A 57,115-nucleotide genomic window follows, 5' to 3' on the forward strand; every position below is an offset into this window, starting at 1 on the left:
TCATCCTCTTCTAATTTTACGAATATTATGTGACAAACGCGCTCCAAAAGTCTGCTCTCTCGGCAATTTCTCAAAACCCGAGCAATCGAAATTGCCGATTGTTCGGTTTTTTCGAGATTGCTCGGAGCAAAACGACTTTATGTCCCAGCTTCTTTTGATTACACCTCTTCTGTTGGGAGGAAATCTGGATAAGTTTTCAACAACCACTCATTCGCCTCCGCCATTTGTTGACAATATATAGCATAGCTCGGGCTCAGTTTTTTCATACTAGGAATAAACTGCTCATAATAACCGCTTTGTTCTGCAAATGTTTGAAAGGCTTTCTGAAGCTCTGGCAAATAACTAGTCTGATACGCAGGTTGTTGCTTCATTGTTTGATAATTTTGAATAAATTCTTGATTTTCTTCAAAAAAATCAAGGGGCTCTAGCACCGCTTCTCTAATTCCCTGTGTCATTTTTTTTATGACGGGAGTCGTTAAATCGTGAGTCATCTCCTCTACAAACTCACTTAGCTCCTCTGTCAGCTCGAAATCCAGACTATTATCTAAAAAATGGCACACGTCTTCATAAGCCTGTTGCTGCTCAGATGTTTCAATTGGATGGGTGAGAAACGCCGAAAAGTGAAGCGCTAAGTACCTGCCAAAATAGCCTGGGAAAGAATCACTTAGCCGAACTATAATCGCTTTTTTCTTATCCAGAACAGCTAATCGTTGCCCCATCTCTTCTAGGCTATATGACTTAAAATCTTCCAGTAAGTCACGTTTTACCTGTTCCATTTCAAGACCTTGCTCCTTTTCAAAAAGCTTTTCTTTCAGATAACGATCAAGCTGCCTACCATCTAAAAAACGACTAATTTCCTCGACTGTAAAATCTAATTGACGATACACACGAATTTTATTTAATTGAGCGACATCAGCTTCACTAAATTTCCGATACCCATTCTCCCTTATAACAGGCCCAATTAAACCCTTTTCCTCATAATAGTTAATGGCCTTTTTCGTCAAATCCGTTTGTTTCATGACATCATTCAGTTGCATCATCACACCACCTTTCACCTCTATCCTACACCGTTCCCCAAGGAGCTCGTCAACTATTAGCTAGCGAATACATAAGTAACTTCATACTTTGATGTGCCACTAGCTCTAAGCCTAATTCGGTGGTTTCTTTTTCTAGTGCGTCTGCTAAGCTGATGTCCAATCGAGCGACCGCTACTAGAGGATTACCTCTCACTGGTAGTGTGTGATTATCACGATCATACAGCTTAGCGCCAAGATACCAATCCCTCCATCTGCCGTTCCACTACCACCCAGTGTCACAATCAACGACTTGCCCAATTGCCTCTTGAATGACACTAGCCCTGACTTCCCCAGCAATTTGACTAATTAAATAACGAATACGAATTGGCTCAAACAGTAAATTTACCGTCTCAACCGTCTGCCATGTGCCACCGCATTTGGCATAGATCGCCTCCACGCTTCCTTCGCCACCATCAGAAACCTGACACAACTCAAACTCGGCCTCTGGTAAGTCCTTACTAATACCTCGTACCACTGCTTCTCCCGCCTCCTGGCTCGTCCTCCAACAGTTGCTTTACCTGAATCTGACGGCTAACTAAGGCTTGATTTAACTTAACATCTTGGTGCCGCCAGTAAACTAAAATGACTAAAAATAACGGCAAAGCGACTAAGTTGATTCTAAGAGCTAAGCCGACATTAGTCCATGTCCAACCACGACTTATCAGCGTCATAAGAATTCCCACGCTTATCCCCGCCAGATATAAAATAATCAGTTGCAGCCTTGGGTACCGTCGTAATTGTTGAAACCTACCTAACACAAATTGGCTACCATAATAAAAGAGCAAGCCAATAAAGAACATTGGCAAAAATAGCTGACCAATTAATTGAGGGGTTTCTATTAGCGTCACATAGGTTTGAAAGACACTTAACAAAATACAAATCACTGCTGTAACCTTCAATAATTGTTTCATTCTCCGATCCCTTCTTTCAAATAGTGTTTAAAACCTTTGACATATTTACGACTTACTTCAAGTTCTTGACCATCATTCAACGTCAGTAGGAGCTTACCATTGAGCAACGACAGTAGCGAGTCAACCTGTAAAATATTGACAATCGTTGACTTATTAATGCGACAAACATGAGATAAACTCTCTAATTCATATAATTTTTGCTTCAATTGAATTCCTTCATCTTTCGTATAGGCAAATACCTCACGACCAATTGCCTCAATAAAATAAAGCTCTGTCAATTTAATCATTGCTACCCGACCATTCTTTTTCTTCCCCATCAATTGAGTGGGACTTGACATCGGCCGAACATGAGCTTGAAAAAAGGCTTGTATTTGTGGTAGAGCCTGCTCCTTAAAATGAAAGGCGAATTCCTGTGTCACGTGTGAATCTGATTCTACCATGTCGATATCTAAGTCAGACCATTCTTCTAATTCTTTTTTTAATTGTTCTTCTAACACCTGATTTGTTGTGACAATCCGCATTGAGTGCCTCACTTCCTTTCTTTTAAATTATATCATTATCCCGCAGATGTAATAGGCATCTTATAACCTAAATTCGACCACTTATGACAAAACAACTGATTTTCATTTAATAACACGTTAAAGTAAGAGTATCAGAACGAACGGAGGAAATTAATATGAAAGAAACTAACTTATACCACCAACTAACCGAGGAAAATTTGCGCTTAAAACGCGATCTAGCTACCGAAAAAGAAAGCTGTCACTTTAATCCAATCGGGCTATTAATTCCAGCTATTGGCATTGTTATCGGTATTATTATTCAATTTATTTAAAGATATTTAAACTCTAAAGCAGTTAACTATGAGGAGGAACCCCTAATGACAGAACAAGATTTGAAACAATTTCATGATTTAATTCGCGAGAATGAACGCTTAACCCGAGAGCTCGCTGAAAAACGACGACCTGATTGGACCGCACTATGGTTTTATGTGCCGATTATGTGGGCTATCTATGGCTTAATTCAACAATTTATCCACACACTGTAGGCACATGGCCTACTTAAAAATGATTAACACAAAGAAGGAAAAAGTTCGATGACTTTTTCCTTCTTTTCATTCCATTATTTTTTAAGATGGAGCATGTCACCAATGATTACACACTTCGATTGCACGCCATGACCTATTTCTGATGTCACAGCAATCGGCAGTTCTGGTTTGTTACTCACCTCTGCTACTAACTGACTCATTTTTAATCCCCCATAAGTCTGCTCCAACTCGGTAAAGGTCCCCAGTAAAATCCCCGAAACTTGCTCAAAAACACCCATTTGTGCCAATTGATTAAGATAAGTCGTTTGTTGGGGGACACCACCACTGTTGCTTTCTAGCAATAGAAGTTTCCCTTGAAAATCTGGCAAATACGGGGTTCCAGCTAGTTTTAATAAACAACGAATATTCCCTCCAATAACGACTCCACTCAGCTCCTTCCCCTGAGTAAACTGCCACTTACAGTCAAACAAGGTCGATTGATTTCCTAACAAGCTCTCTTCAACTCTTCGCCGTTGCTCGCCTGTTTTATCCCACAGCAATGTCCTTATTTGATAAAGGTAACTTTTATTGCCAGTTTTTTGATACAATGCATTAATAATCGTGGTTAAATCGCTATAACCGAAGAAAGGTTTCGGATGTTCCTTAAGCCACTCATAATCTAAGTGAGGAAGTACTTGATTAGCTAGATCACCACCCGAAATATCAAAAATAGCTACAATCAAGTCATCCTGAAAAAACCGCATCAATTCCTTGCCCCGTTCCGCGGCTGTGCCACTAAAAATAGTGTCTTTTTGATACATATATCGACTACAAACGGGTAGGATGCCCATTTCTATTAGCTCTGCTTGCAACGCCTCAATTTCCTTTTTCTTCTCTAATGCTAGTCCATTTGAATTAACTACTAGCGCAATTTTATCGCCTTTTTCAAGCATTGATTTCCTCCTCTTAACGTCACTCATGTTCCTTACTTTGAAGTCGTGTTAATAACCGATTATTCTGTCTAACTTGATAGAAAAGACAGCCGTAATAAATCAGCGCCCCCACGACAAAAGGAATGAGTGTGGTCACAAATAAATCACGATACCCATTTGGATGAATCTCCGTAAAAAAAGAAGACAAATAAACCACTAGCATCACTATTCCTTCTGCCACAATTAATTGAATCAGCCCGACTACTAAAGGCGAAAGCGACTCAAAAAACTGTTGTAAATAAAGAATCCCCACGAACAGTACCGTAAAGCCAAATTGCATCACTAAATTTTGTTGAGTAGGTACAAGCCCACCGTTTGTCACCCATTCAATCACTAGGAAAACAAGGGATAAAATGGTGTAAGAAACGGCTATCACAACGCCAATTTCCTTCATAACCGCCTTCATTTACTTTCTTTCCTTTCTGTATAGGCTGTTAGTACTTGGTTAAATTGTTTCTTATAGCTACGATTAATTTGAATAATTTCACCATTTTTCAAATGAGCTAACATCCGCATATTTAAATCCATCATCACTTTATCAACCTTATTAATATTTAGTAGTATCGACTTACTCACACGCACAAATCCCATCTCCAGATATCGGTCCGCTAATTCCTTGAGCGTCACATCTGTTTGCAATTGTAGACTCTCATCCTTTAAATTTGCCACATATTTTCGATCAACACTCTCAACATAATACACCTTAGAAATAGCAATATAGCCATAGCTCTCTGTCATTTTAACACGAATTTTTTCATCGACAATCCGCTTAACAGAGTCAATGATTGACTCAATTTTATCCGTATAATCGCGGTAATAAATATCCAGATACTCATCTGCAAGTGTCTCGTCTTGAAACTGATTAATTTTCACTTGATCCCTCCACCATTAAATAATAAACATCAGCGTGATCACTATTAAACTAAGTTTAGCATCTTTCTTAACGAGTAGAAATACCAAGCCACAAAATAGACTGAAAACAACACAATACAAAGCCGTCCTAATATCTTTAGACAACAAATGACCTAAGCCCCACGTCAAGGCCAAAGCAATACTTCCCCAAGGAAAAACAGTCCCTTTGACGAGCTGTTCTCCTAATGCTTGTCCAAAAGCAATAATCGTCACGATAACTAGTCCCTCAGCGATGTAATACATTTGTTGAAAAACGAATGCTAAGATACCACCACTACCATGTCTTATCATCATTTTTTGAAATTCGACAACTGACTTTAATTGCCAGTCCCATAAATAACTACTTAGTAGACCTGAAATAATAACAATCGCACCAATAAGTAACCATGTTTTAACCGATAAGTTAGGCTGTGTGACTCGTAAGGGCGCAATCTCCTCTTTTTTAGCAGCTACAAAACAATAGCCGCTCCCAACTAACCAAAGGACAATGGTAAGGCTCCAATGAGCCAGTCTCTGACCTAATGTAAATGCTGATAAATCTATCCCATAAATGGCTTGTTCAATTGCGACTAATACTAATTCGCCTCCCAATAACCCAAAAGCAATCAGAACATACGTCAGACAATTAAGGCTTCTTTGGCGGTTGTTTTCTACTGTTAATCCTGTCATAATTTAATCTCCTCTTTCCCTGTCTGTTAGTCATTATCGACTTGATTGACCTCAGTATAGCAAGCCAAAACAGGTCAAACAACTGCTTTTGTTTAAGCTACATCACAGTCTGGTTAAGTTGCACATTTAAAGAAGGGCGGCAAACTAAAAATTAGTTTTGCCACCCTTCTTTAGATGTTAATAAATCCCGAACAACTCTTTTTCAATTCAGATGTTATCTACAAGTCTGATGATTAGGAAATTCCTTTTAATTCTATGTATGCTTCTAAATCAACTATCGCCTGTCGCAATGATTCCCTTGTAATCGTTATAGGAATCAACTGCACCTTTTCCTTCGACTCAATGAACGCTATCATCTTGTTGAGTAGCTCACCATCCTCTGGATAAATCCCCATTTGTTTGAGTGACATCGGTAATGCTAATTCCTTGTAAAATGGTAGTAAATTATCTATCTCATACCAGCGCTTCTCTAATGCCAGTTGATACAAAATCCCATAAGCAACTTTTTCTCCATGTAAGAATTGATGGCTCTCTGGAATATACTTACTCATAGCATCATGCATGGCGTGAGCCGCTGCATTTCGCGCATATTTGTCGCCTAATCCACCAACCATTCCAGCTACTGCAAACACTATTTCAGACAACCGAATAAATTCAGCGGATAGGTTTTGATTTTTCATATCTTGAATCGCTTTGGCAGATTCTTCAATAATTGCTTTTTTACACAGAATAGATGTAAATTCAGCCAGTTGTAAAAAAGGTTCACGTTTCAAATGATCTTGTTTAAGGATTGCATCTGATTCATACCATTTTGCTAATGTGTCAGCTAAGCCAGCCACGAAATACGACACTGGCGAATCAATGATTAAAGTAGGGTCCGTAATAAAGAAAGCGGCTTGCCTTAAATAATGTTCTGTCTTACCTTCTGCCTCCCCCGCTTCCGTATACATGACAGATAATGGTGTCCACGGTGCACAATTACTGGCCAAAGTCGGAATCACACCGAAATTACAATTTAATATATGAGCCGTATAGCCAACTAAATCAACTAACTTCCCTCCTCCTACCCCAATGATAAAATCTGCCTGAGCACTCTGCACCTCTTGAACTAACAACTCAGCCCCATAATAACTGCACTCCCCAGTGTATTGATGTAACGTCACATCATAACGGCTATCTTTTAAAAAGTCTAGTTTATCTTTCGCCTTTACCCATGAAGCTTCACCATGAACGACTACTATTTTTTTAGCCTGATATTCCTCTAATAACATTGGTACAACCTCTATTGCCCCAACATGATACTGGTAAAACTGGGGCCCTACTTTAACTTTCAAATCATTCAACATAGGATGACCTCCATATCTATTTAGTTTGATCAATCGAATAGTCAAAAAACTCCCATAAACCATTCACGCAAATCAAGTGAGTCGTTTATGAGAGCTTCAACATATTTTTAACTGATTAGCACTCACATCAGTCATTCTCTTATAGATTACAACACCAGACTTCATTGTTTCGATAGATGGCAATTTCATTGAAACCAAATTCTTCCGCTTTAGTTTTCTTACCATTACAAACAGCTATTATTTCATCTAAGATAAGCTGACCACCAGCTTCAATCGTCATTTCACCATCAACTATTTTAGACATATCCAAATCAATATTGTCAATCATATTAGCATATGTCACCTTGTTGCCAGTTATTTTTATCATCGGCATCAAAGGATTTCCAATCGGTGTTCCGCGACCTGTTGTAAACACACAAATTTGCGCCCCCGCCGCCGCCATACCCGTTACAGATTCGATATCATAGCCTGGCGTATCCATAATAACCAAGCCATTTTCAGTTGGAATCTCACCATACTTAACCACCTGATTAATGACACTCGTTCCGCCTTTAGTAATCGCACCTAAAGATTTCTCTTCTAAAGTGGATAATCCTCCTTTTTGGTTGCCTGGTGATGGATTTGCACCGCGAATATCCACGCCCAGATCCGCAAATTCTTTTTCCAACCCTTCTATGATCTGTAAAACATCTTGGCGAACTGTTTCATCTTTCGTTCGACGGGTCAATATATGTTCCGTCCCAATCAACTCAGTCGTTTCACCTAATAGTGACGTTCCACCTGCTTCAACAAGAAGGTCTGATGTATACCCTAAAGCAGGATTGGCTGCAAGACCACTCGTGGCATCACTGCCTCCACAATTAGTAGCTAACATCAAATGAGAAAGATCAAAATAAACCTTTTCCTCCTTCAACGACTCATCATAAAGATCACTAACAACTTTCGAGACATGTTCAATTGTTTTTAGCGTCCCCCCTTCTTCTTGAATACTGAAAGCAAAAACAGGTTTGTCAGAAACCTTGGCAATTCGTTCTTTCAGTTCAAAAGGCTGAGTTGTTTCGCACCCTAAACCGACAATAACCGTACCAAAAACATTTGGATTTAAAGCAAATCCTGTCAAGGTTCGTTTCGTAATTTCAACAGAATCGCCAATTTGACCACATCCTTTTCCCGCAGGAATAAAAACCGTTCCTGGAACATTTTCCGAAATTCGTCTGGCTGTTTCATTTGCACATCCAACCGTAGACATAATAATTATTTTATTGCGAATACCGTACAATCCGTCTGATCGTTTATAACCTTTTATCTTTGTCATTTAAACTTTGAGACTCCTTACATTATGAGTGTGAACGTGCTCACCCACTTTTATTTTTTGAGTTGTTAATCCAATAACTTCACCGTACTTGCTAATCGTCTCTTGCTCATCAATTGCTTTAAGGGAGACCTTATGATACATATCAACCTCTTCCAACGTTTCGACTGACCCTAAAAGCTCACCTTGATACAACAAGGACACAGACGTATTCGCTGGCGTATTTTGTAATAACGTTACCACATTATCTTCTTTATTCATCACTAATGCTTTTGCCTCACTCAAATTAATTACTCCTTTTTACTTAATTACCTGTAAACGACGCCACTGCAGCCACAATCTTCTGAGCTTCTTCAGTTACTGCTTCGTAATTACCAGTTGCAGCACCAGCGGTTAAACTACTACCTGTGCCAACAGCGAATGCACCATTTTCTAACCATGTCAAAACATTTCCTAAATTAACGCCACCTGTCGGCATATACACCCCTTGAGGTAACGGGCCTTTAAAACTTTTAATAATATTGGGTGTAAAAGCATCTCCTGGAAACAATTTAATAACATCCACCCCATATTCTAAAGCATTTACCGCTTCTGCTGGCGTAAGTGCACCTGTCATCACAGGAATTCGGTAACGATTAACTAATTTAACTAGCTCTTCATTAAATATCGGACTAACCACGAATTGTGCTCCTGCCAAAATAGCGATGCGGGCTGTTTCCGAATCTAAAATTGTCCCTGCGCCAATAATAACATCTGACTTTCGATAAGTTATTATAAGATCTTCGATTAAGCGATCTGCACCAGGCACTGTAAACGTCACCTCGATAAACTTAATGCCCCCATCAATCACACTTTTAACCATTTTAAGACCTTGCTCTTTCGTCTCTGCTCTGATGACTGCAACCAATTTTTCCTGTCGTAATTTTTGAATAATCTCAATTTTATCCATATTAGAGCCCCTTTCTTACCAACTTATCAATGTGCCTTTTGAAAATTTTTTAATTGCTAAAAGTTAATGTGTACATCGCAATTTCATTAATTGAATTATTTGCACTAATTATGTTTAATTGATTGCCTATTTGCTCAACAATAATATTCGCTGAGCCATTGCCTGAGTCAATTATGAATTCTTCAAACACTCCTGCATCATTCATATATGAAACAAATATATCCGAATCACCGCGACGACCACCGCAAATAAAAATAGGTTTATCTAATACTTTTCCACCCCACAATGAATGTAAAAATTGGGTATTTCTCTTAATGTGATGCAGTAATTCACCTTGATGATTATAAATTCCAATTGTATCTCCATGAAATGGTTCGATCGTAATCACTTCATCTAATCCATCATTATTAATATCAAGTAAAATCGTTTCACTGGCGGCAATGGCATATTTTTTTTCATAATAATAGTCGCCATCTGCCACTCTTATCACATAAATGCCATCTCTGGCTGATATTAGTATACTTTCTTGATCGTTTTCAATAATTTTAGACATACCGTGATTTTGAGTAATATTAGACAACACTAATCTGAAATCAGTGACTTCATTGGTATCCCGATGATAAACACCCATAAAAACATGACCTGGACTAGACCAGTCTTCTCTTGATGTTTTCCAAGTACATAAAGTCGAGCAGACAATATAAGTCTTATCTTTCACTTCAAGTAACTCAAAGCGATGCAAATACGGCATCGCTAGGACTTCTTCTTGTATCCACTGTTCATTCTTTTTAGAAAGTTTAACAATGACAGATGACTTTGCTTCAAACCCCGGAAAATAATTTTGAGACATTAAAAATTCCACAACCTCACTTGTTGCCTTTGAGAGAGGAACGATGCTCATCGTTCCCCCTTCGCCTTCCAAAATAACTTCTTTTTGCTCACATATAGTATCGCCACTATATAAATTGGTTGCACCACCTACCGCTTCACTGGCAACAATACACTTAGTCCCCATCGACGTTTCTATATTAGCTAAAGCATAACATCGTTCCATGGTATCAATAATTTTTTTACTTTTTGTTATCTTCATAGAAATCATCCTCAACTTTTTAAGTATTTACGTTCCAACTCAGTAATTAGACCATATGGTACGTCTCGTCTGCCTCCCTCATATTCAGCAGTTAACCAGATTCTAACTAATTTTTCTGCTAAACCAGGTCCCACAACTCGAGAGCCTAACGCTAAAACATTTGTATTATTATGTGTTCGTGACGACTCACAAGAAAAAACATCTGAACAATTAACACATCTAACCCCAGGTACTTTATTGGCTGCAATTGCCATACCAACACCACTTCCGCAAATTAAAATACCTTTAACTTGTTTCTCTACAACATAGGTTGCCACTTTTTCAGCAACAGGTGTAGTAAAGGTATGCTCTTCATTTGTTGTACCAAAATCAACTACTTCATAACCTAACTCTTCCGCTACTTTTATTACAACTTCACGTAGCTGGTAGCCTGCATGGTCATTTCCAATAGCAAGTTTCACACGTCCTCATTCCCTTCGATACTGCTTCATCTAACTGGATTAATCCCCAGACCACCATTCAAGACATCCATCACATTATCAGTTGCCATTTCCCCCATATTCATATTAGCTTGAATCGTTCCGCCGCCTCCATGAGGGGTCATAATGACGTTCTCATACTGCCATAATTTTCTCGGCTTAGGTGGCTCTACTTCATAAACATCTGTAATAAATCCACCTAAACGATTTAGTTCAATCGCCTTTTCAACAGCATCTAAATCAACCAGCGGTGCTCGAGCCGCATTAATCAGCAACGCCTCTTCTTTTAATAGTTTTAAGCTATTCTCATTTATAATAGGGGGGGTTCCTGCAATAACAGGAGAATGTAGCGCAACGATATCTGATGCCGCTAATAACTCAACTAAACTCACATAGGTCAGACCATAATCTAAGGCACGCTCATTAGGGTAGGGATCGTAGCCTAAGATGGTCATTCCTAATATTGAGGCTCGTTTAGCCAATTCCATACCGATACTGCCAACACCGACAATCCCAAGCGTTTGACCACTGACTCTCTTGCCTACCTTTTTCGCCCAAATCCCCTCCTTCATTTCACGCATGCCCATGTCTAATTTTCGATTAAAAATAATCATCAACGCAACCACATATTCAGCAACATCGATGCTGTTAGCCCCAGGTGTATTTGTGACAACAATGTCTCTTGATTTAGCATAAGAACGGTCAATTTTATCGACACCAACACCATGCATAGCAATAACTTTTAAGTTAGGAAAAGCAGCGATCACGTTCTTATTGATATGATCACCTCCTACGATTAAAGCTTCTGTTTCAGGATTTTCTGTTCCTAATTTAATTAATTCTTGTTCCGTATAATATCTGCCTGTGGAATTAAGTAGCACGTCATGACCAGCTTGTTTTAACTTATCAATAGCAACAGTTGTATACTTTCCAAAGGTTACAGTTGTAGAAACGACTTTACTCATAAAATTTCCTCCTGGGGAATTTTTTATTTAACAGTTTCTGGAAACACAATTGACTCATTGGCACTTGCTTTTAAATTTTTAATTAAGTCATCTAAACTCGTTGTGTCACGATTGAGAGTAGCATCAATTAAAATAGGTAAATTAACCCCAGCAATAACTTTATAATGCGTGTCTGCAAATTCGCGCGAATTAAATAACGCCGTGTTATAAGGCGTTGCGCCATACATATCAGCAAAAACCAGAACACCGTCTCCGCTATCTAACGCTTTACTTTGAGCTAACATCGTTTCTTTGTACTCTTCAACATCAGAATCAACATTGAGCTTGGAACAACTTATTTGTGTCACATCCCCAATAATCATTTCGAGTGAATCCAACAAACCACTGCATAAATCTCCATGAGATACTATCTGAATACCGATCATTGTTTTAAGACTCCCTTATTCACAATTTGAGTTGGAACTTGATTTGTTAATACCGCTTCAACATCTGCTACTCCTTTGTCGCCCATTCCTTTTAAGCTTGGATACGTGTAAGCCCCAATATGTGGCGTCACAAGGACATTTGAAAAAGATAATAACGGACTATCTGCAACAAGTGGTTCAATCGCAAAGACATCTGCTGCATACCCTCGGATTAACTGATTCTTTAATGCTTCAACTAAAGCCTCCTCATCAATTAAGATTCCCCTAGCAGTATTAACAATCAATACCTCATTCTTCATCTTCTTAAATTCATCATAAGAAAGCATTCCTATATTTTCACTATTTGCTGAAGAATTAAGTGAAATCACGTCTGCTTCTGTAATAAGTTGATCTAATGACACCTTTTTCCCTTGATGACTGGCAATATAGTCTGCTGATTTATATGGATCATAAACTAATACCTCCGCTTTGAACCCATTATGTAAAATTTCTCCCACACGAGAACCGATATTACCGTAGCCAATGATCCCGATTTTCATGTTTTTTAACTCAAAGCCACAAAACTGGGAACGATTGGACCAAGGCATTTGTCGCACTGAGGCATCCGCTTGCGGAATATGTCTGGCCAAAGATAACATTAAAGACAAGGCATGTTCCGCAACGGCTTCCTGTTCCACAATCCCTTCAACTTTGGTCACATATACACCATGTTGAGTCGCCGCTTCAATATCCACACTATTATAGCCCAGACCGTGACGCGCAATAATTTTCAAATTAGGGGCGTGCTCAAAAAATGTCCGGTCAAACTCTGGTGTTACACTTGCGATAATACATTCATACTGTTCCAATTGTTTGGCAATTTCAATTGAGTCTAAATTGACATCAATATCTAAAACATCAACACCACCTAGTGATTCTAATTGTGTAATATGTTCAGGAAAATACCTTCCAAAACTTTTAGAATTAACAACCGCTATTTTCTTCAAAATAGTTTACCTCCTTGTTTATATTTTTTTACGAGCTGCATCTGGAACGGTTTGTGCATAGATTGAAATATCCTTTTCTTCAGCTAATTGACGTAACTCACTTAGTTCCTCTTCACTCAAAGCCACATTCTTAATAAAAAACTCCTTGCCGGCTTTTTTAGGGATACCACCTAGATTTAAAGTTGGTAAAGGTAACCCTTGGTTCATACACTCAATCGCAGTTATAACCTCTTTAAAAATAATAAAAACCTTATCTCCCCCAAATTGATTCGCTTCCCATTCACGCAAAGCTCCTTCAACACTATAAACCTTGACTTTAAAACCATAACGTTTCCCCGACGACACATAGATGTCTTTCGAGAAATCATCACGATCAATCACATTATCAATAATATAAATATTATTAGCTCCCGATGATTTCGCCCATTTTGTTACTATCTGACCATGAATTAAACGGCTATCCACTCTTGCAAATGTAATTTCTCCCATGTCATTACCTCCATATTATAGTTAGCAAACTGCCAATAAAAATGTATTGTTAAATATTATTATAAAAGACCAATTGCGGCCAATATCCCTAAAGCGACACTCACAATTAACATTCCTTTAAGAACGTTCAGTCCTTTTTTCTCAAAATAGACATATAAAAACATCACTAATGCTAATGGTAAAATCCCAGGTAAAATTGAATCAAGAATCCCTTGAATAGAAAACTCTTTACCAGATAAGGTAAATTCGAGAGATGATTGGACTTTAACGTATTTTGCTGCTGTTACCCCCATCATAAACATTCCCAATATCGTAAACGCCTTAATAATTCGATTAGCGCGAGCTCCTGCTATTAACTCTCTTGCTGCCTGCCGTCCCCATTTATAACTAAAGTGAACGAAGAATCGGCCATATCCATATGTAATAGCCGAGAAGAAAAACCAAGGCAAGACAGCACCAATCCAATTTCCTTCTGACGCCCACGGCAAAGCGATCGCAATCAACAAGTATTGCAACGTGCCGTTATTGATCGAATCACCAATACCTGCCATCGGTCCCATTAACCCGACCTTAGTCGCTTCAATTAAATCTGAGGTCACATTTTGTTCATCACCAGTTTCAGCTACCTCCTGAGCGCGCTGCTCTTCCAAAGAAGCAGTAATACCAGAAATCGTACTCCCTCCCCAAATAGCATCTGTATTAAAAAAGGTTAAATGACGGTTATAAGCTTCCCGTAATTCATCCGGCTCAGGATAAAGCCTTTTCAATAAAGGTGTCAGCGCATACATCATAGCGGGAGCAATTTGTCTTTCATAGGTACGTGGAATCTCGTTCATCCACCACCATCTATTCCAAATTTGATTGAGATCACGCTTTGTTAAACTAGTATTTTCTTTTGTTTCCACATTGTTTTTATTCGACATTTCCACTCAACTCCTCTGCTTGATAAGTAATAAGTGTATAAAGACCGGCAACGATAATGCCAATAATCGCCCAGGTAACCATCGTGACATTTAAATCTTTTAAAATCATCGTTAAGAAAAAGGCTAAGAAGAAAAAGAGTAAATCTGTTTTTTCACCAATGATTCTAATTAGAACCACAATCCCCACAGCAGCTAATGAACCTGCTACAACATCTAAAATATGGAATACAACCGTCCCTTGTAGTTGCGTGACAACTTTAGCAATTGAATCCGCTCCAAAATACAGAGCAATAAACATAACAGGTACATGTGTTAACATAGTTAAGAGTGTTGGCACAATCCCGATTGCAAATGTAAACTTCTTATCATCTAAATCATTGACTACTTTATCAATATATTTAGTAACAAAAGAGTTAACAATAATCTTAAATGTATATAAATAACTCCCTAAAATCCCAACTGGAACTGCAATAGCTACGGCCGCTGCTGGATCTAAATCCCCTAGAATAGCGACAGCAGTTGCTACAGCACCAGAAACGGCTGGCTCAGTTGCCATTTGACCACCTGGTGCAATTTGTCCCATTGAAATAAGTTGAATAGCAGCCCCAACCGTTACCCCTTGAACAATATCACCTAACACAATCCCTACAAACAAACTCGTCATCAATGGACTAAACCTTAAATTCAATCCGGCATACCCAAAGAATCTTGCCTGAATAAGAGCAACCCAAACAGATATGATAATAGCTTGAACTATCGACATAATATTACCTCCAATTTTCATTAGTAATTTTACTTACGACCACTTTTTAAAAAAATTTTTTTATAAATACTCACCCAAGGATTTAAAAAAAACATTCAACTTTCCCTCCCTCTTTATAATTATTCACGGAAACACTTATTTAAAGCCATAAACATTCTACCTACCACTAATAACCGTTCCATGTTAATTCCATTATAACGGAAAAAATTTTTTTTGCAATCGAATTCAATAAAAACCTTTTTTTCGCAAAAAAGGTTTAAAAAAAAGCATATAGTCAATTAATCTCTTTTAGAAATATCTAAAATACTTCTAATTTCTTTAATCGACATCTTATTTGTTTCTTCATCATGATACAACAAACTAAGAAATATAATGTCCACAATCGTTGAATAGAGAACTCTCGAGGTAATAAACTCTAAGCCAAAGGTCGTTTCCTCAGTCGATAGAATATAATCAATATCCCCTAAATCTGCTAATTCAGATGTTGGACTTCCCGTGAAGACAATCATTTTCGTTCCATTCGCATGTAAGGCTTTTGCAATTTCAATCGTTTCTTTAGTCTTTCCCGAATGAGAAAAAATAAAGGCCACATCCTGATCTCCTAATTTTGTTGCATTAATTAATTGTACATGATAATCCATATTATAATTACAACTATAATCTAATCGTAAAAATTTAATATAGGCATCATATGCTAAAACAGATGACGCAGCTTGTCCAAAAAAACTAAATGAATTCGCATGATACAATAATTTCAACGTTTCGTTTAACTTGCGCTCATCAACAAACGAATGAAAATCCTGTAATAAATCAATATTGTAATCCACTATTTTATTCGTGATGTTCATAGGCGTACTATCAGAGTCTATATCCGATAAAATAGTTAATTTATCATACTTTTTGTTATTTAATGAATTAGTCGCTACTTTAATCTTAAAATCTTGAAATCCTTTAAACCCTAACTTCTTGACGTACGAATAAATACTGGTGATGGAAACCCCTATTTCTTCGGATAATTCTGTGATGGTTTTTTCAACAATTAGCGTATCAGAAATTGAAAAAAAGTAAGCGGAAATCTTTTTTTCAATTTCACTTTGATGTTTTATTTTTTGCCTAATTAACGAAGTTAAATAATTTGAACTCATATTCCTTCTTCCTTCCTTGTATTAATCAACCTAAATGAGTCATTTAGATAAGCAATCAGTCCACACCTCATAAATAGCTACTAAAAAAGGAACTGGACTTATAAATTTAAAATTTCGATTACAGTTTTTTAAAACAGTAACAATACCTTATTCTACCATAAATTATTTATGCCAATATAAAAACATCATTAATTTTGAAATTTCATCATTTACATTTTAAGCACATCCCAATTAAATAAAAGAGCTTGTAAAGACATTATTTGTAAAAATAACGTCTTTACAGGCTCGATAAAATGGAATTTATTGTAAAATAATTTTTTTACTCTTATACAGAGTCTCATGCTTCAATAAAATAAACCTATAAACGAATCAATGTCACAATAATTAAAGAGGGTAAAATTCTTAAACTTTAAAATAGTGGTCATTATACATGATTAAATATCATCAGTGCCTCTTTAACATTAGTTTTCATCGCCTCATACGCAATCAACGAGAGCTCGTCAAAGAAAATCGGCGAGCCTGCTTCTTTCTCTGATAGATAGTCTGCAATCGCTTGACCACCGGCTTTATTCATATATGTGTAATAATTTATTTTACGAATCCCTTTGCTGATAGCAATCTGATAATTTTCGGCTGACACACCTGAGCCACCGTGCATTACAAATGGCAAGTCACTCTCATTTTTAATCTCAGTAATTCGCTCCAAATCCAGTTGCGGTTTAGTTAGGTATAAGCCGTGAACGGTTCCGAAAGCAATTGCCAAGCAATCAATCCCCGTTTCTTCGACAAATTGTTTGGCCAGTTTGGGATCTGTGTACATATTTTCAGGCTTTAATTCTTCTGCCGACCGGTCAGAACGCCCTTCACCTCCACCAATTTCAGAGGTATAAATACTTCCTAACTCTGCCTCGACTGACACACCAACTGCGTGAGCAATTTTTACGATTTCTGCTGTCTCTGCCAAATTCTGTTCAAAAGGTTTATCAGAAGCATCGTACATCACCGATGTAAAGCCTAAACGAATCGCCTCAACACATTTATCAAATGATGCACCGTGATCCAGATGAACAGCAACCGGCACTGTCGCCTTTTTAGCCATTTCAAGCATAATCGGCCCAATGTCACTGAGAGAGATCAGGTTTTCGTGAACCTCTGCATGTTGAACAATCACAGGAACTTGTAGCTCCTCAGCTCCATGAATCACCGCTCTCAGTGCTTCATAATTAGGAACATTAAACGCCCCCACGGCCTTGTTTTCTTTTTCGGCCACTGCCAAAATTTCTTTAAGTGTCACTAACATCTTATCTGCCCTCCATAAAATTAATAACCACTCGGTACTTGTCACCCATAATCGCTGATTCCAAGCCTGTTTTAATGTCTTCAAAGCCATATGTTTGGCTAATAAAAGGGGTCATATCAATGATGCCTTCACTAATCATTTTTGCAGCCCGCATAAAATCACGACTATTAGAATTAGCAGTCCCTTGAATTTGTGTGGCTGTTTTATGAAGAGTGTCTGGACTGAAGCTGACAGGCTTGTCTGGATAAAAAGACGAATACAAAACTAATTTTCCATTGTTTGCCAGTAATGTTAAACTTTGTTCGACAATTGCTGCAATCGGCGTTGTATCAAAGACGACCTGTGCCCCAATTTTTTGAGTGATCTCATCGACTGCTACTTCAAGATTCTCTTTCGTCGGATTAATCGTATAGTGTGCCCCTAGTTCCTTCGCTAGTGCTAAACGTTCCTCCTGCGGGTCACTAACTATGACCGATGCCCCGCTCTTAAGGGCGACTTGTAGATGCAATAACCCCATAATGCCACAACCAATTATCACCACTGTATCACCGTAAGAAATGTCTGCCGTTTCCGAGCTGTGAATCACACAAGATAAGGGCTCAGCAAGAGACGCTTCAATGGCAGAGACTCCCCAGTATTTAAACAAATGCTTGGGCTCTACTAATAAATACTCCGAAAATCCGCCCATTCCTTTATGGGGGAGGCCCGGAAGCTGTTTACTATGATCAAAGTTATAACAATTTTGTTCGTTACCGCTCTTACATTGATAACAATCGCCACAGGCAAGATTGGTTCCGTAAACTACTTTATCTCCAAGTTGCCAGATTGTCTCATTGACTTCATCACCTATTGCAATAATCTCCCCAGCAATCTCATGTCCCCCGATAAAAGGAAACTCAACCTGCTTGACACCTGTATAAACCCGCTGTTCCCATGTACAAACCGCACAAGCATCTACTTTAATTAGAATATACGCCCCATAAACCTCTGGCATGGGTGCTTCTTCAATTTGAATGTCTTTTACATCATTAAAAACGGCTACTTTCATTGTTTTCATTTTTATCCTTCTTTCTTACTTTCCTTTATCATATTTCAATCACTTTCAATCTACAATAACTGGCGATTAAGTTGATTATTGCGCAACTTCAATCATTTACGCTCATCATTTCCACTCACTTTCGATCATTACGTGGTACACTTAAAGAAAAAAGAAAGAGCGTGGTAGAATGTTACCTGAAGAACGACGACTAAAAATTTTACATTTACTCAAGAAAGAGCGTTTTTTATCAACTGAACAGTTAGGCTCACTGCTTTTCAGCAGTCCTGCTACTATTCGCCGAGATCTTAGCATTTTAGCTGAAAACGGACAGATTCAACGAACCCGCGGTGGGGCGATGTATCTGGGGGAGCAACGTTATGAATTGCCTTTCTTATACCGCGAAAGAAACAATGAATCGCAAAAAGAATACATGTCAGAACTTGCTCTTGCTCACATCGAAGAGGGCCAAAGTCTATTTTTAGATTCTAGTAGTACCGTTTTTAAATTGGCGAAAAAGCTTCATGCCTTTAAAAATCTAAAAATATTAACCAATGGTAATTTAACCTCATACATCCTCGGTGTTCAAACCCAGCATGAGATCTACTCTGTCGGCGGTAAGATTCGCAATAATGAATCATCTATTACAGGGGTTATGGCCTGTGATCACATTCGCTCATTCCATGCAGATATAGCCATCGTCTCTTGTCGCGGGCTGAGCCTTCACGGTGGCAGTGATGCCACAGAAGAAGAGTCCCAAGTTAAACGTGCTTTTTTTAAGCAAGCGAAAAAGACTATTCTCCTAGCTGACAGTTCTAAAGTCGACCAGGATTTCTTTTATCTAAGCGTTCCTTTCGAAAAGATTGATTTGATCATTTCTGATCAGCCACTGCCCACCTCTTTTCAAAAAATTGTCGAAAAGCATCGAGTAGAGATGATTTACTAAAACAATTCACAACCAAAAAAACGAAACAAACTAGCTCTGAGAGCTAGCTGTTTCGTTTTTTTAATATATTACCACTTAAAATCAAGAATAGTTTTATGCCACGCACGATTGGCAACCACTTGATCCATCGCTGCTTTAAAGGACGCCGCATCTGTCACAACATCCCATGTTTCAGGTAAAATCCGTTTCAATGCTTGACGGTACTCTGGCAGACTAAAGGCCTTAATCACAGCCTCAAAATCAGCAGTTGACGAACGACTGCTGCCATATAAACGAAGGCCTTTTTCAAGAATATCCCTCGTATTGATTGGCACTCGCTCTTCACTAACTCCCATGATAACCAAATCACCACACGGCGCAAAGCTATCAATCGCTTGGTTCAAAGCACTCTCACTAAAGCGTCCTCCTGTACACTCCAGAACAACATCAAATTTATCAGGAGAATTAACAAAATCATAGTTTTGAACCAGCCGTTGACGAGCAAAGGTAAACTCGCTCAGCTTGTCAGGATCTGCCCCAAAAACGGTGAAACGACTTTCATCCACACCGTACATATAGCGAATCATCGCAGCTGTCAAATAACCGACTGGGCCGTCACCAAAAAGAGCCACCTTGGTTTCAGGTTGCCGTAAACGATCAGCAATATGACTCACTCCGTGATATGAAACTGTACACAGCTCCGCTAGAACAGCAATTTCATCTGGAACATCATCTGGTATTTTAACCAGACATTCCGCAGGGTGAACAAGCTTACTTTGTGCAATCCCGTCATAGCCACTGCCCAAAAATTGATTGCCTTTTGTATAATTGACCGGGATTCCCTCTGTATTAGGGTACTTCTCTGGGTCTAAGACCTGACCAGGAATATTTGGCACAATCACTACACGGTCTCCTACTGAAAACTTCTCAGACCGACTGTCAATCACGACACCAATCCCTTCATGAAGTAACGCCATTGGCAATTTCTTTTTCATTGCTTCTGGCCGACGACTCCCCGTATAGTACCTTAAATCTGCATGGCAAACACTGGCAATATTGGGCTCAACTACTACCCACCCCTCTTTTACCTCACGTTCAATCATCTCTGTTTGAACTTCTCCTGCCGCAACTAGGCGGTAAGTTTTTGATACAACTTGTTCCTGTTCCATAAAGCAATCCTCCGTTTTTTTCCAACCAGAGATTGCTCATATCTACTCACCACAGATAGTAACAAAGCCAAAAATAATAGTCAAGCCTAAATTTTTTCACTTCACAAATTTTTTTCTCTAGTATTTAAAACCAAAAATGTGTGCTATGATAGAAAATAATTTGGTGAAAGGGGTTACTTTTAAATGTCAAACACACGAAAAAAAAATATTTTTCACAAACTTTACACACTATCTGAATCTGTCCTTAAACTTAACATAGACGAAACTATCGGTTGGACTGCAAATGAACTGGCTGATTTAACTGGCTATTCTCGCAGTAATGTCAGTCGGGAGCTCAACGCTCTCCACAAAGAAGGGACAATCATTAAAATCGGTGGTCGGCCTGTTCGCTTTATTTGTCAGGCAACTGATTATCTAGCTCCTCTTGGTGATCGCTTGTATATTGACAGTCAAGAACAGTTTAAACAGCTCTTCTCGCTAATGCCTGCCACAAAGCCGAGCTTATCAGCCCTAACTAAAGTGGAACAGGACGCAGAGACTGCTACTCAAATCGGCGAATCCTTTGCCGCTCTAATTGGCTTTGATAAAAGCATGAAAAATCAAGTAAAACAAGCAATTGCGGCAATTCTTTATCCTCCCAAGGGACTTGATACTTTGTTGATTGGTGAAACTGGTGTAGGGAAAACAACCTTTGCCAATACGATGTACCGCTTTGCAGTAGAGTCTGAAAAATTGAAACCAGATGCCCCTTATATTATTTTTAATTGCGCGGATTACGCTGGCAATCCTCAGCTATTGCTTTCCCATCTTTTTGGTCATGTAAAAGGCGCTTTTACTGGGGCAGATACTGATCGCAAAGGCTTAGTCGCCCAAGCAAATAACGGCATTCTTTTTCTCGATGAGGTACACCGCTTGCCTCCTGAAGGGCAAGAAATGCTTTTTTCTCTTATTGATCGAGGGGAATACCGTCGTTTAGGAGAATCTAGTGCTATTCATTATGCGAACGTATTGATTATCTCTGCCACGACTGAGCAGGTTGATGTGGCCATTTTACAAACCTTTTTACGGCGCATCCCTAATCTAATTTCCATCCCTCCCTTACGAGAACGGACACTTGAAGAGCGTATGGAACTGATTATGCTGAATTTCAAACAAGAAGCGAAAAAAATTAATCGCCCGATCAAGGTCTCTAACGAAGTGATGAAATACTTTTTGGTCTATGATTGCACCCATAACATCGGCCAACTTTGTAACGATATTCAGTTAATTTGTGCCAGCGCCTTTGTTGAAATGCTAACTAAAAAAACCAATGAAGTCAGTGTGAAGCTCTCTCAATTACCTAGTCAGTATGTCGAATATTTTGATATTTTTGATGAGAAACGAGACATCCTCTCACATGAATTTTATTGGTCAAGTAAACGCGGATTTACCTTTCATCCAACTGACTCTAGCAAGCAAGTCAAAAACTTTTTTGTTGATAAAACACTTGAAGAAAACTTGTATGCCACGATTGAAGCCACATCCAAGCAATATTTTAAACAAGGCTTAGAACTAGATGAAGTGACCCATTTAGTCGACAAAGAGCTGGTTAATTATTTTTCTCAAAAATCACAGCATAACTTACCTGAACGGCCGAGTGAAGAGCCAATCTATAAGCTCGTCAGCAAGGAAGACTATTCGTTTATTAACTCTATCCTACTGTCAGTTCTATCCGAGCACGGGATTTCTGTGGAAGAAAATACCATCATCGGCATCATTTTGCATCTCGTGGCATTGATTGAACGGATCAATGATAATCAACCTTTACGACAACCAAAATCTGAATTGGTTGTCAATAACGACGCGATTTACTACACGATGGCGAAAAAAATCATTCAGTTGATCGAGGAGAAAAAGGCGATTCAGATTCCACCTTATGAAATCGGCTTTATTGCCGTCTTTTTAGAATCATTAACACTAAAATCCAATAATCAACGAGTGGGGATTCTCGTCCTAACTCATGGACAAGTAGCAGAAGAATTAGCAAAGGTCTCTAATATTCTGCTAAAAGTTGAGCAGGCTCATTATCTATGTATGCCGCTAGACGAGAAAGTCAGCACCGTCTTAACCAAGGCTAAAGAGCTGGTCAAGAAGATCGACCAAGGGAAAGGGGTATTACTTTTAGTCGATATGGGGTCTCTTACCACCTTTGGCGAAATTATTGCGCAGGAAACAGGCATTGCCGTCAAAAGTATCAATATGGTAAGCACCCTGACGGTTTTAGAGGCTACTCGTTTATCCTTGATGGCTTCGACTACTCTCGAAAGCTTGGTAGAGAGCTTGGAAAATATTAGTGATTACCCTGTCTCTAACCGACAATTAGAAACGAGCTTCTCAACTCAGACACACAACTATATTGATAATCCTAAGCTAGTCACCTTAATTCAAAATGTCTTAACCTTTATTGATTCACGAAAAGCCATTGAAACACTGACTGAAACCTTTCATCAGATCATTGAGCAGCTAAAAATCGAAGATACGAACGCTCTTTATATCAAGTATATTTTCCACACAACCTGTATGTTAGAGCGTGTTATTCAAAATGAAACCTATAGCTACAAAAATTTGGCGACACGACTAAAAGACTATCAAGCAATCCACCAGATCATCGTTGAGAATTTTCAGTATATCGACAATGTCTGGGGAATTGAAGTGCCAGAATCAGAGCTCGCCTATGTCACGGAAATCTTTATTTTCTCGGAACAAAATATTTTTGAAAAAATTATCAACGGTTATTAATAGCCTCGACACACTAATGCAACACAGATCATTTAGATGGAATGACACACTAAAACAACACACTTTTATTCGTAAAAAGTGTGTTGTTTTACTTTTTTCACAAATATTATCTTTGTCGAAACCTTACCGTATGAAGGTTTCACGCTATCAACACACTAACTTAGTTACCTATTGGCACGAGTCTTGCTTATAGAAAGGCAAAGGTGGTGAAACTATGATTGGTGTATTAATTGCTACACACGGGAAATTTGCAGAAGGAATTCTCGACAGTGTCGAATTAATTATGGGAAAACAAGAAAACTGTCAGACATTATCTTTATGTCACGGTAATAGCATTGAAGATTTTTCAGCAGATATTTTAAAGGCGATCAAAGAACTTGATCAAGGCGCAGGCGTTATTATTTTTACTGATTTATATTCCGCTAGTCCTTATAATCAAACTGCTTTAAATCATCACAACTTAACAGATACTGAGTATCGCTTAATTTCAGGGGTCAACCTACCAATGCTGATTGAAGCCTTTAATCAACGCATGCTTGGTAGCTCACTTGAAGAAGCCACTCACCGCTCACTTGAAACGGGCATCGATGGGATTAAAGAATTTTTCACTGAACTAAACAAACAAACTAACAACTAGACATCTCGACTCATATCTACTCAATATAAGTAACATGTTACTAGTTATGACCTATTAGGAGGAAAAAAATTATGGCAAAAATCGTTTTAGCACGAATTGATGATCGACTTATTCACGGACAAGTAATGACTGCATGGCTGCAGTTCACTGGTGGCAATCATATTATTATTGTTGATGATCAAACAGCAGGTGATGAATTCACCAAAACTATTATCAAGATGGCCGTACCAATCGGGATTGGCTTAGACATTTTAACAACTGCAGAAGCACCAGCCATTATTAATGCCTTGCCTGACGACAAAAAAATTATCATCTTAACTAAAGGGCCTGGCACTTACGTTTCATTAATTGAAAACGGTGTCTCAATCGAAGATGTGATTATTGGCGGAATGGGCGCAAATAAAAATCGGTCTAAATTTTACAAAAACATTTCCGCTTCAGAGGAAGAAAAAGACGAATTCAGAGCCATTATTGGACACAATGTCGGTCTAAAAGTTCACGTTATCCCTGACGAAAAGTCAGTTGCTGTTGGAAATTTATTATAAAAGTCAGACAAGGTAAAGGAGAAAGAACATGGAGATTAGTTTTATTCAAGCAATCCTGATAGGATTTGTTTACTATCTTGGTATTAACGGAACCCCTTGGATTTCACTCTTGGGAACTCACGGTTGGATGCGACCGATGGTAAATGGGGCAGTTGTCGGACTTATTTTAGGTGATCCCGTTCAAGGAACAATTATTGGGGCTGCGATTAACCTGCCTTACCTCGCGTTCATCTCAGCAGGTGGAACAGTCGCAATGGACCCTGCTTTAGCTGGTACATTGGGAACTGCCTTAGCGATGGCAGCTGGTGTCGCGCCAACTGTTGCAACTACTTTAGCTGTTCCGATTGGGTTACTAGGAACAATTATCTGGGTTCTACATATGACCGTCGACATCACTTTCGTTCATTTGGCTGATAAAGCAGCCGAAAAAGGCGACATTGATCGTATTAACTTTTTACACGTATGGCCCCCACAAATTTTTCTTATTCTAATTACAGTTGTTCCTGTTGCGTTAGCTAGTTATTTCGGAGCAGATGCTGTTAAAGGGGTCATTGATTCACTTGCTGGGAAGCCACTAGATGTCCTGTCAGCTATTGGCGGTATTTTACCGGCACTCGGGATTGCTATGAACTTACGAGCAATGAATGGAAAAGGAACCTTGGTCTTCTTTTTCTTCGGCTTCTTGTTGACCGTCTACTCTGGTCTACCAATCTTAGCCGTATCACTTTTCGCTCTAATTATCGCATATGTATTTACTGAACTGTATCTGAAAGACGGGAGGCAAGCATAATGACTGAAACGACTCAACAAACAGCTACACAAGAGCCAGAAAAAAAATTAAATAAACGAGATTTGGTCAGAGCCTTTTGGCGTTGGACCTTCTTCTCTCACGCTAACTATAACTACGAACGATTACAAGCAACTGGGGTTGTTCATGCTTTTTCACCTATTTTGAAAAAGCTTTATGGCAAGGATTCAGACGAAATGAAGGATGCTCTTGAGCGCCACATGCAATTCTTTAATACTGAGCCTTCATTCGGTGGACCAATCTTATCCATGACGATTGCGATGGAAGAGGAAAAAGCGAATGGGGCGCCGATTGATACTGCTACAATTAACGGCTTGAAGACTGGTTTAATGGGACCTTTAGCAGGAATTGGAGATACGTTGTGGCAAGGAACCTTAATTCCTATCCTATTGTCATTCACCCTACCTTTTGCTGCAGAGGGAAATATTTTAATGGGGCCAGTTGCCTTCTTCACTCTTCACATGGCTATTATGTTGGTCATCGCGTATAAATTATGGATGCAGGGCTACGAAACAGGGAAAGAGGGAATTACCAAAATTCTATCTGGCTCTCTACTACCGAAAGTCATGACCTTTTCTCAAACCCTTGGTGCCATCGTCATTGGCGGTCTAGCGGCCTCCTTTGTCTCCATCTCATCTCCTTTAAAACTGGCTTTAAGTAAAGGCGAATTTATGGTAATTCAGACGGATGTTTTAGATAAGCTTGTCCTAGGCTTCTTACCACTACTAACAACGATGCTAACCTTTATTATGTTGAAGAAAAAGCTCAAACCAACAACTGTTTTAGCGATTCTAATTGTTGCTGGCGGACTTCTAGCTGGGTTTGGCATCATCGGTAACTAATAAGAGACTTGAACTCACGGCCATAAAAATGGAGGATTTTCGATGAAAATTGTTATAGCAAACGATCACGGAGGAAAAAGGCTAAAGGACGCTATTATGGCTCATTTAACCTCTCAAGGAATCGACACTATTAACCTAGGAACCGATCAAACTGAAAGTGTAGGCTATCCAGACTACGCTAAAAAAGTCGGAGCCATGATTACTGAGAAAAAAGCAGATTTAGGGATTCTTTGCTGCGGCACTGGGATTGGGATGTCAATCGCCGCTAATAAACTCCCCAGCATTCGGGCGGCGGTTGTCAGTGATACATTCTCCGCCCAAGCCACTAGAGAGCATAACCACTCCAATGTGCTGTGCTTAGGTGAACGCGTTATCGGAGAAGGCTTAGCCTTATTGCTTGTTGATACATGGCTCAACGCCACACCACAAGATGGACGTCATCTTGAACGTGTCAACCAGCTTGAAAATTAATTGACTGATTGCTCATTTACCCGCGTAGGTTCTGTCTTTTGACAAGAGCTACGCGGGTAAACTATTGGGCATTTTTTATTGACAGCATGCTCCCTTTACCGTCATACTAGCAGATAAGAAAGGGTGATTAGTATGCCTATCAGTCATGAAAAACAACAAGAGTGGGCGACTTGGAAATATTTTGTTATGGCACATTCACAACACCAATACACGATTATCCGTCAGCTCTTTTCAGGGAACGATTGGACACCAATAAAAGAACAGGCTTTTCAATCAGCCTTAGCAATCGCCAAACAAACGCCCCCGACAATCGGTTCATTACGCAACGCCTATCAACACGTGTGGGGCTATTTCAAAACCCTAGCAACACCGGAAGAAAGAGCAACTTTTGAAAAACGTCTAGCCCAGCTTTCACTTTCCAATGATTCAGTCAAACCCTTATTACGAGAACTGACGATAGCTTACGAGGTAAACTATTTACTCGCCTCACGACTACTTTTTATGACATAAGATGGTACTTTAGCTACCTCAAATCTTTTTTATTAAACCACTCTTTTAAGCACATCTGACTAACTAATCATGCTCTACTATAAGCCAGTAATCTTTGATTACAAAAAAGAAGGAGCAGAACCAACTAGTCCGCTCCTCCACTTATTTCATCCTTATCATAGAAGATACGCGAGCAAAAAGCTGCTCCTTTCCCCTACTCTTTAATTGGACGCCTACTTTCATTGCGGTACAAGGCAATCGTTAAAATGGCCATCATTCCTGACACAATTACAGTTAAAATACCTGAATTAACAGGAAGTAGACCGCTATTAACGATAACACCACACAGCCCAATAAAAACTAAGCCACCCAACATGCCTAACATACTCATCATGCTTTGCTTAATCAACTGAACCTCTTCTTGCCAGTCATAATAAGCCAATCGGTTGCCAATCGCAAGACCAAAAACCGCTGCGGCACTAACAAAAATAACTGGAACAACAAACAGCAAGAGCAGCTCACCAAACGTGAACTTAATCGCCAAACTCATTAAAAGTGAGCAGATCAGGGAGGTTGGGATCGTGAAAGTTAAATTGACTAATAAATAGCTGTCATATAACGTTTTGGGCGCAATCGGCAAGGACTTGATCAGCCAAATTGTTTTGCCTTCCAATGCTAATGACACACAAGCCGTATTAGTCATACTTGCGATTGCCGCAATGACAAAGGGTGCAGCTCCTTTAAAAATCGGCATAATATCAAATGAGCCCATTCCTTGAACCATTTTTTCAGGTCCTACCACCACCAAGGCGACGATTGCCAATATCGCCATGATACACCCCATCAATAAATTCGTTGCTGCCACAGTTGACTTCAAAATTCGTAGAATTGTTTTCTTATACAACGCACCTAGCATCCCACCTTGACGCAAACGCACCATTTGATAGTCAGCACGACTACGATGAGACGTAATTGCTGTGTTAATTTGTTGGTAGCGCAGGGAAAGAATATAAACGAAAACAACATACCAAGCAAAGGAGATCAGGGCAAATAGCAAGAATGAACCCAATTTCCCCTCCACGACTCCTTCTGTAAATAAGCGAGCCGGTGGATACAATTGATTAATACTATCAGAAAGAATTGGCGCTAAGGCTGATAGCGACTTCGTCAATAGTTTGGAATTATCAAGTGTTCCTAAAAGAGAGTCCGATGTGCCTAAGCTCAAACTTCCCACAGCTATCCCGATAACTAGCATAAATGAAAGCAACGTAACCACTACATTAGCATATCTAAATTTGGTTGAAATGGCCGTAATAACTGCACCAAAAACAGCAGCTAAAGTTGTAGGAATCAAGCTGACTAGCCCTATCCCCAGTAACCACATCGGATAAAATAATAAGCTAGGCTTGGCAAACCACGCATAGACTGCTCCCATTGGTAGCATTATCGACAAGCTGAATAGCGTGTTCCAAATATACATATTGAGAAAGCGACTGTTAATAATCGTCCGCGTTGGAAAAGGCAAAGACATCACCAACTCGTAATCTTTAAAACCAAATAATTCGCCATTCGCCTTAAACATCGTAAAAAACAAGGTAATCAGACTACTCATTACTAACGCAATACCTGGAGTTAACTCATTTAATCCCATTAAGGCGTATCCCACAGCTGTCGCCGTCAAATAAAAAATCAGAACCACCATAATAATCACAATACTAGTTAGCATAATGAGTTTATTACGTTTTTTCTTAGAATCCTGTTCGTACCGAAAAACATTCAAACCTGTTTGTGCTAGAAGACGATTTTTAACGAGAAGCCATGTCAAATGCCGTCCTGTTTGCTTAGTTGTGGCACTTGTCATGTTACTTCCCTCCCAATTCGTCTTGATTCACGATCTCCATAAAGAGGTCCTCTAAGCTTCCACCCGCTTTTTCTGCCAACATCTCATCCATCGTCCCGGCAAATGCTAGCTTGCCATGATTAATCATTGCTACCTTATTGCACAATTTTTGCGCCACATCAAGAACATGAGTTGAGAAAAAGATAGCACTCCCTGTTTCGCAAAGTTCGTGCATCATATTTTTTAGAATAACGGCAGCCTTAGGATCAAGACCTACAAAAGGTTCATCTAGAACCAGTAGCTTTGGCTCATGAACAACAGCAGAAATAAGCGCTAGCTTTTGCTTCATCCCGTGAGAATAAGAAGAAATCAAATCGCCAAGGTTAGCCGTCATCTCAAACCCATCTGCATATTTCTTTATTTTTTCCTCGCGAATCGTGCTTGGTACACCAAAAACATCAGCAATAAACGTTAAGTACTGAATCCCTGTTAAATGCTCATACAAATCAGGATTATCAGGAATGTAGGCAAGTTGTTGTTTACAAACGAGTGGTTCATCCTTCATAGAATGTCCATTAATCAAAATCTCGCCTTCTTCATAATCTAAGACTCCCACAACTGCTTTAATTGTGGTACTCTTACCTGCGCCATTGTGGCCGATAAAGCCAAAAATATCACCAGCTTCCACCTGTAGACTGATTGTGTCGACTGCTTTTTTACCACCTTTATAAGCCTTACTAAACTTGTTTATTGTTAACATCCCATTCATCCTTCTTTCACTTAACCACCGCTATAATCAATTAATTTCATTGTTGACTATATATTATCAAAATGATAACATAATTACAACACATAACCAAAAAGAAGCTAAACGAGCAACTTTTGCTTAATAAAATCCCTTATTAGGCAACTACGACTCACAGAATTTCTTAGCGTATGTATTAATCACCTTAGGAGGTAGCTCATGGACATCTCTACTAAAGACTTAATGGAGTGTTTTGTAAACCCAACGAAAAGTAGTATCTTACTTGCCATTCAACAGCACGGAGCCGCAACAGCTAAGGAGCTTATGGCGCGTGAACCTGAAATCCCCCAAGCAACACTTTACCGTACTCTTAAGCAATTGACGAAACTAGGTGTCATTGAAGTGGTTTCTGAGAAAAAAATTCGGGCAGTCATTGAAAAAACCTATGACTTAAACAACTCACTTATGCCTAATATCGATGCCATTATTACTGAAAATAACGGTCCTGCTTATTTTCAATTGATGAGCCATTTTACCATGCAATTAATGGCTGAATTTAAAGCTTACGCTGAGCGACCAACCATCGACATTTTACATGATGGGTCTGGCTTTTCAGCAGGTCCCATCTTTGCCACTAATGAAGAGCTGCAAGAACTCGGTCAACGAATAGCCGAAGTCGTGAACGACTATCGAACTAAATCTCCAACAAAGGAAACTGAACAAAAATTACACACCTTAGCGGTTATTTTCACTCCGCCACACGAGTCTTAATCAAGTAAAACAGAAAGAAGTGATAGCAAAATGATCATTATGGGTCTTATTATTGGCGGATTAATCTGCCTAATTGGCTGGCGGATTCATTATCTAACCATTGAAACTAAAGGTAAAAACCGTAGTAAAGCGGCTAATCGATCCGCACTGCTCGTTATTGACATGCAACAGGATGTGGTCAATCAGCCCTATTATTCCAATCGCAATCAACTAACGACAACCATCACTCACACCATAGCCGATGCAACTGAACAACATGTGGAACCCATTTTTATTACTCATAGTATAAAAAAGCATCCGATTGATTCTCTCTTAACGGCTGGTAAGATGCAAGAAGGCAGTTCTGGAACTGGTTTAATTCAAGAGATGACTGAAATGGCTAAGACTGTTTTTAATAAACACCGGGCTGATGCCTTCTCCAATCAGGACTTTGAAGATTATTTGATTCAAGAACGTATTCAGACTCTCTACCTTGTTGGCGCTGATGCAAGTGCGTGTGTCTACCGAACAGCCCTCGGCGCAGTTAACCGTGGTTATGAGACGATTGTTCTTGAAGACGGGCTCTTCGCTACCTCTGACAAGCAACGTATAAAAATGCTTACGTTATATGAAAAGAAAGGCATCACTATTAGCAACAGCTCACGCTTAGCCACTTAATGACTAAGCTTGTTAACAAATTCGACTAATCTTTCTTGCTCAATCCCCTTTAATTTATTTTCAGGGCTTACAGGGACCCAATTTGGTTTGTAGCCACCGAAGGAAACTATGTCTAGCGCCACTTCACGAACTTGTGGTGGAATACTGGCAACAATCACATCTGCTGTTGTTTTTGGTTTAGAATTACATAAGTAGCAAGCAAGTTCTTTCGTGATTAGTTCAGCCTGATTTTTCTTTAAATAGTCTCTGATAGGTTTATACATCTTGTCGTTGCGGACACCCGCGCCCACAATCACTCGGTCAAAATTAGCTAAAGCGGGCTGCTCGCTCTCGACATTTGACAATGTACTAGATTCGATCATTTCCCCTAATAATTTGGCGCATTCCTCAGAGGCACCGGATTTAGTGCCATAAATAATTAATGTTTTCATTTAGTTCTCCTTTTACTGTTCGCTTGCAGCATTTATATTCCTTTGATATAATTAAAATTAATTATCTCGTTTAAAAAGTATCTCGTCAAACGAGATATATTCTCATAATAAAGGGAGGAACAACATTTGTCAAAGAATCAAGACCCAAAACCTGATCCTTCGCACAAACAATTAACTCAATTAATGCGTGCTCTTGGCTCACGAACCATTCTCTATCAACAAACTATCATCAAACAACTGGATATTTCTGGCAATGATTTCATTTCGATTGACCTACTAAATGAGCTTGGCCCACTGACCGCAGGTGAATTAAGTAAAAAAACGGGTTTATCAACTGGAACTATTACTGCCTTAATTGATCGACTGGAAAAAATCGGCTACGCCCGTCGCGAAAAAGATCCCAGTGATCGCCGTCGCGTGATTATTGTCCCAACCTACGAAGACAAAGATGAAATCATCTCAAGCTACGAGTCACTAAATTCGGCTATGCTAGAATTAGCTGGAAGCTATGATGAGGGTGATCGTCACATGATTAATGATTTTTTAAGTAAAGCCATCGCCATTCTTGACCAAGAAATCAAAGGGAACTAATATTAGAAGTTCCAACAACCAAATAAGAAGAGACGGACGCCAAAAAAATGGACGTCTGTCTCTTCTTATTTGGTTGAATTGCTAACTTACCATATTTTAGTTTATTTACCTCAAAAACAAGCCTTATTTAATCAGAATCCCTTCTCTAAAAGGCCTTCTGACTTAATCAAGCTAATAAAACAACCCATTTAGGGTAAGTTAGCGCCTAAAATGGCCTGTTAGCAAATAGCTAAATATGATATAACTAGTAGATAACAGGCCTTTGGTTCCCCTTGTTTCTGAAACGAAGACCGACACTTAAATGGGGTGCCCTTTTTCTAAGTTAATAAATAACTAAAAGTTTATCTATAAAATAGCCCTAGTCCGGAAAATACGGACATCTCCTAAACAACAAGAGGGTTTTCTTTTTACTCTTCAAAAACCTGTAGAAACAGCATTTCTACCTACATAGATAGAGAAGCAACACTCTACACTCTGTCCGCTTTTTACGGACGCGAATCAATCGAGATTTTTTTAATTAATAACACCTAGACGCCACTTAACTATCCTGTTAACTCGGACTAAATAACACATTCCTTTTAGACTAATCACTACATGTACGGAAAACACGGACATCTCCTAAACAACGAGATATTCACCTTTCCAGCTCTCCAAAAAGCGGTAGGCTCACCCTTTATCACCCAATAAATAGAACCTTATATAGTAAAGACGCGTCCGCCTTTTACGGACACGTCCCAATCGAAAATTAGTCATTTAATAACACTCTTTCGTTCTAACTAATGGTTACTTTTAAAATTATAAAGGGGTTTGATTATTTCCTTAACCTCTGCTGTTTCTGCCAAATGCACAAGCAATTGCTTTTTCTTCTTATAAGCGCCAGGGGCTTCATCTAGGCTTTGTCTGGAGACTGATTGCGTCCATATCCCTTTCATCGTCTCCTCGTACTTCTCCAATGACAGCTGTTTCTTCGCTGCGGATCGACTAAGCAAGCGCCCTGCTCCATGAGGCGCTGAGTTATTCCATTCTGAATTACCTTTTCCAACTGCTAAAATACTACCATCACGCATATTCAACGGAATAATCAACTGTTCTCCCGCTTCCGCAGACGTCGCGCCTTTACGCAAAATTTTTCGTTCTAAATCAACATAATTATGAGGACAATCAAATCGTTCAAGAATCTTCTTTTCCCATTTCATGCCTTTTAAAATAATCTCTGCCATCACTCGTCGATTTTCCGCCGCATACGCTTGTGCAATACTCATATCTGCTAGATAATCAGCCATCCCTTGCCCAGTTAAATGGGCTTGCTCAATAGAAATTTTCGACACTTGATGCTCAGCCTTTAGGCGCCCATACTCTGCTAAATTCCCACGATTTTTTTCGATACGATAGCCTTTTTTTAGCTCCTGTCTACGCTGTTCACATTGCTCATAAGCAAGCCCTTGATAAAACTCCGCAACCTCTTTCCCAAACGAACGGCTACCACTATGAATAACTAGATAAACGCCATCCGTTCCCTCAGCTACTTCTATAAAATGGTTACCGCCTCCCAAAGTACCTAAACTTCGACGAGTAGATTTATAGTTAATTGGTGCCTTTAGGCCAGTATAATCAAACTCGGCTACCATCTGCTGATGACTTCCTGTACCAGACGGGATTCGCGTCTTGATCAGTCTTTCCAATTTATCAAAATTCTTCTTCAATCCCTTTTTAGCCAGTTTCACCACGTACACGCCACAGCCGATATCGATACCTACCAAGCTAGGGATAACAGAATCATGAATCGTTAAACTCGTGCCGATGACACAAGCTGCGCCACTATGAACATCCGGCATAATTCTAATCTGGCTATCCTTCAAACTTTCTAAATTGCATAAACTCATTAATTGTCCCACTGTTATATCATCTATCTGATCGGCATAAACACGGGCTTCATTATATTTTCCATTAATTGTTATCACGTTTCTTTTTCCTCTTTCTAGTTAAAAGGGGAAACAAACTCTGTCACTACCTCGAAAAACTTACTCACTTCTAAGCACTATATTCAGTTGCTCCACCCTTATTTTTCTTGTTTACTGTCATTATTTTTTTAACTATTCCACTCATAGGTCTCACCTCATTAATTTTTTGTACACAAAAAGCCGTACCTCTCTCTTAAGAAAAGTACGGCCTTTGTCTTGCTATTTTTTAGAAGGAACGAGCTGTTCTCACACTAAATAAATCGATAGCACTAACCTGACTTCTCTTATATCCACTTACATTCACCAATTGTTCAAACATCTCGTTTCCTCCTTTCTTTATATGTTTTAACTCTAATTGTTAATTAGAGTTGTCTTTACTTTATCCATCTTACAAGACATTAAGTCCACCTGTCAACCTTTTTTATCATTTAACGTTCACTTAAAGAACAGCTTACTTTCACGCCACCTTAAGACAATTCTTGATTTTTCTTAGCTGCTGCAGTAACGGCATTCATAACTGTTGCTCTGAATTTCCCTTCTTCCAAGGCTTGAACTGCTGCGATTGTTGTACCACCTGGTGAACAAACCATATCCTTCAATTCGCCAGGATGCTTGCCTGACTCCAATACCATTTTAGCTGATCCCAAAACGGTTTGCGCTGCAAATTGATAGGCTTGAGCTCGTGGTAAGCCCGCTAAAACTGCACCATCAGCTAAGGCTTCAATAAATAGATACACATAAGCAGGAGCCGAACCACTCACCCCAACAACTGCGTCTATCAGATATTCTTGCACTAGTTCTACCTTGCCAAAACTCTTAAATATATCTAATGCCAAACTCTGATCCTCTGCTGTGACCGCCTCATTGACAGATAGCGACGACATCCCTTCATTGACTAGCGCGGGTGTATTTGGCATCACTCTGATAATTTTTGCTTGTGGTGCTAGCGACTCCGCAATCGTGGCAATGGTTACACCTGCTGCGATGGAAATCACAAGCTTCGATGCTGTCATCTCATCCTTAATCATTGATAATACCTTCGTCATGATCATCGGCTTAACAGCTAAAACAATCACATCAGCTTGCTCAGCTAATTCCTGTTCTGTTGCGGCAGACTTTACGCCTAACTCACTTACTAATTGCGTGACTACTGGTTGATAGGCATCATAGATGATAATAGCCTCACTCTGATAGAGTCCTGCCCCTAATATCCCTTTGATAATCGCTTGACCCATGTTACCTGTGCCAATAAAACCAATTTTTTTTGTCATATTATTCCCTCACTTTTAGAGATTAGCCCCCAATTTTCACAGGTTGATAGTACTGCTCTAGTTGCTCTTTTAGTTCGTTTAAACGAGCCTCAGACGGTGCCTCAAACTGCTGCCACTGACGATTCAATCGCTGATATTTATCGCGTCCAAATTCATGATAAGGCAGAAGATGAATCGCTGTCAAATTAATCTGTTCTGCTTGCAACCACTGAATAGTTCTTGCCATCGTCTCGCTGTCTGCATTGATTCCATCTAATAAAATTAGTCGTAAATCAATATTGGCTTGGGCTTGGCTTAATTTCTTTAGGTTATCTAGCACCAAGTCATTTGGAGCGCCGGTATACTTTTTGTGCAGTTCGTTGTCAATAAACTTCAAATCATATAAAAAGAGATCGACATACGGTAGGATTGGCTGAAAGTGATGAAAAGAAGCAACGCCACACGTATCAATCGCAATAGAAATCCCTTTGCGCTTTAACGCCTTTACTAAGGCTTCGATATAGTCAAGTTGTTGCGTCATGACCTCGCCACCAGACAAGGTCACGCCACCACCTGATTGCTCATAAAATAAGTGATCCTTTTCAATCTCCTTAACCAGTTCCTGCACTGTATAGGCTTTGCCTACCAACTCGTCCTTGCCATTCAATTTGGGCATCGATTCACTCTGATAGCTCTGACTTTCAGGATTGTGACACCACGCACACCGAATGGGACACCCTTTGAAAAAAACGGTCGTTCGAATACCCGGTCCATCATGGACTGAAAATTTTTGAATGTTGAAAATAATAGGTGTCGTCATCCTGTCACCTCTCCTACTTTTTTATCGATTCTAACTTCCAAATCAGGCAAATCGCTGCTCCGTCCGATTAATAATTTCATCTTGCAACGCTCTATCTAAATTATTAAAGTAATCACTATAGCCTGCTACCCGAACAATTAGATTTTCATATTGCTCTGGATTTTTTTGCGCCTTAATCAAGGTTTCTTTTTCGAAGACATTAAACTGAATATGATGACCATCCATGGCAAAATACGCTCGCAATAATGATGCCATATGAGACAAGCCCTCTTCACCTGCGACAACGTCTGGCGTGAATTTTTGATTCAATAACGCACCACCCGTCTGCAATTGATCTAATTTGGCTGCGGATTTAATGACTGCCGTCGGTCCTAAGCGGTCTGCGCCTTTTTCAGGAGAAATGCCGTCTGGTAGAGGGATTCCCGCTTTACGACCATTCGGACTCGCCTCCATCACCTGACCAAAATAAACATGGCAGGTTGTCGGTAAATACTCAACAATGGTTTTAGCCCCTTTAGGTGTCGGGCGACCACCGATCACTGACTGAAGTGTCACATTGACCGCCTTCAATAAATCATCTGCAAAGTCATCATCATTGCCATACTTAGGCGTCTCATTATGAACTAGTTCAAAAATATCATCATGCCCTATAAAATTAGCCTTACAAGCCTCTACTAGATCAGTCATCGAAATAGCTTGCTCATCGAATACCTGCTTCTTAATAACAGCCAGAGAATCGGTAATCGTCGCAATTCCCATACATTGAATATAGCTCGTGTTATACCGTGCACCACCACTATTATAATCTCGTCCAGCTTTGATACAATCATCTGTAATCACTGATAGCAATGGAACTGGCATATACTGCATATACATCCGCTCAATCAAGTTATTACCTGCCACCTTGACATCCACCACATAGTTAAGCTGCTTCTTAAAAGCTTCGTAGACCTCTTCATAGGACTGAAACGCTTCAGGCGCTCCTAAATCAAGGGCCACTTGCTTATCTGTATAGCTATCGTACCCGCGATTTAAAACCAATTCAAAAACCTTCGGCACATTCAAATACCCTGTTAAAACATAGGCTTCCTTACCAGCCGTCCCAGTCTCAACACACCCACTCGCCACACCACTTTCACGCGCATCAGCCATGGATTTTCCCATATTCAATAATTCTTGGATAATCGCATCTGAATTGTAAAAAGCCGGCTGTCCCCAGCCTTTTCGAGAGATTTTAGCCGCTTCTCTGACAAAATTCTCTGGCGTTTTCCGCGAAACTTGCACATTTGAGCTCGGCTGTAACAATTTTAATTCATCCATCACTTCTAAAATTAAGTAACTAACCTCACTGACACCAGATGTTCCATCAGGGCGCAGTGCTCCTGTATTAATATTACAAAAATCCGTATAAGTGGCGCTTTCCTTCAATGTAATCCCAACTTTAGGTGGCGCAGGCTGATTATTAAATTGAATCCACAGGCTTTCTAATAACTCAAAAGCTTCTTCCCTTGTCAGTGTTCCTTCTGCTAGTTCTTTTTCATAAAAAGGCTCCAAATGCTGATCTAGTTTCCCTGGTGAATAGGCGTCCCAATTATTCATTTCTACCGTCACACCGATATGAGTAAACCAATACATTTGAATCGCTTGGCGGAAAGTTTGTGGTCGATGAGCTGGCACAACCCCACAAACCTCTGCCAACTCTAAAAGCTCTTGTCGCCATTGAGGATCGCTTTCCTCTTCCGCTAGTTCTCTCGCTAGTGCGGCATATCGCTCACCCATGATGATCATTCCTTCACAAACGAGTTTCATCCCTTCCAGCTCTTCCTGCTTAATCAGCGCCTCCATATCTGTATTAAAATCTAGTTGACTAATCTCAGACTCAATCGCATCAATGTAGTCCAGATAACCACGTTGATAAATTTTCCCATCTGCTACTGTATGCCCTGGGCCACGCTGCATCAAAAACTCGGTATAAAGCCCTGCATCAAATAAACGATGCCACTCATCAGGTAATAAACGATTCATCCGCGTCATCATTGCCCGCTCGTGCCAATAGGGAATAATCACTTCTTCTTGAATTTTTCGGTCTTCCTCAGATACTTTGAAGAAAACTTTTTCACGCTTATCCATGTTATCAAAATCTTCTAGGGTGTGGCAACACAACTCTGGAAAAGTCGGTGCGGCCCATGGTTTATGCCCTTTTTCTCCGACAATCAATGACCCTTTTTCAAGATACAGCGTGCGGTGCTCCATCAGATACTTAAAGACTTTCCCTCGTAGGATTGGTGCTGGACATGTCCCTTCGTATTTTTTGTACGCCTCTGTCAAAAGAACGGCACGTTCAATCGAAATGGACGGTACACACTCTTGATCACTAATTTCTCGCAGGCGTTTGATTCTTTCTGTTGATCCTCTACGTGTTGGCTCTAACGTTAATGTTGACATCTTGACCTCCCATAAATAATTAATTAACTGATTAAAATCAGCTATTGTGAATTAAGTAACAATAGATTGTAAAAAAATTCATAAAAATGAATCCAAGCATATCTTTTTTCACCTTAAAATAATTAATCGCTTTCAACTATCATTATATATCCATATAAATAAAAATCAAGACATTTTTTCACTTTTATGTCATTTACCATTTAATTGTTTGACATTTAGCTAAACTGATTTATAGTGTAATTAACCCTATATCCCGTTACGGCTTGGATAAAAGCCTAACAAAAAGGAGTGAGTCTCATCGAATATATTGGCGAATTAGTTAAAAAGTTAAGAAAAGAACAAGGCTATACCTTAGCCGATCTCAGCAAAAAACTTAATATGTCTGTCGGATTTTTGTCACAGTTTGAGCGGGGCGTCACAACAATTGCTGTTGAACATCTCGTATCAATTGCTGCTATATTTAATGTGCCTGTCACTTACTTTTTCAACGAAACCACTGAAGATGAAGAGGTGATTGTTCGCAGCTATAACCAAGAATTATTGCGCATTATTAACGATCACATCTACAAATCTTTAAGTCCCGCACCACAAGATAAACTAATGATGCCTAAAATAATTGAAATCTTACCAGCTAGTACAAATGAACACATCACCACTTATCCCCATGAAGGAGAAGAATTTATCTATGTCTTAAACGGTATTTTAACGTTGATCATTGATGGCGCTGAACAACAGCTTTATCCTGGCGATTCAGCTCATTATAAATCTAACTGCCCACATAACTGGGCAAACTACACAAATCTTGTCGTAAAATTTATCGCGGTTCACACCCCAAATGACTACTAAAAAAGAAGCAATCCTTTGATCTATAAGATCTAAAGATTGCTTCTTTTATTCAATTATTTAGAGACACGTTTTTGGTAAGTACCTTCTGATGTGTTGATTTCTAGTTTTTCGCCAGCTTCAATAAAATCAGGAACGTTCACTACTAAACCAGTTTCCATCGTAGCGGGTTTCCCAGAACCTGTCACAGTTGCGCCTTTAATAGACGGTTGAGTTTCTGCTACTTCAAGAATAACAGTAGATGGTAAGGTAATTCCGATCACTTCACTACCGTAAAATTGAATTTTAACTTCCATGTTGTCTAACATGTATTTCAATTCATCTTCAATAATCGCAGTTGGTATTTCATACTGCTCATATGTTTCAGAATCCATGAAATTAGCCATGTCATCTTGGCTGTACAAGTATTGAACATCTTTATTTTCAATAAAGGCTTTCTTTACTTTTTCATCTGGACGCATTGTCGTTTCAGTTGTTGCACCTGAGCGAACGTCTTTCAACTTCATCCGCATTACAGTATTTCCTTTACCTGGTTTGTGGTGACTAGCTTCCATCACTCGAATTAATTTTCCGTCTTGTTCAAAGGTCATGCCGGCCTTCAGATCAATTATTGCAATCATTGTATGATTCTCCTTTTTCTTGAAGTAACGCTGTGTTCTCTCAGTAAACCTAGGAACCAGCGATTCTTCTTTATCTGTGGCATCCACTAGCTTAGTTAAGACGCCTCATAGTAAAAAACAATTCTCACTTATTGTAACAAACTAATCGCGGTTATTCTAGGGGAAACCACTGCTTCACTCGATTTTTTCAACAACTTTTCGCTAATAAGTTCTCTTCATGATAAAAGCAAGCCTGATTACTCACTTTCCAACAAGTTAAAATAGACGCTGACCGTGAATTTCTGCTCGACAATGGAAATCTCTGCCTTAGCTCCAAGTTGAGTCAGAGCATTTTCAACGATAGCCAATCCAAGACCTGTTCCTGCCAGTGATTTATTACGTGAATCAGCGCCAACAACAAAAGGCCGCCACAATTCAGCTACCTGCTCACTACTTGCCTCAAGCCACTCATTGCTGATTCTTACTACTAATTCGTCGTCATCCCTCTCTAAGGCTATCTGAATATCAGAGGTTGTGGCATAACGAATACTGTTACTTAAGAGATTATCAACGACTAAACTTAGTAAATAGGCATTTCCTAAAAGGGGCAGTGGCGCTTTTTGCCACTCAAAATTAGCCGTAACCACCAGTCTTTTGCCAGACACGTCAGCTAGTGGTGTCAGTTCACTTATCTGCTGACTCAAAATCGACCTCGCATCTATCTCGACTAAAGGAAACTCTAGTTGGCCGAGCTTACTGTATTTCAACATATCTGAGACAATCGAATCCAATTGCGCTACCTGTTTGAGAATGATTTGAAGGTAAGTCCCATCATCCATCCCATCCTCTATCCCAGCAGCGTAGGCCTGAATAACCGCAATGGGTGTCTTTAATTCATGAGTCAAATCGGCTGTCAATTGACGAATTTGCTGATTTTGCTGTGTCAGTCGCTCCTGATTTTTCTGAAGAGAGTCACTCATCGTGTTGATACTCTGAGCCAACTCGCCTAATTCATTAGGTGGATAAGTGGGGATTGTGACATACTCGAGTGCCGTAATTTTCTCAGCACTCTCTTTAACGGTCGTCAAAGGACCTAAGAGATGCCGTGTCATAAGATAAATTGCTGTCATCGCTCCTAATAAAATCACCCCTAAAGAAATAAAAAAGAAGTGGGTCATGATTGAAGCGGTCTCCGAAAAGTGCGCCATTGACGTCCCAACAATAACTATCTGCTGATCGATCAGCGTGATTTTAGCTAGAAAAGCCGATTTTTGCTTTGGCTGATCGTAGTTAATTGTCAACTCCTCTTTATTACCTTCTATTAATTCATCCAAATTTTCTTGCGTTAGCCAAAACCGACTAAGTGCAATTCCTTTTCGATTCAATTTTAGGAGTAAATCATCATTTAAATCATTTAACACAAATTTGTCAGGATCACTGCTAACAACCGTCACACCATATTTTTGTTCAATACCAGCTTGGTCTAAGGACTCTTTTTTTAACGCTACTAAAGATGTTTCAACCTTCTTATCCATTTGAAACAAGTAGTAATGTGGTAAAAAGAATCGTGTCGCCAGTAATAATACTATAAAAACTAACAACAGCACACCAAATAACCCCATGGCCAATCTCACACTTATCTTATACGGTTTCGGTTTCAATTTGATAGCCAACTCCCCTGATGGTTTTGATTGTCTCAAAGCCGATTTTCTCCCGCAATCGTTTGATATGAGTATCTACAGTCCGGTCATCGCCCTCATAATCAATGCCCCACACATGGAATAGAAGCTGCTCCCGAGTTAGTATTTGCTTGGGATTCTGGACAAAAAAATGCAATAAATCGGCCTCAATCTTAGTTAGAGGTAGCGTCTGTCCTGCTACTACAACTTCTCTTTGTGAATAGTTAAAAAGACCTTGCCCTATCACGACTTGATCTGTCACGCCTAAAAGCTTTTTAACACGTAGCAGGAGAACTTGCGGATGAAAAGGCTTCGTCACATAATCATCTGCCCCTAGACTTAAGGAGGTCAGCTGATCCTCATGGATATTTTTCGCTGTCAGCATCAGCACCTTCACCTTACTCTGACGCTTGATTTCCTTTAAGACCTCAAGTCCACTCTTTTTAGGCATCATCCAATCAAGAATCGCTAATTCGATTGATTCTTGATAAAAAATAGTCAGTGCTTCTTCCCCGTCATTTGCCAAAAAGACCTGATAGCCCGCTTTTTCCAAATAACGACACACAATCTGCTGCATATCTGGATGATCCTCAGCTAATAAAATAGCCATCCTAATTCCTCCCTGCTATTTATTACCGTAACTACTCCTACACATCATACTGGTATAACTCAAATTGTTCAATTAATTCAATCAGCTTTTGGGCATAATTAGGATCTGTTGCATATCCACCTGCTTGGATCGATTCTGCCGCCTCTTTGTAATTGGTTGCTATTAGGACAGGTTGATAGCTTGCTCCTTCAAGAAAAGCCAAATGATCCTCCATGGATTGCTGAACAGTGTCATACTTTTTAAACGTGTCATTAATCGTCACCCGTTCGCCATCAAGATATTCATCCGTCGCCATCGTAACAGACTGATTGTCATGCTCTCCCTTCACACCGAAAAGATTGTTAGCCGATTTTGCCAAATCACTCTGTCCCCAGTCTGATTCGAGAATCGCTTGAGCAATGATAATACTTGGAAACAGAGCTGTTTCCTTATGTAAGGTTTGGGCCGGCTCCGCAATTTTCTCAATAAATTCCCCTTGATAGGCCGTTGAATAGAGCTCATCATAGTAGGCTTCCCAGTCAGCCGTTTTTTCTCTATTCACTATCTTTATGGTAATAATCGCCACTACTGTTATTAACAAAATACCGATTAACCAACGATTTCTTTTTATCTGATTTTTCATTTGTTTGTTCATTTTAGATCACTTCTTTCATTTAGTCATACTCCTATCATACCTTCTCTTTGTGACAACTTTGTGTCAATAATTCGCATTTATTTTTTTAACATAATTTAGTGTGATATAATGACGTTTGACTTTGAGAGCTTTCATAAAGTTTTCAAAGTCGAACATCATTATTAACTCGCTATCACTTGCTAAATAAAAGTTATCCAGATAGTTGAAGTAGTATTTGAAAGTCATAAATTACCGTGCTAGAATAAGAATATATTCTCAGACAACACCTACTACAGTTGGTCGAAAGGAGAACGCATTTGTGTATAAATCAATGCTTTTAGATAATCGAAATATCCGCCTAATAGATTGTTATGAAAAGCTTATTCAGTTGCCCTTTGGCGACTACTCTATCAACTCAATCAGGCAAATCATCAATAAGTCCTATCATTCAACCGCCAACATACTTGACGACATCGACAGCTGTATCAATAAAATCAATCAGACAGATCACTCAATTCTTTTTATTGATAACAAAGTAATTATCAGTGAGGAATTGCCAGACAACAACACGCTCTTCATTTACTTAGCGAAAAATGACATTCGCTACGCCTTTTTAAAAGCCCTTCTAACAGAAAAGTATGCCACCATCGAGGACTTTTGCTTTGATAACTATGTCAGCGAAGCCTCTGTCAGACGAAAAATTGTTCCCTTACAAACTTATTTTAACAAGTATAACATTGATATAAAACTAAGTGAGCTCGCAATTTTAGGCGATGAGCGCCTGATTCGCCTTGTTTTTCACGAAATTATGTGGACGGCAACTCATGGTGTTGACCCTGAAATAGCCTCACTAAAAAAAGTAGATATCAACCAAATATTCCCTAAATTATTAGCATTTGCTCCCATCGGAGATACTCATCTAAATGAAACAATGAGAGTGCAGTTCACTAACATCACCTATCTAAGAATTAAACATGGTCACTTTGTCAAAGATGAGCCTAAGTACGATTTTTTCCTAAAGGATAATATGACTGACGATCTCACTAATTATCAAGACTACATGAATATTCCAGATGAACAGGTAAAAAACGAAGCACGCTTCATCAGTTATCTCGCATTCTACGGTCCAACCTTTTACTTTGAAAATGACCCGCTATTGAACGAACAAGTGAATTTACTCACAGGAAGATCAGAAGAGTATACCTTTTTTAAACAATATCTAGATAGTAATCTTATTAATGTCTTGTTTACCCAAGTCCACTTAACTTGGAAAAAAAAGGTTTTATCAGCCAATTTACTCAATCTATTCTTCAGTGTTGATATTTTTAGAAGTAAACTTCCTTTGCTATTATTTTATGAAGAAATGAATCACCTTCAAATGACGCCATTCTATGACAAACTCTACAATAAGATTCGCACATTTTTTACTGATCTCGCTCAAATAGACAAATTTAGTTGGCTACCACCATATATTGAAGACATTACGATTATTTATTTTCTCTTAATTTTACCCCACATCTCTAGTTTCAAAAAAGAGAAGTTAATTGTCTCTATCTATTTCAAGGGTAATTTCCTATTTTCACAAAAGGTTGAAGCCTTTCTTGAAGGCCTTGATTTTGTCATTTATGAACCCTTTAACCCAACAACTGTCGAACGATACGATGTGGTCATCTGCTCCACTGAGGCGGTAAAAAAAGAATTTCCAACTATTAAGGCTATTACGTTTCCCTTTTTCATGGATGAAGAAAAGTATTTACCGTTATTTTTACAATTACTACAGCTTTACAATGATAATTCTTTTCCAAATCCCTAATACATATAAAAAACTTCGCCACCTACTCTATGAGTGTGTCGAAGTTTTTCTATTGTTCATGAAGCTATTATTGCCAAGTCGCAATCTTATCAATCGGTAAGCGAATTGAATTATATCCTGTCTCTACAGCTTTTCCAATAGAGACTATCATAACTGGCACATACCGTTCTGGGTCTAAATCAAAAGCGGCTGCTAGTTGATCTGTCTCAAAGCCACCAATCGGATTGGTTTCATAACCATGAGCTCGTGCCACTAGCATTAATTGCATGGCAGCTAGACTAGCATCTATCTTGACGACATCATTCATTTGTTCTTTAGAAAACCCTTGATAATAAGGGATGATAGCGGCTAATTGCTGCTCCTTGACTTCCTCAGTCATTTTCCCTTCGGCCACAGCTGTTTCGTATATCTCAGGACCAAATTCGTAGCAGTTCATATCACCAAAAATAAGAATCATCGCTGCCGACGTTTCATTTTGACGAGTATTAAACCGAATCAAGGGCTCTAATTTAGCCTTCGCTGCCTCGCTTTCTGCCACAACAAAACGCCATGGCTGCATATTAACTGAGGAGGGAGCCAATGTTGCCTCTGTTAAGATCTCAGTCATTTCTTCTTGAGAAATTTTAACTGCAGGATCGTAGGCTCTAACTGATTTTCTACCTTTAACAATGTCTTTAAAACTTGGGTTTGTCATTTAATTCGCTTCTTTCTATAATTAATCTATCTCTTGTTGGATAACACTCGCTTCCAAAAAATACAGGTCAAAATCTCTAAAAATGAGTTGTCTAATTAAGATAACTCACTTATATTGTGAGAAATGAGCCTTAACATTTTTGCTAATTCGATTTTTTGTTTCTCATCAATGCCACGATAAAATCGATCAAGCAGCTCTGTTTTATTCGATTGACACGCTTGAATAGCTTTTAGCCCTGCTTCACCAAGCTGAACATAAACCTCTCGATTATTTTGTGGATTTCGCTCTCGAGTAATGTAGGAGCTTTCTTCTAAAATTTTTAGATGGCGGGTAACGGCTCCTTGATCTATTTTTAGTGCTCGCTGTAAGTCTCCCTGAAGGATTCGCTCTGTCTTTGCCAGCAATTGCAGAATCTCATACCGCGTCAAACTAATGTCTGTCTTTTTTTCAAAACACTGTGTCATTTGGTTACCTAAGCTCTTTAAAAGATAAAGCAACTCTTCTGACTGCTTGCATTCCTGATTCACTATCGCCACCTCTCTTTCTTTAACACCCACCATTGACAAGTCAACAATTGATTTGTCAATCATACCCCTTATGAATTAGATTGGCAACTGATTTGCTCCTTAAACAAAAAAATAAATGGAAGAAACGGGGACAGAATGACACTCAGCCCCTCGGTTTCTTCCATTTATTCTATTTTTAGACAACAATCGTCTCAAGTATCTCCAACTGACCTAACTGATTTTTCTGAAGCTTCCCTAAAGAATTACGAGGTAACTCCTCTACACGATAAATAACTTTTGGTCGCTTAAAATCAGCCAATGTCTGGTGTAAATAAGCTAGTAGACTCGCCAGATCAAGTAAGCTGTCCGCCACCGTTACAACATAAGCAACAACACGTTCTCCCCAGTAGTCGTCACGCTCACCAATCACTGCCGCCTCTTTAATATCTGTAAAAGACTCCAAGACATTTTCAACTTCCAAGGGGTAAATGTTTTCTCCACCAGAAATTATCAGCTCTTTTTTACGCCCGATAACATATAAAAATCCCTCTTCATCTAAATACCCTAAATCCCCAGTATACAAGAAACCATCTGCGGACTTGGCCATCTCTGCATTAATATACCCTGGCGAAACGGTCGGACTTTTGATCATAATCTCACCAATCTCAGCTTGGCTAGCTGCGTTGATTTTAACCTCCACTGGAAATAATGGCTGACCACTTGAGCCGCTTTTTTGTTTCGCCGCCTGAAGACTTAGTGCTAGGACCTGCGAAGCTGTTTCTGTCATGCCAAAAGATTGAACAACGGGTAACTGATACCGTTGACATTGCGTCAATAGCTCCGATGATAGTGGCGCTCCCCCTACTAATATGCAACGAATTGACTGAGCCCCTTCACTAAAGGATGGTTGCGCCAATAAGGCTCGTAACATCGTTGGCACCAAGGACAAGTGAGTAATCTGTTCCCACTCAACAATCTCAGCAATGACTGCTGGCTCAAATTTCTCAATTAAGTGAACCGTATTCCCGTAGATTAGCCCTTTAATTACCATCGAATACCCACTAATATGATACAGCGGAACTGTCAATAACCACTTCTCCGAAGGCTCCATGCCTAAATTCAGCATCGAACCAACGGCACTTGCAAGATGATTCTCATAGGTTTGTTTGACGCCTTTAGGCTCGCCCGTTGTGCCAGAAGTAAACATGATGGTACAAACCTGTGATAGCCCTACATGACTAGCTGGCACAAAATCAATCAACTGAGAGTCCCACTCCCTCAAAGTTCTTAGCTCGACACGAGGTTGTTCACATGACACGATCTTCTCTTTATATCGCTCTTCATAAATTAGCAAATCTGGCTGAGAAATCGCCACTTGTTGAGATATTTCACTCATACTTAACCGATTGTTTAAAATAACTACTTCACTAGCGTTATGCTGACATGCTAACAATAGTAAATAAAAATCAACATTGTTACCACCTATGACTGCCACACGTTTCAAAGAATTAGGGGCGGCTTTCTTTATAGCCGCCGCAAGAGCCAGTGAGTCATCCGCCAACTCTTTAAAGGTCCAAGTTTGCTGACGAAAAACTAATCCTGGCTTATTAGGTGTTAACCGACTGCGTTTTAATACCCAATTTTCCATCGCTCACTCTAAGGAAATTTAGGGAATTGATCAAAATTAGGGTCTCGTTTCTCTAAGAAAGCATTTTTCCCTTCCTTGCCTTCCTCAGTTGTATAATAAAGCATCGTCGCGTCACCAGCAAATTGTTGTAAGCCAGCCAAGCCATCGGTATCAGCATTCATCGCCGCTTTAATAAAACGAATAGCCGTTGGACTCTTTTTCAAGATTTCTTCCGCCCATGAAATCGTCTCAACCTCAACTTGATCCAATGGCACGACTGTATTAATCCAGCCCATGTCAAGCGCTTCTTGTGCTGAATACTGCTTGCACATAAACCAAACTTCTTTAGCCTTTTTATGACCAACCACACGCGCAAGATAACCAGAGCCGTAGCCTGCATCAAAGCTGCCTACGTTAGGTCCTGTTTGACCAAAAACAGCATTATCGGCCGCAATTGTTAAATCACAAACCAACTGCAAGACATTACCACCGCCGATTGACCAACCTTTCACCATCGCAATCACTGGCTTAGGCATCACACGAATTAAGCGTTGCAAATCCAAGACATTTAGTCGTGGAATATTATCGGCACCAATATAGCCACCATTGCCACGCACACTTTGATCGCCACCTGAACAAAAGGCTTTGTCGCCTTCACCAGTTAAGATAATCACGCCTATTGACGCATCATCTCTTGAAATAGTGAACGCCTCTATCATTTCTGATACAGTCAATGGGGTAAAAGCATTATGTACATGAGGGCGATTAATTGAAATTTTCGCAATAGCCCCTTGTTTTTCAAATAAAATATCCTGATAGTCCTTAATCGTTGTCCAACTCATCGTCTCTACTTCCTTTCTATAACTACCACATTATACACGATTCCATTAAAAAAATTGAAGGAAATGCTTTTTTGTGGTTTAATGAATAACACAAAATACAAGCAGAAAAAGAGGTCAATCATGACGATAATGAATTTTTTAGCAATCAAAGAGGAAGAGGTTTCTAGTCATAAGGTCTGTCTATCACTTAAGATTACCGAGCGCCTATTACAACCATACGGACTGATGCACGGAGGGGTCTCCGCTCTACTAGCAGAAACGGCCGCTAGCATGGGAGCTAATGCATGGCTAAATTCCACCAAAAAAATGGCAGTCGGCATGGATATTCAAACACGCCATGTCAAAAGTATGGGTCTAGGAACCATCTTCGCCACCGCGCTTCCTGTCAGCCAAGGAAATAGCGTTCACGTTTGGGAGATTTCCATCACTAACGAGGCTAATGAATTAATCAGCTTTAGCACCTGCAGCCTGATGTTAGTGGCACAACGAGTCGACTAAAAAAGAGTGGGAAGAGGCAACTCTTCTCACTTTTAATTCTACCTTATCATTAAATAGCACCCTCACTTACTTTAGCTAATGGAAACAATTGTCGCCACAATAGAAAAGCAGTCACTGCCAAGATAACGCATTGAACGGCAACAATCCCCAAATCAAGAAGACTACCGTCAACCGAACTCGTTACATTCGAAATAATATTGTGACACGCATGCCAAATCATCACGGGAATAATACTTTTTGATACCAACACGATCTCCACTGCAACAAGACCAAATAAACAAGCGAAAATAATTTGAACAAGGGTTAATTCTATATCTGCCCCACCAACAATATTAACCAAGTGGCCAATGCCAAATAAATAGGCTGATAACATCATAGCTTTTTTAGTTGTTCCGCGCTTTAAATAATTGAAAATTAAGCCACGGTACACTAATTCTTCAAAAATTCCTACTGCACTCATAAACAAGCACAGCCATAAAATCACCTGACTATTTAGCCCCGTATTAATTCCTGATACAAACGCCACTGCCTCAACTGCTAAAATCCCCACTAACCATTTGCCAACTGTAAACGATCTGAACCCTAACTCTTTAAAACGGAATGAACTGAATTTTGCCCAAATTAAGGCTAATACACATCCAAAAGCAATCGCTACAAACTGAATAGAATAAATAGTCGCCTGATCTGTTATTTCTTTCACCCCAATAATCACACCAGCCAGCGTTGGCATCAGTAAGGATAAAAATATCAGAAAAAAGACCTTTAATTTAGTTCGTTCCTTTTTAGTTGCTGTCTCATTTTTTGGTTGTTTAGTCATGTGTAACCTCTCCTTTAGTTGTTTAATCACTCTCTACTTTTCCGATTTTAGAGGACTTCTCCCTTCATTTCCAGCGAATTTGACCAAGTGGTTAAAATGACGACCTAAGATGCAAAAAAGACCCTCAAGTGAGGGTCTAATTCATTCTATTAGTCAACTGCTGTTAATCTTCTCGTCGATAATAGATGGGCGAGAAACGGAAAATACCTTGATGCTCCTGCGGTTTCTTCAAACAGTCGATAATTTTTGTACAAATATCATCAATCGGATGTTCTATTGTCATGTAAATATCACTAAATAACTCAAAAAGCTCTCGACCATCAACTGTCACAATATCAAAGTCCTTGCCATGATAATGGCGCTCCTTTAATAGTCTTAACAGAATTTTCAAACAGGTATCATTAGACGCTATAAATGCTGGTGGAAAAAAATTCTTACTGCTAAGCATCGTATCGATGCGCTTCTTTAACGTGGCTTCACTGCCAGAAATAATCGTCGGAAGTATGGTTGGATGAGTTTCCATCGCTTGACTGAAGGCCTGTAGCCGTTCAACACGTGGCGTTAAATGCTCGACAAGTGGCAAACTTAAATAAACGATTTGTTTATTTCCTCTCTCAACTAAGCTATTGACGCTCTCAGAAATCGCCTCCTTATTGTCCAATAGGACGCAAGAAAAACCAGTCTCTTCTACTGGGATTCGATCCACATAAACTGTCGCAATCTTGTTGCGCCTTAAAAGGTCATAATGCTCTTTTTTATCACTCACTGGAAAAATCACAATTTGGTCCACATCTTGAGAAATAGCTTGCTCGATTAACAAGCGCTCTTTTTTCACATCATCAGCCGAATTAGAAATAATCACCTGGACATCTTCAGAATTTAGTCGTCTATCCATTTGCTGTACTATTTGCGTGGAGAAGGAACTTTCCAAATTTGCCACGATTATATTGAGTACGGTAATCTTTTTAAATTTTAAATTTCGTGCACTCGTTTTAGGAATATAGTTGGTCTCTTTGATAATTTTTTCAATCTTTTCTTTTGTTGCGACACTCATAAACTTGTAATTATTATTTAAATATTGCGACACAATGGTTTTAGAAACACCTGCCATTTCAGCAATATCTTTGATTGTTACCTGTCCCATTGTTGCCACCTACTTTTACCTTTATCTGTCGTTATTATCTCTGCCTACTCTATACTGAAAAAAACTATGAATGCGAGATAACGCCGCATTCATAGTTTACCATTAGTACAACTCGACTATCAACTCAATTTCAACAGGCGTATCAAATGGCAGTGTATTGGTGCCAATAGCTGATCTTGCATGTCGTCCCTTTTCACCAAAGACCTCTACTAATAATTGAGAAGCGCCATTTATGACATACGGCTGCTCATTATAGTCATCCGTTGAATTAACAAAGGCTAGCATCTTGACAACCTGCTTAATTTTATCTAAGTCACCTAATTCCTTTTTCAAGACAGACAATAGATTAACCACCACTTGTTGCGCCGCTTCTTGGCCTTCCTCTAAGGTCAAATCCTTTCCTAATTTTCCAGAATAAAGTAATTTGCCACCACGACGACAATCACATCCTGAGGTGTAAAGAAGATTTCCCACTACCTTTGACGGTACATATTCTGCTACAGGGGTTGGAACTTCTTCTAAATACAACCCTTTACTCGCTAACACTTCTTCTACTTTTGACATTTTTTCTCACTTACTTTCTATTGAATTTTCCCACGAGCAATCACTCTTGTTTTTTGTTGATCTAGGTAATAATCATCATATAAATTAACCGTGCTACAGATATGATTAGGAATAATCTCTAGCTGATCCCCAACCTCAATCTCTTCATCGGTCAGCACTAGTACACCATGCTCCTCGTTCATTCGCTCAAAAATAATCTTTGGATACCCCTTAACATAGCCAAATCCTGTCAGCACAGTTGGCGACGTTGTCGGCTGTACGTCTGTCGCAAACGCCTTACTTCCACCATCAACCACCACCCGATTGCCATGCTTACTAACTACGGTCACTAAAACAGCTGCCGCGCAATCCATCAGACTACAGACGCCATAAGACAACTGCATCGCATCGTTAAACACATAGGTTCCCGGTCTGACCTCCGTAACGCCTGCAACTGCCAAAACACCTGCAATACTTAGCGAAGAGCCGACACTGACGTCGACAATCTCGATCCCCGATTCTCTCAGTTCATTCGCTAAAGAGACCATCGCTGTCCCTTCTTCTATCCCCGCAGAAAAAGTATCAGCTGTTGCTTGCCCATCTAGTAATTTAGATCCCCGATAGGTATAAATGCCTCTTACTAATAGGTGAGGAAAGCCCTGTAGCTTTTTAGCAAACTCAAGTGCCTCAGACAGCTCCACTCCTGTTCGAGCTAACCCTGTATTAATCTCGATCCGAACCTCCACAAGCATCTCTCTTGTCTCTGCCAACTGATTAAGACGCTCTGCCCCACTCAGAGTGTCTACACTAAAAATAAATCGATTAATCTTGGCTGCCAAACTCAGACCGCGACTAATTTTTTCAGTTGAAACTAACGGATACGCTAGAAAAATGTCCTGAATCCCTGCTTCTATCATCACTTCTGCTTCCCCAAGCTTCGCAACGGTAATCCCAACAGCTCCAAGTTCAATCTGCCTTTTGGCAATATCTTGATTTTTATGTGTTTTAATATGTGGGCGCAATTGAATTGTTTCTGTCGCCGCTACTTTCTCTGACATTCTGATCAAATTATTTTCCATAACCTGACGATTGATTACTACTGCCGGTGTATCCATTACATCACTTCTTTTCTAAATTTAAACTTTTTCCATGGAGTAATGTAATCAAGTAAAAAATGCTCCTGTTGTGGCAAACGACCAATTACATTCCATTGTCCATTATTTTCTCGGTCTTTGAGAGCTAGCTGCAATTCCCCTGCATAGATCCCATACGACTGATTCGCAATCAAAACATCGCCACGCTTAATCTGATTATGCCTTGGATTAGCGGCAATCACCTGCTTCTTATAGGTTGAACGTGGTGTGGTTGACCGAATCATATAACTAGAAATATCCCCGCGTTGAAAATGAAGCACATCAAAACAAATTTGTTCCTCAATCGTCGTTAAGTCAGCAGCCAACTCAATTGTCAAATTGACTACACTCGGATCAATCCCAGCTAAAGCCGCCAGCTCCGCCTCCGAAGCAAACGCATTACCGATAATAATGTCGTCCACCTCAGAACAACCCCACATTCCCCTAGCTTGTAAATCAATCGGTAAATAGCGATCGCGCTCCAAGGTTGGTTGCCCTTCACTTATATCCCATGGACCGTACTGTCCCACCTGAGACGTAACAAAAGCCGCGATATGAAGTCCCTTCTCATGAAACTTTCGTGTCGTCTCAATGAAAAAAGCTTCATCTAATCCTGTAAACGCCTGTGGATAGAAATTATGACAGCCAACAATCTGCTCCTTATTTGGCTCATAATCAAGAATCGTTGCAACATAGCTCGTGTCATTACTCAAATTAACCTCAATTAACAGCTTTTCAGGATTATAAGACAACAAGCTTTCTTCTGAGCCAGAAAAACTTCGGTCTAAGCGAAATCCAGCTGCCCCCAACTCCTGAAAGAAAGACAAGTCATTCAGCTCAATCCCCATTTTGCTAAAAAACGAGGCGTACACATCAACATAGGTCGCCATCCCTCGTTGATTACCATATGCAATTAAGGGCTGATATTTCGCCAATAATTCTTCCTTCGATAACTCTGGTGATAAAAAACAAGTAAAGATGCGTTTATACCCGTAGCTTGCGGCCAAATCGATGTATGCCATGTTTTCAGCATCCGTCGTTTTCTCTGGATAAATTGAAATTCCTAACTGTTTACTCATGCGTTTCTCCCGCTTCAACTTGATCTAGATATTGTTTTTCAGCTGCTTTTAAGAATGGCATGTAACACACAATTGCGATAATGAAATTAACCAAGGCCAAGGCCCCACCTCGCCATGAACCTGTTGCTAAGAAGCCACCAATAATCGGAGGGGTCGTCCAAGGAACCATCACTACCGTTTTCGGTACAAGCCCAATACTAAGAGCCACATAAGAGGTCACCGTTAAGATCATCGGAATAACCAAAAACGGAATAAATAGAATCGGATTTAGCACAATAGGAAAACCAAACATCACTGGCTCATTAATATTAAAAATACCCGGAGCTAATGACAGTTTAGAAACCACTGAATAAGGCTTATTGCGCTTAGTAAAGAGTAGCACACTGATGACCAAAGCCAAGGTCGCGCCCGTTCCACCTAAGTAAACAAAAGAATCAAAGAAGGGCTTTGTGACGATATTAGGAATATCCGTTCCATTTTGTAACGCCACAATATTTTGATCAATGGCTGGAAGATAAACACTTTGCATGATTGGCTCAAGGACACTACCGCCATTTAGCCCAAAGAACCAAAATAGATGATTCAACAACACAATAATTAAAGCAGTTGGCAGTGTATTAGCCATTTTAACAATTGGCGCCTGTAGCACATCATAAAAAGATTGGTGAATATCACTGACACCAACAACATCGAATAAGACTTTGATTAAGCCAAAGATAATAATAGTTAAAATAGCTGGCACTAATGATGCAAATGATTTTGAGACTGCTGGTGGCACACCATCAGGCATCTGAATAACCATTTTCTTATTATTACTCAAACGAATAAAGATTTCTGCGGAAATCAATGCCACAAAAATAGCAATAAACAAGCCCTGAGCACCCATCCATGAAAAAGGTAACCCTAAATTGCTGCCCTCTTCATTTTTCAATGGCAACATAATTGTCACCAAAGATGTCAATGCAATCGCTCCCGTGGCAATTTGTTCCTTACCATAATTTTTTGCCAATGCCGCAGCAATTGTAAAGGTCACTACCAACGACATCACATTAAAGCTTCCCTGAGAAATATAATTCGCCAAATTTTTCCACGAATCCCCACCAAAAATGGACGTCATCATATTTTGATAGGCTTCAATTGGTAAATTATTCACCAATACCGCTAATGATCCGACAATCATCATCGGCATGATCACCACAAACCCATCTCTGACAGCTACCAAATGCCGTTGCGCCCCGATTCTAGAGGCAATCGGTACGAATTTTTCATCTAGAAAATTGATAAACTTATTCATAAAAAATCTCCTTTTATTCTTTATTTTAATTTACATTAACCGGTTAACGTAAACTGTAAACCGTTTTCCTATATTTGTCAATAGTTTTATTTTTGCAACAAACCTCTACAAATGTGCAACAAACTCCACTTCGATTTATCTTCCCCAAAAAACACGCTATTCTATAAACAAGGCAAGACACAAACTTATATAAACGAAGAATCACTACTCATTGACATTAGAACAAACGATTCAGCAAACGGCACAACAACAAAAAAAAGGATTACCATTCATTCTGGCATCCTCATATATTTGGCTCATTATCACCGGTCTTACGTTAGTCATTAACGACCTGACAATCAGAAATATCGCCATTCTCTCTTGCGGGGCACTCATCATGCCTGTTTCCATGCTTTGGGGTAAGCTACTAAACGTTAACCTATTTACAAAAAACCAATTAACTCAAGGTCTGCTCATTGCGACTAATAACCAACTATTATACCTTTTAATCTGTATCCTAGCTCTTATCAAAGCACCGACATTAGTTTTACCTGTCTATGCAATTATTTACGGTGCACATTTATTACCTTACAGCTTCTTATACAACTCTAAAACCTATAAACTCATCTCTTTTAGCAGCTGCGCTTTAGTTATGATTGGTTTAGTCTTTCTGAGACTCGACGTTATCTTTATTCCCATTGTTATCGAAATTAGTGTTATCCTACTCGCAATCGGTCTAATAAAAGAATTAAAAGTACCCAAAGAAGCTAGAATATAAACCTGACGTAAAAATGGTGCTGTGACATAATAAGTCACAACACCATTTTCATGTCTAATCTGCAATCAACTTCTGGTTAACTAAGTAATCATGAGCCACATCACTTGGAGAACGACCGTTCACATTAACGTCATAATTCATTTCGCTCATCTCTGCTTCTGTTATTTTTCCGGCAAGCTGATTAAGAACATTAGTTAATTCAGGAAATTTTTTCAAGGTTGCTTTTCGCAATAAAGGTGCCCCCTGATACGGTGGAAACAGCTCTTTATCATCCGTTAAGCTCACTAAATCATACTGTTTGATTTCACTGTCTGTTGAATAGGCATCGATCACATTGACTTCCCCTGCCTCAATCGCTTGATAGCGCAGAGCGGGCTCCATCGACTTAACTTCTAATGACAAGCCATATAGCGTTTCAAGGCCCTTTAGGCCATCCTCACGATCAATAAATTCTAAAGTAAAGCCACCGATTAACTGATTTTGAACCTTTTTTAAATCCGAGATTGTCTTAAGTCCATTTTTCTCTGCAAATTCACGCTTAACTGCCACTGCATACGTATTTTGATACTTCATTGGTTCCAAAAAAACGAAACTGTCTTGCGCATCTATTTCATCTCTGGCTAACTCATAAACTTCTTGAGGATTATGAGAATAAGACACGTTCTTCTTAATAAACGACTCTAAAATAGTCCCCGAAAACTCTGGATAAAGATCAATCTCATCCGATTTCAACGCGTTATACAAAAATGTCGTTTTCCCAAAGTTTTCCTTCAATTCAACTGAAATAGCCGTCTGATCCTCAATCAGTTCCTTATACATGTTAATCAAAATATCCGGTTCTGAGCCAAGCTTTCCAGCAATTGTTAGTTCCTGTTTTTGTCCTAGTGACGTATAAAAAAACGTTCCACCTAAGAACACTAACAATGTTGTAAAGACAAGGATGATTTTCTTGCCACTGGCTTTTTCTAAATAGCGAATTCCGGCATTAAAAAGAACTGCCAAAAGCGCTGAAGAAATGGCACCAATCAGAATCAAACTAATATTATTACGATCAATT

General features: G+C 39.4%; 63 protein-coding genes (1 of these 63 cut by a window edge). 17 read left to right on the forward strand and 46 right to left on the reverse strand.

Translation table 11 applies throughout. The features are described from left to right. Nucleotides 1-158: 158 nt before the first annotated feature. The 4 genes from AC5KOD_RS13180 to AC5KOD_RS13195 form a co-directional block, all read right to left on the reverse strand. The gene (locus tag AC5KOD_RS13180; protein WP_496915025.1) at nt 159-1,040 is read right to left on the reverse strand and encodes a MerR family transcriptional regulator; all 882 of its coding nucleotides are present in this window, start codon (nt 1,038-1,040) and stop codon (nt 159-161) included. Between the two features lie 259 nt (nt 1,041-1,299). Next, complete coding sequence (locus AC5KOD_RS13185; RefSeq protein WP_496915026.1) at nt 1,300-1,551, reverse strand: glycerate kinase; 252 nt, start codon at nt 1,549-1,551, stop codon at nt 1,300-1,302. Next, nucleotides 1,535-1,987 carry a hypothetical protein gene (locus AC5KOD_RS13190; protein WP_496915027.1) on the reverse strand — a complete coding sequence of 151 codons (453 nt, stop codon included), beginning with the start codon at nt 1,985-1,987 and terminating at the stop codon, nt 1,535-1,537. The genes AC5KOD_RS13185 and AC5KOD_RS13190 overlap by 17 nt, the downstream gene beginning before the upstream one ends. Then, nucleotides 1,984-2,508, reverse strand: a complete 525-nt coding sequence (locus AC5KOD_RS13195) for a LytTR family DNA-binding domain-containing protein (RefSeq protein WP_496915028.1) — start codon at nt 2,506-2,508, stop codon at nt 1,984-1,986. Before AC5KOD_RS13195 ends, AC5KOD_RS13190 begins: the two co-directional genes overlap by 4 nt. Before the next feature lie 155 nt (nt 2,509-2,663). Here AC5KOD_RS13195 and AC5KOD_RS13200 point away from each other — a divergent pair, with 155 nt between their 5' ends. Next, nucleotides 2,664-2,819, forward strand: coding sequence for a hypothetical protein (locus tag AC5KOD_RS13200; RefSeq protein ID WP_496915029.1), 156 nt, complete (start codon nt 2,664-2,666; stop codon nt 2,817-2,819). Between the two features lie 45 nt (nt 2,820-2,864). Continuing rightward, entirely contained in the window at nt 2,865-3,032 is a 168-nt protein-coding gene (locus AC5KOD_RS13205) for a hypothetical protein (protein ID WP_496915030.1), read from the forward strand. Between the two features lie 74 nt (nt 3,033-3,106). Here the strand turns inward: AC5KOD_RS13205 and AC5KOD_RS13210 are convergent, their stop codons facing one another. From AC5KOD_RS13210 to AC5KOD_RS13300, 19 genes are all read right to left on the reverse strand, one after another. Continuing rightward, on the reverse strand, nt 3,107-3,964 hold the full coding sequence (locus AC5KOD_RS13210; protein ID WP_496915031.1) for a S66 family peptidase: 858 nt from the start codon (nt 3,962-3,964) through the stop codon (nt 3,107-3,109). A 19-nt stretch (nt 3,965-3,983) separates the two neighbouring features. Continuing rightward, nucleotides 3,984-4,409: a DUF6608 family protein gene (locus AC5KOD_RS13215; protein ID WP_496915032.1), complete on the reverse strand. Its 426-nt coding sequence runs from the start codon at nt 4,407-4,409 to the stop codon at nt 3,984-3,986. After that, on the reverse strand, nt 4,406-4,876 hold the full coding sequence (locus AC5KOD_RS13220) for a LytTR family DNA-binding domain-containing protein (protein WP_496915033.1): 471 nt from the start codon (nt 4,874-4,876) through the stop codon (nt 4,406-4,408). Before AC5KOD_RS13220 ends, AC5KOD_RS13215 begins: the two co-directional genes overlap by 4 nt. 15 nt (nt 4,877-4,891) lie before the next feature. Then, nucleotides 4,892-5,584, reverse strand: coding sequence for a hypothetical protein (locus AC5KOD_RS13225; RefSeq protein ID WP_496915034.1), 693 nt, complete (start codon nt 5,582-5,584; stop codon nt 4,892-4,894). Between the two features lie 233 nt (nt 5,585-5,817). Further along, a complete protein-coding gene (locus AC5KOD_RS13230; RefSeq protein WP_496915035.1) occupies nt 5,818-6,930 on the reverse strand; it encodes an iron-containing alcohol dehydrogenase family protein in 1,113 nt (370 codons plus the stop codon). 139 nt (nt 6,931-7,069) lie between these two features. After that, entirely contained in the window at nt 7,070-8,245 is a 1,176-nt protein-coding gene (locus AC5KOD_RS13235) for a UxaA family hydrolase (protein WP_496915036.1), read from the reverse strand. After that, nucleotides 8,246-8,527: a UxaA family hydrolase gene (locus tag AC5KOD_RS13240; RefSeq protein ID WP_496915037.1), complete on the reverse strand. Its 282-nt coding sequence runs from the start codon at nt 8,525-8,527 to the stop codon at nt 8,246-8,248. 19 nt (nt 8,528-8,546) lie between these two features. Then, nucleotides 8,547-9,191 carry a bifunctional 2-keto-4-hydroxyglutarate aldolase/2-keto-3-deoxy-6-phosphogluconate aldolase gene (locus AC5KOD_RS13245; protein ID WP_496915038.1) on the reverse strand — a complete coding sequence of 215 codons (645 nt, stop codon included), beginning with the start codon at nt 9,189-9,191 and terminating at the stop codon, nt 8,547-8,549. Between the two features lie 49 nt (nt 9,192-9,240). Further along, on the reverse strand, nt 9,241-10,281 hold the full coding sequence (locus tag AC5KOD_RS13250; RefSeq protein WP_496915039.1) for a hypothetical protein: 1,041 nt from the start codon (nt 10,279-10,281) through the stop codon (nt 9,241-9,243). Nucleotides 10,282-10,292: 11 nt separating this feature from the next. Next, entirely contained in the window at nt 10,293-10,742 is a 450-nt protein-coding gene (gene rpiB / locus AC5KOD_RS13255) for a ribose 5-phosphate isomerase B (protein WP_496915040.1), read from the reverse strand. 26 nt (nt 10,743-10,768) lie between these two features. After that, nucleotides 10,769-11,725, reverse strand: a complete 957-nt coding sequence (locus AC5KOD_RS13260; protein ID WP_496915041.1) for an NAD(P)-dependent oxidoreductase — start codon at nt 11,723-11,725, stop codon at nt 10,769-10,771. 23 nt (nt 11,726-11,748) lie between these two features. Continuing rightward, nucleotides 11,749-12,150: a PTS sugar transporter subunit IIA gene (locus AC5KOD_RS13265; RefSeq protein ID WP_496915042.1), complete on the reverse strand. Its 402-nt coding sequence runs from the start codon at nt 12,148-12,150 to the stop codon at nt 11,749-11,751. Then, complete coding sequence (locus AC5KOD_RS13270) at nt 12,147-13,136, reverse strand: D-isomer specific 2-hydroxyacid dehydrogenase family protein (protein WP_496915043.1); 990 nt, start codon at nt 13,134-13,136, stop codon at nt 12,147-12,149. Before AC5KOD_RS13270 ends, AC5KOD_RS13265 begins: the two co-directional genes overlap by 4 nt. Nucleotides 13,137-13,154: 18 nt before the next feature. After that, entirely contained in the window at nt 13,155-13,625 is a 471-nt protein-coding gene (locus AC5KOD_RS13275) for a PTS sugar transporter subunit IIB (protein ID WP_496915044.1), read from the reverse strand. Between the two features lie 59 nt (nt 13,626-13,684). Further along, nucleotides 13,685-14,548: a PTS system mannose/fructose/sorbose family transporter subunit IID gene (locus AC5KOD_RS13280; RefSeq protein WP_496915045.1), complete on the reverse strand. Its 864-nt coding sequence runs from the start codon at nt 14,546-14,548 to the stop codon at nt 13,685-13,687. Beyond that, entirely contained in the window at nt 14,538-15,311 is a 774-nt protein-coding gene (locus AC5KOD_RS13285; RefSeq protein WP_496915046.1) for a PTS sugar transporter subunit IIC, read from the reverse strand. The genes AC5KOD_RS13280 and AC5KOD_RS13285 overlap by 11 nt, the downstream gene beginning before the upstream one ends. A gap of 278 nt (nt 15,312-15,589) precedes the next feature. Next, nucleotides 15,590-16,456, reverse strand: coding sequence for a MurR/RpiR family transcriptional regulator (locus tag AC5KOD_RS13290; protein ID WP_496915047.1), 867 nt, complete (start codon nt 16,454-16,456; stop codon nt 15,590-15,592). Between the two features lie 424 nt (nt 16,457-16,880). Next, nucleotides 16,881-17,756 (reverse strand): class II fructose-bisphosphate aldolase, encoded by an 876-nt coding sequence (locus AC5KOD_RS13295; RefSeq protein ID WP_496915048.1) that lies wholly within the window; start codon nt 17,754-17,756, stop codon nt 16,881-16,883. A 1-nt stretch (nt 17,757) separates the two neighbouring features. Then, a complete protein-coding gene (locus AC5KOD_RS13300; RefSeq protein WP_496915049.1) occupies nt 17,758-18,813 on the reverse strand; it encodes a zinc-dependent alcohol dehydrogenase in 1,056 nt (351 codons plus the stop codon). 169 nt (nt 18,814-18,982) lie between these two features. Here AC5KOD_RS13300 and AC5KOD_RS13305 point away from each other — a divergent pair, with 169 nt between their 5' ends. Then, nucleotides 18,983-19,738 carry a DeoR/GlpR family DNA-binding transcription regulator gene (locus tag AC5KOD_RS13305; protein ID WP_496915050.1) on the forward strand — a complete coding sequence of 252 codons (756 nt, stop codon included), beginning with the start codon at nt 18,983-18,985 and terminating at the stop codon, nt 19,736-19,738. Between the two features lie 68 nt (nt 19,739-19,806). On the opposite strand, the gene AC5KOD_RS13310 is transcribed toward AC5KOD_RS13305, so the two are convergent. Then, nucleotides 19,807-20,886, reverse strand: coding sequence for an alcohol dehydrogenase catalytic domain-containing protein (locus AC5KOD_RS13310; protein WP_496915051.1), 1,080 nt, complete (start codon nt 20,884-20,886; stop codon nt 19,807-19,809). 183 nt (nt 20,887-21,069) lie between these two features. Here AC5KOD_RS13310 and AC5KOD_RS13315 point away from each other — a divergent pair, with 183 nt between their 5' ends. The 7 genes from AC5KOD_RS13315 to AC5KOD_RS13345 all read left to right on the forward strand — a co-directional run bounded on the left by AC5KOD_RS13315 (nt 21,070) and on the right by AC5KOD_RS13345 (nt 27,477). After that, nucleotides 21,070-23,664 carry a sigma-54-dependent transcriptional regulator gene (locus tag AC5KOD_RS13315; protein WP_496915052.1) on the forward strand — a complete coding sequence of 865 codons (2,595 nt, stop codon included), beginning with the start codon at nt 21,070-21,072 and terminating at the stop codon, nt 23,662-23,664. A gap of 214 nt (nt 23,665-23,878) precedes the next feature. Further along, nucleotides 23,879-24,301, forward strand: a complete 423-nt coding sequence (locus tag AC5KOD_RS13320) for a PTS sugar transporter subunit IIA (protein ID WP_496915053.1) — start codon at nt 23,879-23,881, stop codon at nt 24,299-24,301. 71 nt (nt 24,302-24,372) lie between these two features. Then, nucleotides 24,373-24,846, forward strand: coding sequence for a PTS sugar transporter subunit IIB (locus tag AC5KOD_RS13325; RefSeq protein WP_496915054.1), 474 nt, complete (start codon nt 24,373-24,375; stop codon nt 24,844-24,846). A 28-nt stretch (nt 24,847-24,874) separates the two neighbouring features. Continuing rightward, on the forward strand, nt 24,875-25,636 hold the full coding sequence (locus AC5KOD_RS13330; protein ID WP_496915055.1) for a PTS mannose/fructose/sorbose/N-acetylgalactosamine transporter subunit IIC: 762 nt from the start codon (nt 24,875-24,877) through the stop codon (nt 25,634-25,636). Continuing rightward, on the forward strand, nt 25,636-26,496 hold the full coding sequence (locus AC5KOD_RS13335; RefSeq protein WP_496915056.1) for a PTS system mannose/fructose/sorbose family transporter subunit IID: 861 nt from the start codon (nt 25,636-25,638) through the stop codon (nt 26,494-26,496). The genes AC5KOD_RS13330 and AC5KOD_RS13335 overlap by 1 nt, the downstream gene beginning before the upstream one ends. Before the next feature lie 42 nt (nt 26,497-26,538). Further along, nucleotides 26,539-26,967 carry a ribose 5-phosphate isomerase B gene (gene rpiB / locus AC5KOD_RS13340; protein WP_496915057.1) on the forward strand — a complete coding sequence of 143 codons (429 nt, stop codon included), beginning with the start codon at nt 26,539-26,541 and terminating at the stop codon, nt 26,965-26,967. 132 nt (nt 26,968-27,099) lie between these two features. Continuing rightward, nucleotides 27,100-27,477, forward strand: coding sequence for a YbgA family protein (locus tag AC5KOD_RS13345; protein ID WP_496915058.1), 378 nt, complete (start codon nt 27,100-27,102; stop codon nt 27,475-27,477). A gap of 193 nt (nt 27,478-27,670) precedes the next feature. Here AC5KOD_RS13345 and AC5KOD_RS13350 read toward each other — a convergent pair whose 3' ends face one another. Together AC5KOD_RS13350 and AC5KOD_RS13355 are read right to left on the reverse strand one after the other, a co-directional pair. Further along, the gene (locus AC5KOD_RS13350; RefSeq protein ID WP_496915059.1) at nt 27,671-29,317 is read right to left on the reverse strand and encodes a hypothetical protein; all 1,647 of its coding nucleotides are present in this window, start codon (nt 29,315-29,317) and stop codon (nt 27,671-27,673) included. A 1-nt stretch (nt 29,318) separates the two neighbouring features. Continuing rightward, nucleotides 29,319-30,056, reverse strand: coding sequence for an ABC transporter ATP-binding protein (locus tag AC5KOD_RS13355; protein WP_496915060.1), 738 nt, complete (start codon nt 30,054-30,056; stop codon nt 29,319-29,321). Nucleotides 30,057-30,260: 204 nt separating this feature from the next. Here AC5KOD_RS13355 and AC5KOD_RS13360 point away from each other — a divergent pair, with 204 nt between their 5' ends. Both AC5KOD_RS13360 and AC5KOD_RS13365 read left to right on the forward strand, forming a co-directional pair. Continuing rightward, the gene (locus AC5KOD_RS13360) at nt 30,261-30,812 is read left to right on the forward strand and encodes a helix-turn-helix domain-containing protein (RefSeq protein WP_496915061.1); all 552 of its coding nucleotides are present in this window, start codon (nt 30,261-30,263) and stop codon (nt 30,810-30,812) included. Between the two features lie 30 nt (nt 30,813-30,842). After that, the gene (locus AC5KOD_RS13365; protein ID WP_496915062.1) at nt 30,843-31,469 is read left to right on the forward strand and encodes a cysteine hydrolase family protein; all 627 of its coding nucleotides are present in this window, start codon (nt 30,843-30,845) and stop codon (nt 31,467-31,469) included. Here AC5KOD_RS13365 and AC5KOD_RS13370 read toward each other — a convergent pair. Then, nucleotides 31,466-31,900 (reverse strand): flavodoxin domain-containing protein, encoded by a 435-nt coding sequence (locus AC5KOD_RS13370; protein WP_496915063.1) that lies wholly within the window; start codon nt 31,898-31,900, stop codon nt 31,466-31,468. The two genes, AC5KOD_RS13365 and AC5KOD_RS13370, sit on opposite strands and share 4 nt — an antisense overlap. Before the next feature lie 126 nt (nt 31,901-32,026). Between AC5KOD_RS13370 and AC5KOD_RS13375 the strand changes: the two genes are divergently transcribed. Beyond that, on the forward strand, nt 32,027-32,491 hold the full coding sequence (locus tag AC5KOD_RS13375) for a MarR family winged helix-turn-helix transcriptional regulator (RefSeq protein WP_496915064.1): 465 nt from the start codon (nt 32,027-32,029) through the stop codon (nt 32,489-32,491). A 776-nt stretch (nt 32,492-33,267) separates the two neighbouring features. Here the strand turns inward: AC5KOD_RS13375 and AC5KOD_RS13380 are convergent. The 4 genes from AC5KOD_RS13380 to hypD form a co-directional block, all read right to left on the reverse strand. Further along, entirely contained in the window at nt 33,268-34,452 is a 1,185-nt protein-coding gene (locus AC5KOD_RS13380) for an RtcB family protein (RefSeq protein WP_496915065.1), read from the reverse strand. A 467-nt stretch (nt 34,453-34,919) separates the two neighbouring features. Next, on the reverse strand, nt 34,920-35,723 hold the full coding sequence (proC, locus tag AC5KOD_RS13385) for a pyrroline-5-carboxylate reductase (protein ID WP_496915066.1): 804 nt from the start codon (nt 35,721-35,723) through the stop codon (nt 34,920-34,922). Nucleotides 35,724-35,745: 22 nt separating this feature from the next. Further along, entirely contained in the window at nt 35,746-36,522 is a 777-nt protein-coding gene (locus AC5KOD_RS13390) for a glycyl-radical enzyme activating protein (RefSeq protein WP_496915067.1), read from the reverse strand. A gap of 42 nt (nt 36,523-36,564) precedes the next feature. Further along, on the reverse strand, nt 36,565-38,967 hold the full coding sequence (gene hypD / locus AC5KOD_RS13395) for a trans-4-hydroxy-L-proline dehydratase (RefSeq protein WP_496915068.1): 2,403 nt from the start codon (nt 38,965-38,967) through the stop codon (nt 36,565-36,567). Nucleotides 38,968-39,255: 288 nt separating this feature from the next. Here hypD and AC5KOD_RS13400 point away from each other — a divergent pair, with 288 nt between their 5' ends. Next, nucleotides 39,256-39,813 (forward strand): helix-turn-helix domain-containing protein, encoded by a 558-nt coding sequence (locus tag AC5KOD_RS13400; RefSeq protein WP_496915069.1) that lies wholly within the window; start codon nt 39,256-39,258, stop codon nt 39,811-39,813. A 53-nt stretch (nt 39,814-39,866) separates the two neighbouring features. Here the strand turns inward: AC5KOD_RS13400 and efp are convergent, their stop codons facing one another. The 4 genes from efp to AC5KOD_RS13420 all read right to left on the reverse strand — a co-directional run bounded on the left by efp (nt 39,867) and on the right by AC5KOD_RS13420 (nt 43,332). Continuing rightward, nucleotides 39,867-40,430 (reverse strand): elongation factor P, encoded by a 564-nt coding sequence (gene efp, locus AC5KOD_RS13405; protein ID WP_496915070.1) that lies wholly within the window; start codon nt 40,428-40,430, stop codon nt 39,867-39,869. Between the two features lie 236 nt (nt 40,431-40,666). Continuing rightward, entirely contained in the window at nt 40,667-42,109 is a 1,443-nt protein-coding gene (locus AC5KOD_RS13410; protein WP_496915071.1) for a sensor histidine kinase, read from the reverse strand. Further along, complete coding sequence (locus AC5KOD_RS13415) at nt 42,051-42,698, reverse strand: response regulator transcription factor (RefSeq protein WP_496915072.1); 648 nt, start codon at nt 42,696-42,698, stop codon at nt 42,051-42,053. Before AC5KOD_RS13415 ends, AC5KOD_RS13410 begins: the two co-directional genes overlap by 59 nt. A 37-nt stretch (nt 42,699-42,735) precedes the next feature. Beyond that, nucleotides 42,736-43,332, reverse strand: coding sequence for a glycoside hydrolase family 73 protein (locus AC5KOD_RS13420; protein ID WP_496915073.1), 597 nt, complete (start codon nt 43,330-43,332; stop codon nt 42,736-42,738). 298 nt (nt 43,333-43,630) lie between these two features. On the opposite strand from AC5KOD_RS13420, the gene AC5KOD_RS13425 reads away from it, so the two are divergent. After that, complete coding sequence (locus AC5KOD_RS13425; RefSeq protein WP_496915074.1) at nt 43,631-45,124, forward strand: helix-turn-helix domain-containing protein; 1,494 nt, start codon at nt 43,631-43,633, stop codon at nt 45,122-45,124. 67 nt (nt 45,125-45,191) lie between these two features. On the opposite strand, the gene AC5KOD_RS13430 is transcribed toward AC5KOD_RS13425, so the two are convergent. From AC5KOD_RS13430 to menB, 4 genes are all read right to left on the reverse strand, one after another. Further along, a complete protein-coding gene (locus AC5KOD_RS13430) occupies nt 45,192-45,818 on the reverse strand; it encodes a nitroreductase family protein (protein ID WP_496915075.1) in 627 nt (208 codons plus the stop codon). 95 nt (nt 45,819-45,913) lie between these two features. Then, nucleotides 45,914-46,408 carry a MarR family winged helix-turn-helix transcriptional regulator gene (locus AC5KOD_RS13435; RefSeq protein WP_496915076.1) on the reverse strand — a complete coding sequence of 165 codons (495 nt, stop codon included), beginning with the start codon at nt 46,406-46,408 and terminating at the stop codon, nt 45,914-45,916. Between the two features lie 112 nt (nt 46,409-46,520). Beyond that, nucleotides 46,521-47,972: an o-succinylbenzoate--CoA ligase gene (gene menE / locus AC5KOD_RS13440; RefSeq protein ID WP_496915077.1), complete on the reverse strand. Its 1,452-nt coding sequence runs from the start codon at nt 47,970-47,972 to the stop codon at nt 46,521-46,523. A gap of 8 nt (nt 47,973-47,980) precedes the next feature. Continuing rightward, the gene (menB, locus tag AC5KOD_RS13445; RefSeq protein WP_496915078.1) at nt 47,981-48,793 is read right to left on the reverse strand and encodes a 1,4-dihydroxy-2-naphthoyl-CoA synthase; all 813 of its coding nucleotides are present in this window, start codon (nt 48,791-48,793) and stop codon (nt 47,981-47,983) included. 120 nt (nt 48,794-48,913) lie between these two features. Here menB and AC5KOD_RS13450 point away from each other — a divergent pair, with 120 nt between their 5' ends. After that, complete coding sequence (locus tag AC5KOD_RS13450) at nt 48,914-49,291, forward strand: PaaI family thioesterase (protein ID WP_496915079.1); 378 nt, start codon at nt 48,914-48,916, stop codon at nt 49,289-49,291. Nucleotides 49,292-49,340: 49 nt separating this feature from the next. Here AC5KOD_RS13450 and AC5KOD_RS13455 read toward each other — a convergent pair whose 3' ends face one another. The 6 genes from AC5KOD_RS13455 to AC5KOD_RS13480 all read right to left on the reverse strand — a co-directional run bounded on the left by AC5KOD_RS13455 (nt 49,341) and on the right by AC5KOD_RS13480 (nt 55,301). Next, the gene (locus tag AC5KOD_RS13455) at nt 49,341-50,108 is read right to left on the reverse strand and encodes a CPBP family intramembrane glutamic endopeptidase (protein WP_496915080.1); all 768 of its coding nucleotides are present in this window, start codon (nt 50,106-50,108) and stop codon (nt 49,341-49,343) included. Between the two features lie 163 nt (nt 50,109-50,271). Further along, complete coding sequence (locus AC5KOD_RS13460; protein ID WP_496915081.1) at nt 50,272-51,252, reverse strand: LacI family DNA-binding transcriptional regulator; 981 nt, start codon at nt 51,250-51,252, stop codon at nt 50,272-50,274. Nucleotides 51,253-51,354: 102 nt separating this feature from the next. Continuing rightward, a complete protein-coding gene (locus AC5KOD_RS13465) occupies nt 51,355-51,816 on the reverse strand; it encodes a RidA family protein (RefSeq protein WP_496915082.1) in 462 nt (153 codons plus the stop codon). Between the two features lie 17 nt (nt 51,817-51,833). Next, a complete protein-coding gene (locus AC5KOD_RS13470) occupies nt 51,834-52,910 on the reverse strand; it encodes an alanine racemase (RefSeq protein ID WP_496915083.1) in 1,077 nt (358 codons plus the stop codon). Next, nucleotides 52,910-54,007 carry a DUF871 domain-containing protein gene (locus AC5KOD_RS13475; RefSeq protein ID WP_496915084.1) on the reverse strand — a complete coding sequence of 366 codons (1,098 nt, stop codon included), beginning with the start codon at nt 54,005-54,007 and terminating at the stop codon, nt 52,910-52,912. Before AC5KOD_RS13475 ends, AC5KOD_RS13470 begins: the two co-directional genes overlap by 1 nt. Next, nucleotides 54,000-55,301, reverse strand: coding sequence for a PTS sugar transporter subunit IIC (locus tag AC5KOD_RS13480; RefSeq protein WP_496915085.1), 1,302 nt, complete (start codon nt 55,299-55,301; stop codon nt 54,000-54,002). The genes AC5KOD_RS13475 and AC5KOD_RS13480 overlap by 8 nt, the downstream gene beginning before the upstream one ends. Before the next feature lie 211 nt (nt 55,302-55,512). Here AC5KOD_RS13480 and AC5KOD_RS13485 point away from each other — a divergent pair, with 211 nt between their 5' ends. Then, on the forward strand, nt 55,513-56,058 hold the full coding sequence (locus AC5KOD_RS13485) for a DUF7010 family protein (protein WP_496915086.1): 546 nt from the start codon (nt 55,513-55,515) through the stop codon (nt 56,056-56,058). Nucleotides 56,059-56,112: 54 nt separating this feature from the next. Here the strand turns inward: AC5KOD_RS13485 and AC5KOD_RS13490 are convergent, their stop codons facing one another. Continuing rightward, nucleotides 56,113-57,115 carry the 3' portion of an ABC transporter permease/substrate-binding protein gene (locus AC5KOD_RS13490; protein ID WP_496915087.1) on the reverse strand. Its footprint extends 512 nt past the window's final position, so the window shows 1,003 of its 1,515 coding nt (coding positions 513-1,515); the start codon falls outside the window, past its right edge; the stop codon is at nt 56,113-56,115.

The organism is Vagococcus sp. WN80Y, assembly GCF_059621045.1.

Coding starts and splice junctions, on each gene's coding strand:
- AC5KOD_RS13180 (WP_496915025.1), bottom strand. CDS start 1,040: ATGATGCAACTGAATGATGTCATGAAACAAACGGATTTGACGAAAAAG.
- AC5KOD_RS13190 (WP_496915027.1), bottom strand. CDS start 1,987: ATGAAACAATTATTGAAGGTTACAGCAGTGATTTGTATTTTGTTAAGT.
- AC5KOD_RS13195 (WP_496915028.1), bottom strand. CDS start 2,508: ATGCGGATTGTCACAACAAATCAGGTGTTAGAAGAACAATTAAAAAAA.
- AC5KOD_RS13200 (WP_496915029.1), top strand. CDS start 2,664: ATGAAAGAAACTAACTTATACCACCAACTAACCGAGGAAAATTTGCGC.
- AC5KOD_RS13205 (WP_496915030.1), top strand. CDS start 2,865: ATGACAGAACAAGATTTGAAACAATTTCATGATTTAATTCGCGAGAAT.
- AC5KOD_RS13210 (WP_496915031.1), bottom strand. CDS start 3,964: ATGCTTGAAAAAGGCGATAAAATTGCGCTAGTAGTTAATTCAAATGGA.
- AC5KOD_RS13215 (WP_496915032.1), bottom strand. CDS start 4,409: ATGAAGGCGGTTATGAAGGAAATTGGCGTTGTGATAGCCGTTTCTTAC.
- AC5KOD_RS13225 (WP_496915034.1), bottom strand. CDS start 5,584: ATGACAGGATTAACAGTAGAAAACAACCGCCAAAGAAGCCTTAATTGT.
- AC5KOD_RS13230 (WP_496915035.1), bottom strand. CDS start 6,930: ATGTTGAATGATTTGAAAGTTAAAGTAGGGCCCCAGTTTTACCAGTAT.
- AC5KOD_RS13235 (WP_496915036.1), bottom strand. CDS start 8,245: ATGACAAAGATAAAAGGTTATAAACGATCAGACGGATTGTACGGTATT.
- AC5KOD_RS13245 (WP_496915038.1), bottom strand. CDS start 9,191: ATGGATAAAATTGAGATTATTCAAAAATTACGACAGGAAAAATTGGTT.
- AC5KOD_RS13250 (WP_496915039.1), bottom strand. CDS start 10,281: ATGAAGATAACAAAAAGTAAAAAAATTATTGATACCATGGAACGATGT.
- AC5KOD_RS13260 (WP_496915041.1), bottom strand. CDS start 11,725: ATGAGTAAAGTCGTTTCTACAACTGTAACCTTTGGAAAGTATACAACT.
- AC5KOD_RS13265 (WP_496915042.1), bottom strand. CDS start 12,150: ATGATCGGTATTCAGATAGTATCTCATGGAGATTTATGCAGTGGTTTG.
- AC5KOD_RS13275 (WP_496915044.1), bottom strand. CDS start 13,625: ATGGGAGAAATTACATTTGCAAGAGTGGATAGCCGTTTAATTCATGGT.
- AC5KOD_RS13280 (WP_496915045.1), bottom strand. CDS start 14,548: ATGTCGAATAAAAACAATGTGGAAACAAAAGAAAATACTAGTTTAACA.
- AC5KOD_RS13285 (WP_496915046.1), bottom strand. CDS start 15,311: ATGTCGATAGTTCAAGCTATTATCATATCTGTTTGGGTTGCTCTTATT.
- AC5KOD_RS13290 (WP_496915047.1), bottom strand. CDS start 16,456: ATGAGTTCAAATTATTTAACTTCGTTAATTAGGCAAAAAATAAAACAT.
- AC5KOD_RS13295 (WP_496915048.1), bottom strand. CDS start 17,756: ATGTTAGTGACACTTAAAGAAATTTTGGCAGTGGCCGAAAAAGAAAAC.
- AC5KOD_RS13300 (WP_496915049.1), bottom strand. CDS start 18,813: ATGAAAACAATGAAAGTAGCCGTTTTTAATGATGTAAAAGACATTCAA.
- AC5KOD_RS13305 (WP_496915050.1), top strand. CDS start 18,983: ATGTTACCTGAAGAACGACGACTAAAAATTTTACATTTACTCAAGAAA.
- AC5KOD_RS13310 (WP_496915051.1), bottom strand. CDS start 20,886: ATGGAACAGGAACAAGTTGTATCAAAAACTTACCGCCTAGTTGCGGCA.
- AC5KOD_RS13315 (WP_496915052.1), top strand. CDS start 21,070: ATGTCAAACACACGAAAAAAAAATATTTTTCACAAACTTTACACACTA.
- AC5KOD_RS13320 (WP_496915053.1), top strand. CDS start 23,879: ATGATTGGTGTATTAATTGCTACACACGGGAAATTTGCAGAAGGAATT.
- AC5KOD_RS13325 (WP_496915054.1), top strand. CDS start 24,373: ATGGCAAAAATCGTTTTAGCACGAATTGATGATCGACTTATTCACGGA.
- AC5KOD_RS13330 (WP_496915055.1), top strand. CDS start 24,875: ATGGAGATTAGTTTTATTCAAGCAATCCTGATAGGATTTGTTTACTAT.
- AC5KOD_RS13335 (WP_496915056.1), top strand. CDS start 25,636: ATGACTGAAACGACTCAACAAACAGCTACACAAGAGCCAGAAAAAAAA.
- rpiB (WP_496915057.1), top strand. CDS start 26,539: ATGAAAATTGTTATAGCAAACGATCACGGAGGAAAAAGGCTAAAGGAC.
- AC5KOD_RS13345 (WP_496915058.1), top strand. CDS start 27,100: ATGCCTATCAGTCATGAAAAACAACAAGAGTGGGCGACTTGGAAATAT.
- AC5KOD_RS13350 (WP_496915059.1), bottom strand. CDS start 29,317: ATGACAAGTGCCACAACTAAGCAAACAGGACGGCATTTGACATGGCTT.
- AC5KOD_RS13355 (WP_496915060.1), bottom strand. CDS start 30,056: ATGTTAACAATAAACAAGTTTAGTAAGGCTTATAAAGGTGGTAAAAAA.
- AC5KOD_RS13360 (WP_496915061.1), top strand. CDS start 30,261: ATGGACATCTCTACTAAAGACTTAATGGAGTGTTTTGTAAACCCAACG.
- AC5KOD_RS13365 (WP_496915062.1), top strand. CDS start 30,843: ATGATCATTATGGGTCTTATTATTGGCGGATTAATCTGCCTAATTGGC.
- AC5KOD_RS13370 (WP_496915063.1), bottom strand. CDS start 31,900: ATGAAAACATTAATTATTTATGGCACTAAATCCGGTGCCTCTGAGGAA.
- proC (WP_496915066.1), bottom strand. CDS start 35,723: ATGACAAAAAAAATTGGTTTTATTGGCACAGGTAACATGGGTCAAGCG.
- AC5KOD_RS13390 (WP_496915067.1), bottom strand. CDS start 36,522: ATGACGACACCTATTATTTTCAACATTCAAAAATTTTCAGTCCATGAT.
- hypD (WP_496915068.1), bottom strand. CDS start 38,967: ATGTCAACATTAACGTTAGAGCCAACACGTAGAGGATCAACAGAAAGA.
- efp (WP_496915070.1), bottom strand. CDS start 40,430: ATGATTGCAATAATTGATCTGAAGGCCGGCATGACCTTTGAACAAGAC.
- AC5KOD_RS13415 (WP_496915072.1), bottom strand. CDS start 42,698: ATGGCTATTTTATTAGCTGAGGATCATCCAGATATGCAGCAGATTGTG.
- AC5KOD_RS13420 (WP_496915073.1), bottom strand. CDS start 43,332: ATGAACAAACAAATGAAAAATCAGATAAAAAGAAATCGTTGGTTAATC.
- AC5KOD_RS13430 (WP_496915075.1), bottom strand. CDS start 45,818: ATGACAAACCCAAGTTTTAAAGACATTGTTAAAGGTAGAAAATCAGTT.
- AC5KOD_RS13435 (WP_496915076.1), bottom strand. CDS start 46,408: ATGATTGACAAATCAATTGTTGACTTGTCAATGGTGGGTGTTAAAGAA.
- menE (WP_496915077.1), bottom strand. CDS start 47,972: ATGGAAAATTGGGTATTAAAACGCAGTCGGTTAACACCTAATAAGCCA.
- menB (WP_496915078.1), bottom strand. CDS start 48,793: ATGAGTTGGACAACGATTAAGGACTATCAGGATATTTTATTTGAAAAA.
- AC5KOD_RS13450 (WP_496915079.1), top strand. CDS start 48,914: ATGACGATAATGAATTTTTTAGCAATCAAAGAGGAAGAGGTTTCTAGT.
- AC5KOD_RS13455 (WP_496915080.1), bottom strand. CDS start 50,108: ATGACTAAACAACCAAAAAATGAGACAGCAACTAAAAAGGAACGAACT.
- AC5KOD_RS13460 (WP_496915081.1), bottom strand. CDS start 51,252: ATGGGACAGGTAACAATCAAAGATATTGCTGAAATGGCAGGTGTTTCT.
- AC5KOD_RS13465 (WP_496915082.1), bottom strand. CDS start 51,816: ATGTCAAAAGTAGAAGAAGTGTTAGCGAGTAAAGGGTTGTATTTAGAA.
- AC5KOD_RS13470 (WP_496915083.1), bottom strand. CDS start 52,910: ATGGATACACCGGCAGTAGTAATCAATCGTCAGGTTATGGAAAATAAT.
- AC5KOD_RS13475 (WP_496915084.1), bottom strand. CDS start 54,007: ATGAGTAAACAGTTAGGAATTTCAATTTATCCAGAGAAAACGACGGAT.
- AC5KOD_RS13480 (WP_496915085.1), bottom strand. CDS start 55,301: ATGAATAAGTTTATCAATTTTCTAGATGAAAAATTCGTACCGATTGCC.